This window comes from Achromobacter sp. 1L-A-4-B-C2 (assembly GCF_057291955.1).
In genome coordinates, this window is sequence record NZ_JBXAWP010000006.1 from 169,440 (window position 1) to 227,110 (window position 57,671).

At 65.1% G+C, this 57,671-nt stretch carries 48 protein-coding genes (2 of these 48 cut by a window edge); 17 read left to right on the forward strand and 31 right to left on the reverse strand.

Annotation, left to right across the window (positions count from 1 at the left end; genetic code table 11):
* A protein-coding gene (locus AC0Z35_RS25905) for a crotonase/enoyl-CoA hydratase family protein (RefSeq protein WP_485133221.1) crosses the window boundary here: on the reverse strand, positions 1-505 show its 5' portion. It extends 281 nt beyond the left edge of the window; only the first 505 of its 786 coding nucleotides appear in the window; it begins with the start codon at positions 503-505; its stop codon lies beyond the left edge, outside the window.
* Between the two features lie 223 nt (positions 506-728).
* On the opposite strand from AC0Z35_RS25905, the gene AC0Z35_RS25910 reads away from it, so the two are divergent.
* The 4 genes from AC0Z35_RS25910 (at position 729) to AC0Z35_RS25925 (ending at position 5,078) form a co-directional block, all read left to right on the forward strand.
* Positions 729-1,877: an acyl-CoA dehydrogenase family protein gene (locus AC0Z35_RS25910; RefSeq protein ID WP_319302527.1), complete on the forward strand. Its 1,149-nt coding sequence runs from the start codon at positions 729-731 to the stop codon at positions 1,875-1,877.
* 98 nt (positions 1,878-1,975) lie between these two features.
* Entirely contained in the window at positions 1,976-3,388 is a 1,413-nt protein-coding gene (locus tag AC0Z35_RS25915; protein WP_485133220.1) for an acyl-CoA dehydrogenase family protein, read from the forward strand.
* 214 nt (positions 3,389-3,602) lie between these two features.
* On the forward strand, positions 3,603-4,508 hold the full coding sequence (locus AC0Z35_RS25920; protein WP_046804063.1) for a LysR family transcriptional regulator: 906 nt from the start codon (positions 3,603-3,605) through the stop codon (positions 4,506-4,508).
* 129 nt (positions 4,509-4,637) lie between these two features.
* Complete coding sequence (locus tag AC0Z35_RS25925) at positions 4,638-5,078, forward strand: CBS domain-containing protein (RefSeq protein WP_046804064.1); 441 nt, start codon at positions 4,638-4,640, stop codon at positions 5,076-5,078.
* A gap of 93 nt (positions 5,079-5,171) precedes the next feature.
* On the opposite strand, the gene AC0Z35_RS25930 is transcribed toward AC0Z35_RS25925, so the two are convergent.
* Positions 5,172-5,936 (reverse strand): TSUP family transporter, encoded by a 765-nt coding sequence (locus tag AC0Z35_RS25930; protein WP_485133219.1) that lies wholly within the window; start codon positions 5,934-5,936, stop codon positions 5,172-5,174.
* Between the two features lie 202 nt (positions 5,937-6,138).
* Between AC0Z35_RS25930 and AC0Z35_RS25935 the strand changes: the two genes are divergently transcribed.
* The 4 genes from AC0Z35_RS25935 to AC0Z35_RS25950 all read left to right on the forward strand — a co-directional run bounded on the left by AC0Z35_RS25935 (position 6,139) and on the right by AC0Z35_RS25950 (position 11,713).
* Positions 6,139-7,023: an FxLYD domain-containing protein gene (locus tag AC0Z35_RS25935; RefSeq protein WP_219990556.1), complete on the forward strand. Its 885-nt coding sequence runs from the start codon at positions 6,139-6,141 to the stop codon at positions 7,021-7,023.
* Positions 7,013-7,939: an FxLYD domain-containing protein gene (locus tag AC0Z35_RS25940; RefSeq protein WP_485133218.1), complete on the forward strand. Its 927-nt coding sequence runs from the start codon at positions 7,013-7,015 to the stop codon at positions 7,937-7,939. Before AC0Z35_RS25935 ends, AC0Z35_RS25940 begins: the two co-directional genes overlap by 11 nt.
* Positions 7,940-8,182: 243 nt before the next feature.
* On the forward strand, positions 8,183-10,774 hold the full coding sequence (gene acnB, locus AC0Z35_RS25945; RefSeq protein WP_104144292.1) for a bifunctional aconitate hydratase 2/2-methylisocitrate dehydratase: 2,592 nt from the start codon (positions 8,183-8,185) through the stop codon (positions 10,772-10,774).
* Positions 10,775-11,113: 339 nt separating this feature from the next.
* Positions 11,114-11,713, forward strand: coding sequence for a transglycosylase SLT domain-containing protein (locus AC0Z35_RS25950; RefSeq protein WP_046804069.1), 600 nt, complete (start codon positions 11,114-11,116; stop codon positions 11,711-11,713).
* A 237-nt stretch (positions 11,714-11,950) separates the two neighbouring features.
* On the opposite strand, the gene AC0Z35_RS25955 is transcribed toward AC0Z35_RS25950, so the two are convergent.
* Positions 11,951-14,188 carry a TonB-dependent receptor gene (locus AC0Z35_RS25955; protein WP_046804070.1) on the reverse strand — a complete coding sequence of 746 codons (2,238 nt, stop codon included), beginning with the start codon at positions 14,186-14,188 and terminating at the stop codon, positions 11,951-11,953.
* A gap of 259 nt (positions 14,189-14,447) precedes the next feature.
* Complete coding sequence (locus tag AC0Z35_RS25960) at positions 14,448-15,587, reverse strand: pirin family protein (protein ID WP_485133217.1); 1,140 nt, start codon at positions 15,585-15,587, stop codon at positions 14,448-14,450.
* 166 nt (positions 15,588-15,753) lie between these two features.
* Here AC0Z35_RS25960 and AC0Z35_RS25965 point away from each other — a divergent pair, with 166 nt between their 5' ends.
* Positions 15,754-16,662, forward strand: a complete 909-nt coding sequence (locus AC0Z35_RS25965) for a LysR substrate-binding domain-containing protein (protein ID WP_485133216.1) — start codon at positions 15,754-15,756, stop codon at positions 16,660-16,662.
* Between the two features lie 75 nt (positions 16,663-16,737).
* On the opposite strand, the gene AC0Z35_RS25970 is transcribed toward AC0Z35_RS25965, so the two are convergent.
* From AC0Z35_RS25970 to AC0Z35_RS25980, 3 genes are all read right to left on the reverse strand, one after another.
* Positions 16,738-17,733 (reverse strand): Bug family tripartite tricarboxylate transporter substrate binding protein, encoded by a 996-nt coding sequence (locus AC0Z35_RS25970; protein WP_319302542.1) that lies wholly within the window; start codon positions 17,731-17,733, stop codon positions 16,738-16,740.
* An 86-nt stretch (positions 17,734-17,819) separates the two neighbouring features.
* A complete protein-coding gene (locus AC0Z35_RS25975) occupies positions 17,820-19,346 on the reverse strand; it encodes an AMP-binding protein (RefSeq protein WP_485133215.1) in 1,527 nt (508 codons plus the stop codon).
* Positions 19,343-20,230 (reverse strand): SDR family oxidoreductase, encoded by an 888-nt coding sequence (locus AC0Z35_RS25980; protein WP_485133294.1) that lies wholly within the window; start codon positions 20,228-20,230, stop codon positions 19,343-19,345. Before AC0Z35_RS25980 ends, AC0Z35_RS25975 begins: the two co-directional genes overlap by 4 nt.
* A 139-nt stretch (positions 20,231-20,369) precedes the next feature.
* On the opposite strand from AC0Z35_RS25980, the gene AC0Z35_RS25985 reads away from it, so the two are divergent.
* Positions 20,370-21,302: a LysR family transcriptional regulator gene (locus AC0Z35_RS25985; RefSeq protein WP_319302546.1), complete on the forward strand. Its 933-nt coding sequence runs from the start codon at positions 20,370-20,372 to the stop codon at positions 21,300-21,302.
* Positions 21,303-21,640: 338 nt separating this feature from the next.
* Positions 21,641-24,346: an aconitate hydratase AcnA gene (gene acnA / locus AC0Z35_RS25990; RefSeq protein ID WP_046804075.1), complete on the forward strand. Its 2,706-nt coding sequence runs from the start codon at positions 21,641-21,643 to the stop codon at positions 24,344-24,346.
* Positions 24,347-24,466: 120 nt separating this feature from the next.
* Here the strand turns inward: acnA and AC0Z35_RS25995 are convergent, their stop codons facing one another.
* Positions 24,467-25,249, reverse strand: coding sequence for a DODA-type extradiol aromatic ring-opening family dioxygenase (locus AC0Z35_RS25995; RefSeq protein WP_485133214.1), 783 nt, complete (start codon positions 25,247-25,249; stop codon positions 24,467-24,469).
* A 229-nt stretch (positions 25,250-25,478) separates the two neighbouring features.
* Between AC0Z35_RS25995 and AC0Z35_RS26000 the strand changes: the two genes are divergently transcribed.
* From AC0Z35_RS26000 to efp, 3 genes are all read left to right on the forward strand, one after another.
* Positions 25,479-26,681 carry a DUF2863 family protein gene (locus AC0Z35_RS26000; protein WP_046804077.1) on the forward strand — a complete coding sequence of 401 codons (1,203 nt, stop codon included), beginning with the start codon at positions 25,479-25,481 and terminating at the stop codon, positions 26,679-26,681.
* A gap of 15 nt (positions 26,682-26,696) precedes the next feature.
* Positions 26,697-27,809 (forward strand): elongation factor P maturation arginine rhamnosyltransferase EarP, encoded by a 1,113-nt coding sequence (gene earP / locus AC0Z35_RS26005; RefSeq protein ID WP_485133213.1) that lies wholly within the window; start codon positions 26,697-26,699, stop codon positions 27,807-27,809.
* A gap of 133 nt (positions 27,810-27,942) precedes the next feature.
* Positions 27,943-28,500 carry an elongation factor P gene (gene efp / locus AC0Z35_RS26010; RefSeq protein ID WP_046804079.1) on the forward strand — a complete coding sequence of 186 codons (558 nt, stop codon included), beginning with the start codon at positions 27,943-27,945 and terminating at the stop codon, positions 28,498-28,500.
* Between the two features lie 76 nt (positions 28,501-28,576).
* Here efp and AC0Z35_RS26015 read toward each other — a convergent pair whose 3' ends face one another.
* The 17 genes from AC0Z35_RS26015 to AC0Z35_RS26095 all read right to left on the reverse strand — a co-directional run bounded on the left by AC0Z35_RS26015 (position 28,577) and on the right by AC0Z35_RS26095 (position 44,879).
* Positions 28,577-29,035: a DUF1178 family protein gene (locus AC0Z35_RS26015; RefSeq protein WP_120157552.1), complete on the reverse strand. Its 459-nt coding sequence runs from the start codon at positions 29,033-29,035 to the stop codon at positions 28,577-28,579.
* 135 nt (positions 29,036-29,170) lie between these two features.
* Positions 29,171-29,881: a DUF2968 domain-containing protein gene (locus AC0Z35_RS26020; protein ID WP_120156357.1), complete on the reverse strand. Its 711-nt coding sequence runs from the start codon at positions 29,879-29,881 to the stop codon at positions 29,171-29,173.
* A 116-nt stretch (positions 29,882-29,997) separates the two neighbouring features.
* Positions 29,998-31,380, reverse strand: coding sequence for a sigma 54-interacting transcriptional regulator (locus AC0Z35_RS26025; protein WP_219990563.1), 1,383 nt, complete (start codon positions 31,378-31,380; stop codon positions 29,998-30,000).
* 49 nt (positions 31,381-31,429) lie between these two features.
* A complete protein-coding gene (locus AC0Z35_RS26030; RefSeq protein ID WP_223264872.1) occupies positions 31,430-33,532 on the reverse strand; it encodes a TadG family pilus assembly protein in 2,103 nt (700 codons plus the stop codon).
* Positions 33,533-33,582: 50 nt separating this feature from the next.
* Positions 33,583-34,020: a DUF3613 domain-containing protein gene (locus tag AC0Z35_RS26035; RefSeq protein ID WP_104144472.1), complete on the reverse strand. Its 438-nt coding sequence runs from the start codon at positions 34,018-34,020 to the stop codon at positions 33,583-33,585.
* Between the two features lie 153 nt (positions 34,021-34,173).
* The gene (locus AC0Z35_RS26040) at positions 34,174-35,112 is read right to left on the reverse strand and encodes a tetratricopeptide repeat protein (RefSeq protein ID WP_485133212.1); all 939 of its coding nucleotides are present in this window, start codon (positions 35,110-35,112) and stop codon (positions 34,174-34,176) included.
* Entirely contained in the window at positions 35,112-36,113 is a 1,002-nt protein-coding gene (locus tag AC0Z35_RS26045) for a type II secretion system F family protein (RefSeq protein WP_046804082.1), read from the reverse strand. Before AC0Z35_RS26045 ends, AC0Z35_RS26040 begins: the two co-directional genes overlap by 1 nt.
* A 12-nt stretch (positions 36,114-36,125) precedes the next feature.
* Positions 36,126-37,049 carry a type II secretion system F family protein gene (locus AC0Z35_RS26050; RefSeq protein WP_104144282.1) on the reverse strand — a complete coding sequence of 308 codons (924 nt, stop codon included), beginning with the start codon at positions 37,047-37,049 and terminating at the stop codon, positions 36,126-36,128.
* The gene (locus AC0Z35_RS26055) at positions 37,049-38,407 is read right to left on the reverse strand and encodes a TadA family conjugal transfer-associated ATPase (RefSeq protein ID WP_120156358.1); all 1,359 of its coding nucleotides are present in this window, start codon (positions 38,405-38,407) and stop codon (positions 37,049-37,051) included. The genes AC0Z35_RS26050 and AC0Z35_RS26055 overlap by 1 nt, the downstream gene beginning before the upstream one ends.
* Before the next feature lie 34 nt (positions 38,408-38,441).
* Positions 38,442-39,782: a MinD/ParA family protein gene (locus tag AC0Z35_RS26060; RefSeq protein WP_046804085.1), complete on the reverse strand. Its 1,341-nt coding sequence runs from the start codon at positions 39,780-39,782 to the stop codon at positions 38,442-38,444.
* Positions 39,779-41,161 (reverse strand): type II and III secretion system protein family protein, encoded by a 1,383-nt coding sequence (locus AC0Z35_RS26065; RefSeq protein WP_104144279.1) that lies wholly within the window; start codon positions 41,159-41,161, stop codon positions 39,779-39,781. Before AC0Z35_RS26065 ends, AC0Z35_RS26060 begins: the two co-directional genes overlap by 4 nt.
* A 62-nt stretch (positions 41,162-41,223) precedes the next feature.
* Positions 41,224-42,192, reverse strand: a complete 969-nt coding sequence (cpaB, locus tag AC0Z35_RS26070; RefSeq protein WP_485133211.1) for a Flp pilus assembly protein CpaB — start codon at positions 42,190-42,192, stop codon at positions 41,224-41,226.
* Positions 42,189-42,671 (reverse strand): TadE/TadG family type IV pilus assembly protein, encoded by a 483-nt coding sequence (locus tag AC0Z35_RS26075; RefSeq protein WP_046804087.1) that lies wholly within the window; start codon positions 42,669-42,671, stop codon positions 42,189-42,191. The genes cpaB and AC0Z35_RS26075 overlap by 4 nt, the downstream gene beginning before the upstream one ends.
* Before the next feature lies 1 nt (position 42,672).
* Complete coding sequence (locus AC0Z35_RS26080; protein WP_370512734.1) at positions 42,673-43,110, reverse strand: TadE family protein; 438 nt, start codon at positions 43,108-43,110, stop codon at positions 42,673-42,675.
* Positions 43,080-43,601 (reverse strand): A24 family peptidase, encoded by a 522-nt coding sequence (locus tag AC0Z35_RS26085; protein ID WP_046804089.1) that lies wholly within the window; start codon positions 43,599-43,601, stop codon positions 43,080-43,082. Before AC0Z35_RS26085 ends, AC0Z35_RS26080 begins: the two co-directional genes overlap by 31 nt.
* A gap of 151 nt (positions 43,602-43,752) precedes the next feature.
* The gene (locus AC0Z35_RS26090) at positions 43,753-43,932 is read right to left on the reverse strand and encodes a Flp family type IVb pilin (RefSeq protein WP_046804090.1); all 180 of its coding nucleotides are present in this window, start codon (positions 43,930-43,932) and stop codon (positions 43,753-43,755) included.
* Between the two features lie 116 nt (positions 43,933-44,048).
* Entirely contained in the window at positions 44,049-44,879 is an 831-nt protein-coding gene (locus AC0Z35_RS26095; RefSeq protein ID WP_485133210.1) for an MHYT domain-containing protein, read from the reverse strand.
* Positions 44,880-45,367: 488 nt separating this feature from the next.
* Here AC0Z35_RS26095 and AC0Z35_RS26100 point away from each other — a divergent pair, with 488 nt between their 5' ends.
* The 3 genes from AC0Z35_RS26100 (at position 45,368) to AC0Z35_RS26110 (ending at position 49,795) form a co-directional block, all read left to right on the forward strand.
* Entirely contained in the window at positions 45,368-47,077 is a 1,710-nt protein-coding gene (locus AC0Z35_RS26100; protein ID WP_485133209.1) for a ShlB/FhaC/HecB family hemolysin secretion/activation protein, read from the forward strand.
* Positions 47,078-47,452: 375 nt separating this feature from the next.
* On the forward strand, positions 47,453-49,222 hold the full coding sequence (locus AC0Z35_RS26105) for a collagen-like triple helix repeat-containing protein (protein WP_485133208.1): 1,770 nt from the start codon (positions 47,453-47,455) through the stop codon (positions 49,220-49,222).
* Positions 49,223-49,249: 27 nt separating this feature from the next.
* Positions 49,250-49,795 carry a MarR family winged helix-turn-helix transcriptional regulator gene (locus AC0Z35_RS26110; protein WP_046804094.1) on the forward strand — a complete coding sequence of 182 codons (546 nt, stop codon included), beginning with the start codon at positions 49,250-49,252 and terminating at the stop codon, positions 49,793-49,795.
* Positions 49,796-49,865: 70 nt separating this feature from the next.
* On the opposite strand, the gene AC0Z35_RS26115 is transcribed toward AC0Z35_RS26110, so the two are convergent.
* The 6 genes from AC0Z35_RS26115 to AC0Z35_RS26140 form a co-directional block, all read right to left on the reverse strand.
* Entirely contained in the window at positions 49,866-51,554 is a 1,689-nt protein-coding gene (locus AC0Z35_RS26115) for an ABC transporter ATP-binding protein (protein WP_046804095.1), read from the reverse strand.
* Positions 51,551-53,059: an ABC transporter permease gene (locus AC0Z35_RS26120; RefSeq protein WP_485133207.1), complete on the reverse strand. Its 1,509-nt coding sequence runs from the start codon at positions 53,057-53,059 to the stop codon at positions 51,551-51,553. The genes AC0Z35_RS26115 and AC0Z35_RS26120 overlap by 4 nt, the downstream gene beginning before the upstream one ends.
* Before the next feature lie 5 nt (positions 53,060-53,064).
* Positions 53,065-54,042 carry an ABC transporter permease gene (locus AC0Z35_RS26125; RefSeq protein WP_104144273.1) on the reverse strand — a complete coding sequence of 326 codons (978 nt, stop codon included), beginning with the start codon at positions 54,040-54,042 and terminating at the stop codon, positions 53,065-53,067.
* Entirely contained in the window at positions 54,039-56,273 is a 2,235-nt protein-coding gene (locus AC0Z35_RS26130; protein ID WP_046804098.1) for an ABC transporter substrate-binding protein, read from the reverse strand. Before AC0Z35_RS26130 ends, AC0Z35_RS26125 begins: the two co-directional genes overlap by 4 nt.
* Before the next feature lie 104 nt (positions 56,274-56,377).
* Complete coding sequence (locus AC0Z35_RS26135) at positions 56,378-57,028, reverse strand: thermonuclease family protein (RefSeq protein ID WP_219990572.1); 651 nt, start codon at positions 57,026-57,028, stop codon at positions 56,378-56,380.
* A 170-nt stretch (positions 57,029-57,198) separates the two neighbouring features.
* Positions 57,199-57,671, reverse strand: the 3' end of a protein-coding gene (locus AC0Z35_RS26140) for a magnesium and cobalt transport protein CorA (protein WP_120156364.1). The gene runs 616 nt beyond the window's last position; the window shows 473 of its 1,089 coding nt (coding positions 617-1,089); its start codon lies beyond the right edge, outside the window — the gene reads right to left on this strand; its stop codon occupies positions 57,199-57,201.

A 57,671-nucleotide genomic window follows, 5' to 3' on the forward strand; every position in this document is an offset into this window, starting at 1 on the left:
ACGACATTTCGGCGGCACGCGCCATGCCGATCAAGCGCGGCAAAAACCACGCGCCACCGTCGCCGGGAATGATGCCCAGCTTGACGAAGCTCTCGGCAAAAGTGGCCGACTCCGCCGCGATGCGCACGTCGCACATGCAGGCCAGGTCGCAACCCGCGCCAATGGCCGGGCCGTTGACGGCGGCAATGGTGGGCACTTCAAGCGCGTGCAAGGCCAAGGGCAATCGTTGGATGCCGTGCCGATATTCCTGGCGCAGCGCGGCCGGGCTCACGTCCGGCCCGATCTGGCGCTGCATTTCGTGAATGTTGCCGCCCGATGAAAACACCTTGCCTGTCGCGGTCAGGATCAGCACGCGCACGTCGGGGTCGTGCTCGATACGCGCGAAGATGGCCAGCATCTGGTCCACGATATCGCTGCCGGTCAGCGCGTTGCGCGTAGCGGGGTCATCCAGCGTCAGCGTCGCCACGCCGTCCGCGTCCAATTCAAAATGCACGAGTTCCGTCATGTTTTCCCTTTCCCGATTACAGGTTTTGGATCGCCGCCGCGCACGCCGGCAAGAATGTCCAGCGTAGGCGCGTGGCCGGGCAGCGTCCAATATTAGTTTTTGCACCGGCGATACGAATCCGGTATCGAAAAGCCCAAAAATAATATTGGACGGCGGTGGCGACGCTGCCGGATAGTGGCCTGACGTGCCCGCCATCCAGGCGGCGTCGCAACGGAACCGGACCATGATCGAACCGCTGGACCTGACCCCCATCCCCGCCCCCGACGAAGCGCTGCGCGCGGATATCCGCGCCTTTCTGGCGGACACGCTGGACGGGTTGGAGCCAGATGAACGCGCACGGTCCTGGATGGGGTTTGACGCGGGCTTCAGCCGCCAGCTTGCCGAGCGCGGCTGGCTGGGCCTGACGTTGCCGCGCGAATTCGGCGGCGCCGACCGAGGCCATTTCGCGCGTTTCGTGCTGTCCGAGGAATTGCTGGGCGCGGGCGCGCCGGTATCGGCGCACTGGATCGCCGACCGCCAAAGCGCCCCCTTGATCCTGAAGGTCGGTACCCCCGCCCAAAAGGCGTTTTACCTGCCGCGCATCTGCCGCGCCGAGGCGTTCTTTTGCATCGGCATGAGCGAACCGGGATCAGGCTCGGACCTGGCCAGCATCCGCACGCGGGCAGAGCCGATGCCTGGCGGTTGGCGCTTGAACGGCAGCAAGATCTGGACCACCAACGCGCACCGCTCGCACTACATGATTGCGCTGGTGCGCACGTCGGGATCCCCGCAGGACCGGCACCAGGGCCTGTCGCAGCTGATCGTGGACCTGTCGCTACCCGGCGTGTCGGTGCGGCAGATTCAAGACTTGACCGGCGATGCGCATTTCTCGGAAGTGTTCTTCGACAACGTGGAATTGCCGGACGATGCGTTGATCGGTGAAGAAGGCGCGGGCTGGGCGCAGGTCAATGCCGAATTGGCGTTCGAGCGCAGCGGCCCGGAACGGTTGTATTCCAGCGTTGCGCTGCTTGAATGCTGGTTAACGCACTGCCGCGCCTTGTCGGGCGACGCCGTGGACCGCGCGACCTTGGGCGCCATCTTGTCGCAGATGGCGGTGTTGCGGGCGATGTCGCTGGCGGTGGCGGGCAAGCTGGCCGCGGGCGGCAGCCCGGCCACCGAAGCGGCGCTGGTGAAGGACTTGGGCACGGAACTTGAGCAGCAAATTCCCCGCCTGATCGGCGACGCGCTGGGCCGTCACCCCAACCTGCCGCCCCCATTGCCCCTGCTGCGCACGCTGACGTACCTGGAACAGGTTGCGCCCACGTTCTCGCTGCGCGGCGGCACCCGTGAAATTCTGCGCGGCATCATCGCGCGCGGGCTGGGGCTGCGGTAAGGCGCGGGCTGATGTCATGGGGCTGATGTCATGGGGCTGATGTCATACAGGCTGATCTGCGGCGTGTTAACTGAATACGGACGGACAAGGGCTACATCATGAACAACGCTGGCGACACGCTTTCCGACAACCTGCTGGGCGACGCGGCCGAACGCCTGTTCGCCCAAACCTGCACGCCCGCGCTGCTGCGCGCCGCCGAGCAGGGGCAGCCCATTGATGCCGCGTGGCGGGCGTGCGAGGACGCGGGATTCGCCGATGCGCTGGTGCCCGAGTCGCTGGGCGGCGCCGGGCTGCCCTTGGCGGCGGCACTGCCGGTGGTGCTGGCGGCAGGCCGTCACCTGTGCCCCTACCCCATCGCACATACGATGCTGGCGCGCGGCTGGCTGGCGGCCCACGGACATGCGTGCCCGGCGGGGCCGATCGCGCTGGCGCCGCACGGACTGTCCGTGGCCGACCACCGCATCGCCGGCAAGAACGTGCCCTGGATACGCGTGGCCAGCCACGTGCTGGCGCAGATCAATGGACAAGCGTGGCTGTTGCCCGTGCAAGCGGCCGATGTGCAGAGCAACGGCATACATGGCTCGCTGGACGGCGAGGCGTCATGGGCGTTGGCCGACTCCCAATGCCTGGGCCCTATCCGCGCAAGCGATGAACAAAACGGGCGGGACGGGCGGCAGGGCCGGCAGGGGCGGAACGGGCACGACGGGCAGGACGGACAGGACGGGCGACAGGGGCAGGACGGGCAGGACGGGCGAGACGGGCACAACGGGCACAACGGGCAGCGCGCGGCCGATACGCCGGATGCCCTGGCCCTGCTGGCCGCCACGGCCTACGCGGGCCTGATGGCCGGCGCAATGGAGCGCGTGTTGGCGATGACCCTGGACTACGCCAACACACGGGCTCAATTCGGCAAGTCCATCGGCCGCTTCCAGGCGGTGCAGCAGCAGATCAGCGTGATGGCCGAAGAGGTGTGGGCAGCGAACATGGCCGCGCAGCTGGCGTTTCAAAGCCAGGACACGCAGCCCGGCAATTTGCCCCGAGTGATGGCCGGTGCGCTGCCCAATGCGATGCCGGGTGAGACGCCCGGTTCGATCCCCAGCGCGATGCCGGCAGCGACGCCCGGTGCGACGCCCGGTGCAATGCCCGGCGCGAGGCCCAGCGCGATGCCCGGTGCAATGCCCAGCGCGATGCCCAGCGCGATGCCCAGCGCGACGCCCGGTGCGACGCCCGGTGTGATGCCCAGCGTGATGCCCGGTGCGATGCAAGCTGCCGTCGGCAAAGCGCGAACCAGCCAGGCGGCGCCGCGGGTGGCCGACATCGCCCACGCGGTGCATGGCGCCATCGGCGTCACCGCCGAATTCGACTTGCAGCTTTACACGAGCCGCCTGCGCGACTGGCGGTTGGCGGCGGGGTCGGAATCCTTCTGGCATGCACACATCGGCGCCCATGCGTTGCAAGGCGAAGACAGTGCACTGCACCTCATCCGCCGCGTGGCGCAGGGTCAAGCCTGACGCGGCGATACCGCAAGGGATAGCCCGGATGCCGGCGGCGATCCACCGCACGGCACACCGCGCGATACCAAGCCCCACACACCACATCACCACATCACACACATCACACACATCGCCACACGCAGCGCCACACACATTCGCGACACACAGCACCACACACAGCACCACACACAGCACGTATCATCGAAAGCCCATGCCGCCCTGGACCCCTTCCATGGACTTTCGCCACTTGCAGCAATTCCTGGTGCTTGCCGACACGCTGAACTTTCACCGCGCGGCCGAAAAGCTGCATATGTCGCAACCGCCGCTGTCGGTGTCGATCCGCAAGCTGGAAGAGATGGTGGGTGTGCCGCTGTTCGTGCGTGGCCGGCAAGGCGTGCAGCTGACCGAGGCCGGGCTGGCGGCGCTGGATGAAGCGCGCCGCGCGCTGTTTCATGCCGAGCAATTCCGGCTGGCTGCCCGTGCCGGGGCTGTCGGTGAAGGCGGCACCGTCCGTATCGGTTTCGTCGGATCCGCCACGCACGCCATCTTGCCGCGCGTGCTGCCCTTGTTTCGCCAACGCTATCCGGGCGTGACAGTGGTGCTGCGCGAAGCCACCTCGATACGCATCATGCAGGACCTGGCCGAGGACGCGCTGGAAGTGGGCATCGTGCGTGTGCCGGTGGCCATGGGCTCGCGCGTGCGGCTGGCGCCGCTGACCACCGAAAATTTCGTGCTGGCCGTGCACAACAGCCATCCGCTGGCCCGCCGCGGCCGCATCCGGCTGGCCGACCTGGCCGACGAACCCTTCATCATGTACACCGCCACCGAGGCGGCCGGCCTGCGCATGGCCGCCATCAACGCCTGCCAGCTGCGCGGCTTCACGCCCCGCATCGCGCAGGAAGCCGTGCAGGTGCAAACCCTGTTGAGCCTGGTGGAAAGCGGCTTGGGCGTGGCGCTGGTGCCGGCCGGCGCCCGCCGCCACCCCAGCCCCAACGTGGTCACTAAAACGCTTGCCGATTTTCCGGCGGACGCGTCGATCGGGATCTCGCTGGCATGGAACCCGGGGGCCGAACGCAGCGCCGCGCGCAACCTGCGCGAAGTGGCCGCCCACGCCTTCCGGCCCAAGGCGGCCAAATAGGCCCCGCTTGCGGCAAGGTGGCCAGCAGGCTTAGGATGGAGCATGACCGCGCCGCGGCGCCCTGGCCGTTATCCAAGGGCGCGACGCGCGGTTGGCGTTTGAACCTTGTCAGCGATCCGGGAGCACATCGTGAAAACAGTGGCTGAGATTCTCAGGGAAAAGTCCAACAATGCCGTCGTGACGGTTTCACCGGATTCCTCGGTGTTCGACGCCATCAAGACCATGGCCGAACGCAGCATCGGCGCAGTGGTGGTCGTGCAAGGGGATACGGTGCTGGGCATGCTGTCCGAGCGCGACTACGCCCGCAAAGTCGTCCTGCAAGACCGCTCGTCGCGCAGCACCAAAGTGCGCGACATCATGACCGACTCGGTGTATTACGTGGGCCCGGGCGATACGCGCGAGCACTGTATGGCCATGATGACCGAACGGCATTTCCGCCATCTTCCGGTCATCGACAACGAAAAGCTCATCGGCCTGCTGTCCATCGGCGATCTGGTCAAGGACATCATGAGCGAACAGAAATTCATCATCCACGAGCTGGAACGCTACATCAGCGGCGGCCACGCGTAATCAGTGGCGGCCACGCGTAATCAGCGGCGGCCAAGCCCCGTCAGCGGCAGCACGCGCAAGTGCCGCGCGCCGTTGTCCCATCGCCCCTGGCGGCTACCCGGCCGCCAGTATCCGCGCCGCCGGCACGATCAGGCCCATGCCGGCCGCCAGCAGCAGCACGAACACCATCCGCTTCACGGTCTTCATGGAGTCCGCCGTGCTGTAGCGCCGCGCCACCCACGTCACCCCGATCACCACGGGCAGCGCCTGCACGCTAAGCCAGAATGACGACGCCATGAAGTGGCCCTGCCCCGTCACCAGCGCCAGCCGCACCACGGCATTGAGCGAGAACAGCACCAGCAGGCTGTTGCGGATGGACGCCAGCGGCAAGGGCTGGCGATACAGGTGATACACCATCGGCGGGCCGGCGCTGGAGAACAGGCCGCCCAATACGCCCGAAATGCCCCCGAAGAACAAAAAGGACGCCTTGGACGACAAGCGTTCCAATGGCTTGGCGCGCGCCACCAGCAGCACCGCGCAGGCCAGGATGGTGATGCCCAGCAACAGTTGCAGCAGAACCGTCATGGATCCGCTGATCCACGTCAGCGCGGCCACACCCACGGCAACGCCCACCAGGCTGGCGACCATGGCCGGGCGCATCAGCGACCAGTTCACTTGCGGCTTGGCGCGCGCCAGCGTGACGGCGGCGTTCACCAGCGACAGCACGCTGACCACGTTGGCCACTTCGGCCACCGAGGCCAGCTGAAATACGCCGGACAGACCCAGTAGCACCAGCCCGAACGCGAAGCCGGTCATGGTCTGGGCATAGGTGGCCAGCGCCACGCAGGCCAGAAACAGCAGGTGATGGGAAATGCTCATGCGTGGGGCCGGGTTTTTGTCGCGGCGATGATATCACCCGGACGAACAGCGTTCGTTTGTCGCGATAAGGCGGCGGGGCGTCGCTTTTGGCACATATCGTCACAACTAGAAGCGCACCTGCACCCCGCCCCCGGCGCGCTGCCGCTATCCTTGCCGCCCTGTCCGTCCCCCATGCACGCTCCGCCAGCATGACGCCAAACGCATGACACCAAAACACACGACGATCAACACGGTCACGCTGACCTGCTCCACTTGCGGCAGCGCGCAATTCACCAAACTGGCCCCCAACGAATACCGCTGCAACCATTGCCACGCCTTGACGCTGGTGGAGGACGACGTTGCCCAGCGGCTTGAAAAGATATTGCGCGGCATGCAGCAGCCGGCCAGGCCAGCGCAGATCAAGCCCAGTGCGCTGGCGGCCATCGTGCTGGTAGTGGTTGCCGTGATTTTCGTGCCGCTGGTGGCGTCGATGCTGACGTCCAGCCCGTCGACCCCTTACCGCCCAACGCCCGTCGCCCCGCCCATTGACGCGTCGCTGGTCAAACTGACGGACGTGCGCGAAGTCCAGATCCGCGGCCGCAAGCAGCTGGTGATGATCATGCGCAACGAAACGGGCAAGAAGATCGACGTGCCGCGTGTCACGGCAACGTTCTTCCAGGGCGACCTGACGCTGACGTCGACCCTGTCCACGCCATCGCCACGGTCACTGGAACCGGGCGAATACGCGCCGGTGCTGATCTCGGCCCCTGAAAAAGCCTACTCGCGCTACGAATTACAGGTCGCCACGCCGACGCCGGCGCGCGGCAAGAACAACGACGTGTCCGCCAGCAAGGTGCAGCTGGTGAAGAACGACGGCGCGTATCGCCTGGTCGGCCTGCTCAAGAACGACGGCGCCAAAGAGGCCGGCGCCGCGCAGATCACCGTGCTGCTCTACGGCCAGGACGGCGCGTTGATCGGCACCGGCAACGGCTATGGCAGCGCGGGCGCGTTGGCGTCGGGCGCCATGACGGCGTTCGACGTGCGCTGCGAAATGCTTGGCGACGACAAGGTCGCGTCCTACGACTACATGGTGCAAAGTGAAAGCTGACCGTTCCCAATCCAAGCCGCTTGCCTGGCCGGCCAAAACCGCACTGGTGCTGCTGATGCTGGCGGCGGCCGGCGTGGCGCTGACCCAGTACACCGCCGTTGGCCCCTGGGTGGCGAACAAGCTGGGGCATGAAACGCCGGCCGGGTCCGCCAACACGGCCGTGGCCAAGCCGGCAGAGGATGCGCCTAAGGAAACCGCTTCCACCAGCCGCATGCACCGCGTCAGCCCCGCGAATGTGCGGGTTATCGACCACGTGCGTCTGTCCACCGAAGAACTGCTGGACCCGAACTTCGCGTTGTTGGACCCGAAGGCATTCAGCTTGTCGGCGCCACGCCGCCTGCTGGATGAAATCGAGCGGCCGGTGATGTTCGCGGAGCTGTCCAACACCAGCACCACCGACATTGCCCTGTCGCCCCGCGTTGAAATTTCGGTGTTTGACGGCTCTCGACCGTTGAACCTGCGCCAGGAATGGACCTTGCCCACGCACCTTTACCCCGGCGAGCGGGTGCCGGTGATGCTGTCGGGCAGCAGCTTCGAACGGGTGACCGAGGTCAAGACCAACTGGTTGCCGGCCAAACGCGCCGCCCTGCCCGGCCCGCGTCCCAAGCTGGCCGTCACGGTTGAAAACACCGAGGCCGGGATCGGCACCGGCACGCTGAATTTCAGCTATCGCTATCGTTACAAATACGTCACGGTTCACGGCCGCGTTAGCAACGAGGATCAGGTCGACGTGGAAAACGTGCGGGTCTGGGTCAGCTTGTACGACGCGCAGGACAAGCTATCGGGCGCCCTGTTCAAGGAATTGCGCCTGCCCAAGCTCAAGCCGGGCGAGAGCGCCCCGTTCGAAATGGACGTGAAGCAATTTGGTGGCAATTTTGCCCGGGTTGCCGTCGTTTATGACGTAGCCACGCGCTAGGATTGCGCCTGCCCGTCCAGTATTGAATTCGTAATGGCGGCCATCGAGCCGCCATTTTGCTGGCTGGCGCCCTTCGCTGCGGGCGGCAACGGCGCGCCGTCTGCTTCCCAACGTCGCCGCTCAACAACAAGGGACGGACCATAGTCTTATATAAGATATAAGACATTTGCTTGCCGCCCCCTCTTCCCTCTACAATTCCGGCCGACAACCCTTCTTCCAACCCGACTTTTGAGCAGGCCTCACATGCTGGATAACTACCGCCAACACGTTGCCGAACGCGCGGCTCTGGGGATTCCCCCGCTGCCCCTGACGGCTAAACAAACCGCCGAACTGATCGAACTGCTGAAGAACCCGCCCGCTGGCGAAGAGCAGAATCTGGTCGAACTGTTGACCCACCGTGTGCCGGCCGGCGTGGACGATGCCGCCAAGGTGAAGGCGTCCTACCTGGCCGCCGTGGCGCTGGGCAAGGAAGCTTGTGCGCTGATCAGCCGTGCCAAGGCGACCGAACTGCTGGGCACGATGCTCGGCGGCTACAACATTGGCCCGCTGGTCGACCTGCTGGATGACGCGGAAATCGGCACCATCGCCGCCGATGCGCTGAAAAAGACCCTGTTGATGTTCGACGCCTTCCATGACGTGAAGGAAAAGGCCGACAAGGGCAACGCCAACGCCAAGTCCGTGATGCAAAGCTGGGCCGACGCCGAATGGTTCACCAGCCGTCCGGAACTGCCGGAAAGCCTGACCATCACCGTCTTCAAGGTGCCTGGCGAAACCAACACCGACGACCTGTCGCCCGCGCCCGACGCCACGACCCGCCCCGACATCCCGATGCACGCCCTGGCGATGCTGAAGAACAAGCGCGACGGCGCGGCGTTCGAACCGGAAGAAGACGGCAAGCGCGGCCCGGTCAAGTTCATTGAATCGCTGAAAGAAAAGGGCCACCTGGTCGCCTACGTGGGCGACGTGGTCGGCACGGGTTCGTCGCGCAAATCGGCGACCAACTCGGTGCTGTGGTTCACAGGCGAAGACATCCCCTTCGTGCCGAACAAGCGCTTTGGCGGCGTGTGCCTGGGCAACAAGATTGCCCCGATCTTCTACAACACGATGGAAGACGCCGGCGCGCTGCCGATCGAACTGGACGTGTCCAAGATGGAAATGGGCGACGTCGTTGAACTGCGCCCCTACGATGGCAAGGCGTTGAAGAACGGCGAAGTCATCGCTGAATTCGAAGTGAAGTCCGACGTGCTGTTCGACGAAGTGCGCGCCGGTGGCCGCATTCCGCTGATCATCGGCCGTGGCCTGACCAGCAAGGCGCGGGAAGCACTGGGCCTGGCCCCGTCGACGCTGTTCCGCCTGCCGAAAGACCCGGTCGACACCGGCAAGGGTTACACGCTGGCCCAGAAGATGGTTGGCCGTGCCTGCGGCCTGCCGGACGGCAAGGGCATCCGCCCGGGCACCTACTGCGAACCGAAGATGACCTCGGTCGGCAGCCAGGACACCACCGGCCCGATGACCCGCGACGAACTGAAGGACCTGGCTTGCCTGGGCTTCTCGGCCGACCTGGTGATGCAGTCGTTCTGCCACACCGCCGCCTACCCCAAGCCCGTGGACGTCAAGACGCACCACACGCTGCCTGAATTCATCAGCACCCGTGGCGGCGTGTCGCTGCGCCCGGGTGATGGCGTGATCCACTCGTGGCTGAACCGCATGCTGTTGCCCGACACCGTCGGCACCGGCGGCGACTCGCACACGCGCTTCCCCATCGGCATTTCGTTCCCGGCCGGTTCGGGCCTGGTCGCCTTTGCCGCCGCCACCGGCGTGATGCCGCTGGACATGCCGGAATCGGTGCTGGTCCGCTTCAAGGGCAAGCTGCAACCCGGCGTCACCCTGCGTGACCTGGTCAACGCCATCCCGCTGTACGCCATCAAGCAAGGCCTGCTGACGGTGGCCAAGCAAGGCAAGAAGAACATTTTCTCGGGCCGCATCCTGGAAATCGAAGGCCTGCCGGACCTGAAGGTCGAGCAAGCTTTTGAACTGTCGGATGCGTCCGCTGAACGTTCGGCTGCCGGTTGCTCGGTGTTCCTGAACAAGGAACCGATCATCGAATACATCAACAGCAACATCGTGATGTTGAAGTGGATGATCGCCAACGGCTACGAAGACGAACGCACGCTGGGCCGCCGTATCAAGGCCATGGAAGCCTGGCTGGCGGACCCCAAGCTGCTGGAGCCGGACGCCGACGCCGAATACGCCGCCGTCATCGAAATCGACCTGGCCGACGTGCACGAGCCCATCGTGGCCTGCCCGAACGACCCGGACGACGTCAAGACGCTGTCGGAAGTTGCCGGCGCCAAGATCGACGAAGTGTTCATCGGCAGCTGCATGACGAACATCGGCCACTTCCGCGCGGCGTCCAAGCTGCTGGAAGGCAAGCGCGACATCCCGGTCAAGCTGTGGGTTGCCCCGCCGACCAAGATGGACGCCACGCAGTTGACCGAAGAAGGCCACTACGGCGTCTTCGGCACCGCCGGCGCCCGCACGGAAATGCCGGGCTGCTCGCTGTGCATGGGTAACCAGGCACAAGTGCGCGAAGGCGCAACGGTGATGTCGACCAGCACCCGCAACTTCCCGAACCGCCTGGGCAAGAACACGAACGTGTACCTGGGTTCGGCCGAACTTGCCGCCATCTGCTCGAAGCTGGGCCGCATCCCGACCAAGGACGAGTACATGGCAGACATGGGCGTCATCAACAAGAGCAGCGACCAGATCTACCAGTACCTGAACTTCGACAAGATCGCCGACTACAAGGACGTGGCCGACGTGATCGAGGTGTAAGCCTTTCAGGCGTAAGCCTGATGCGTGTACGCGTTATGCGTGTACGCCATATGCGATAGCCGGTCTCTGTGCCGGCTTTCCACGCAGACAACGGCCCCGGAGCAATCCGGGGCCGTTTGCCATCTGGCGCCGTTTGCAATCCGGCGCCGTTCGCTTCGGGCGGCGGCTTATCCGGCGTCCTTCCCCGCGACCAGCCAGGCCCGCCCACCCATTTCAGGGACGGAACTTTTCCGGCGATACGTTTTCATACAATCGCGGTATCTTGTGACACCATCAACAGTCGTCACACCCCGGGCGCTGCCTTCAACCGCGCCCCCACCCCAAGGAGGAAGCCCGCCAATGACCCGGCTTTTGCTGCCGCCGCTGCTACTGCTGGCGCTTGCCGGCTGCGCCACGGCGCCGCCATCGAACCCCGAGAACATTTGCGCGATCTTCCGAGAAAAGCCCGACTGGCACGACGCCGCCCTGAAGGTGCAGAAGAAATGGGGCGCGCCCGTGCCGGTGCCCATGGCGATGATGTACCAGGAATCCTCCTTCAAGCAGGACGCCGTGCCGCCCCGCTACTACTTCCTGGGCATCATCCCCTGGGGCCGCGTCAGCTCCGCCTACGGCTACGCCCAGGCCAAGGACGAAACCTGGGCCGACTACAAGCGCGAAGCCGGCGGCTGGGGCTCAAGCCGCGACGACTTTGCCGACGCGCTCGACTTCATGGGCTGGTACATGAGCAAGTCGCAACGCCTCAACGGCATCTCGAAGTGGGACGCCTACGGGCAGTACCTGAACTACCACGAAGGCTGGACCGGCTACCGCAACCGCAGCTACGACCGCAAGGCATGGTTGAAAACGGTGTCGCAAAAGGTGCAGGCACGCGCGGAAAAATTCACGTCGCAATACAAAAGCTGCGAAAGCGACCTGACGCGTGGGGGGTGGTTGTGGTGAGCCGATAGCAACTGCCGCGCTTGCCTTGATCTCTATACAAAAATTTGTATAACCGCCACATGAAAGGCCCAGAACTCGTCACCTTTTTGGGTACGGCACTTGACGATCCGCGGGCCTGCAAGTGCATATGACGATTCAGGAAGCAGTGTGATCGGCGATTGAGACGCCCTTTCCAAAACAAAAAAATCCCGGCCTGGGCCGGGATTTTTTTCGCTTGCGTGACTTAGCCTGCGGCGATCAGAAGTCCATGCTGGCCGACAGCAGGAACGTGCGCGGGCCGCCAAGGACCAGGTAGCCGTTGCCGGGGTACCCGCCAACCGACGACCAGTAGTTGCGATTGGCGATGTTCTCAACGCGGGCGCGCAGGGTCACGACGTGGCCGTCGACGTCCGTCATGTAGCGCAGACCGGCGTCAAAGCGCGTCCAGCCGGGGACTTTCAGGGTGTTGGCGTCGTCAGCGTACGACGAACCGGTGTAGACCACACGGCCATCGACGGCCAGCCCTTGCACGCCGGGGATATCCCATTCCACGCCCATGTTGGCCTGGAAGCGAGGCACGCCGATCACACGGTTGCCGTCGATTGATGGCTTGCCGGTAGAACGCTGCTCGGCGTCCAACCACGTGAGTCCGCCGAGAACGCGAACAGACTGGATCGGCTCGCCATAGACCGTCAGTTCTACGCCTTGGTGCCGGTCTTTACCGGAGGCCGTCAGCTCGTTGTTGGCGTTGTATGCGGACCGCGGCTTGTCGGTAGAAAACAGTGCAAGGCCCGCCCCCAGCCCGTCGCCTTCGTACTTTGCGCCAATCTCCTTTTGTTTGGAGACATAGGGCGACAGCACTGTACCAACGTTGGGTACGGGTTTGCCGTTAGCGTTCGCGGGAGCCGTATCGCCCTGCACTAGCGCTTCAATGTAGTTGGCATACAGAGAGACACTTGGCGCCACCTTAAAAACAACACCAGCGGCCGGCGAATTTCGGCTCTTGTCGTATGCACCCGTTTCGTTGCCCCCGTTACCGGTCCCGTTGTCGTAGGAATAGCTGCGAGTCGACATACGTTGATGGCGGATGCCCAAGGTCAGCAGCACCTTGTCGTCCAGGAACGACATCGTGTCGCCCAAGGCGTAGCTGCTCATGCGCGTGCGTCCTTGCAAGGCGGGGTTGTCGATATCGTTGCCCCGCAAAGCACCGGCACTGAACGCCGGCTTGTCGTACGAAATCGGATCGTAGATGTTCGTCGGATACGTGTTGCCGAAATCCATGATGTACGCGTTCTTCTTCTTCAGATCGAAGAAGGAAGCCGACACCACCACTTCATGGCCGACGGGGCCGGTGCGCAGCTTGGCACGCAGGCCCACTTCACCCGTGTTGACGCTGTCTTCGCGCGTATTGTCGAAGCGATAGAAGTTGCCCGCGCCCGTGCTGCCATTGGTCAACGTCACGTTGCCCAGCGAATTCGCCTCATCGCTGCGGCGAAAGCCGTATGCCGCCCAACCCGTCAGCTTGTCGCTGAAATCATGCTCCGCGCGCAGCGTGCCGAACACGTCGCGTTCATTGGAATACGACCACGGCTGCGCATAGTTCGAGCTGGCGTCCGGGGCGTCGGGAACGGTGGTTACCGTCGAGCCCATCGTCACATTCGGACGCGGCCGCTTCAGCTTGTTTTCCTGCCAGCCGATATCGCCCGACAAGCGCGTATCCGCCGACCGCCAGTCGATACCCAGGGACACCAGGCTGGTACGCGAATGTTCGTCGTCGATCCCCGTGTCGCCGCTGCGTTGCGCGGCGTTCAGGCGGATGCCCGTGCTGTCGTCGGGACCAAAACGGCGCGCGATGTCGGTCGACAGCTGGAACTGGCCGCCGCTGCCCACGCCGGTGGTGACACGCGTCAGCGGTTCGTTGGGCGCGCGCTTGGGCACCAGGTTGATCACGCCGCCGATGCCGCCGCCGCCCGGCGTTGCACCCGTCAGGAACGCCGTTGCACCGCGCAGGACTTCCACGCGCTCGAACAATTCGGTGGCAATGTACTGGCGCGGCAGCAGGCTGTACAAGCCGTTGTACGCCACGTCGTCCGAACTCAGGATGAAGCCGCGAATGAAGTAGGACTCTTGGAAATTGCCGAAGCCACGCGCCACGCGCACGCCGGAATCGTTCTGCAAGACATCGCCCACGCTGCGCGCCTGCTTGTCCTGGATCAGCTCGTTCGTGTAGCTGGTAATGCTGAACGGCGTGCTCATGTTGTCTTGCGTGCCCAGGATGCCTACTCGGCCTCCCGTGGCCACCTGCCCGCCCGCAAAGGGCACCGCCAAGCCGCCCGCCGAGGCGTCGGCGCTGGCTTCGACCTTGATCGCTTCCATCGACACAACGGAGCCGCCGGCGGTGCCGGTTTGCGCAGGGACGGGGGTGGCGGTTTGAGCGTGGACGGCGCTGATGCACGGCAGCGTTGCGGCCACGCAGGCAAGTGTTCGAATTTTCATATCGGGGTCAGGGGACGGTAAGTGCGCGTTGCCGCGCGGAGAAACACACAATCCCGATGGAATGACGCACGGAAAACGGCGTATCAGCTGGCACTACCGCGAAAGCCTGGCACCAGGCCCTGACCGAGCCCGTTCACCCAGGGGTCTTGAGGTCTTAAGGCGCAAATATTATCAAATCGATAATCATTCTCACTCGTCCCCGTTTTCGCTTTTACGCGACGTTGCCGTCACGCAACAAACAGCCCTGATGGAATCAGGGTCATGGAGGGACGGACTCGGAGCCGGCGCGGCGACGTGGGGTGGTCGGCATGGTGCCGGCGGTGGTCGTGGGAGCGGCTGGGCCTGCGACAGCAGCCGTGGTCGTGGCTTTGGCTGTGGCTTTGGCTTTGGCTTTGGCTGTGGCTGGGGCTGGGGCTGGGGCTGGGGCTGCGGCAGCGGCCGCGGATGTGGTTGTGACTTCGGCAGCGGCTCCGGCTCTGGCTGTGGCCGTGGCTTTGGCCTTCGCTGTGACAGGCGCCGCAGTTGTGCCAGCGGGCACACCCCGCGTGGACACCGGCCCGCCTGCTGGCCCGCCCACCAGCACGAAGTGCACCGGCGCCCTGCCCGCCATCAATACCAACACGCCTTCCTCATTCCCCGCCGACGCGGATGCGCACGTGGACGCGGACGCCGTCAGCGCGCAGCCCGTGTCCAACACGGCGAAGTCGGGATCCCCGCCCATCTGCTTGGGCAACGCCGGCGCGCCGGTGCGGCGGTGCCGCGCGCGCACGCCCAGCTCACCAGACACGACGTAAAGCCAGGCGTTCCAGCCGGGCGGCAACGGCACCAGCTGCGTCGCCCCCGGGCGCAGCCACCCATCCAGGACCAACATCGATGCCGCCGTCACCAGCGCCGATTGCCAGCCCCCATGGCTGCCCGCCACCACGCGAATACGGCCGGCGTCAGTCTGAATCACCGGCATCTCCCAGCCCCGGATCAACGCGGGCGCGGGGCTGCCCGCATCCGCCGCGTCCAGCGGACCCACGACAATACGCAAGCCGTTCAGCCGCCAACCACTGGGCCGCGCGCCATTGGCCGGCTGGCGCACCCGGGTAGCGCCGGCGTCCGCCCGCGCCCAATGCAGGTCGCCCGCCTGCACGTCCCGGTCATCGCCGTCGGCACCGGGGCTGAGCAGGCTGCCCCGCGTATCTTCCAGCAGCAAGGTGGCGACGTAGCAGCCGGGGCGCGGCTCGGGCGGCCACGGGGCCGGCGCGGCCGAGGCCGTCATGTCGAAATGGTCGACCCTGATGACGGGGGATGAGCCACGGGAAAAGTCGGTGTGGCGAAACGTGCGCGTGATGCAGCAATCGCCGGCCGGTTCGGGCTGGCTCGCCGCGACGTTACTAAGATGAATGGTCAAAAAGGCGCTGCCTGGAGTGGGTCGCGCCAATGTGAAAGGGGGTGGCGCCGACTGACGCAGAGCTTATGCGTTCCACCTGGCGGACAGTAGAGGCCAATTTCAGGAATATTTGTCATGCGGTACAGGACAATCCGCGCCCGCCTCCTCTTTTGCGCCTTGCCCCTCTATGTACCCCCACATTCATCACCTGGACGACCTGCTGCTCTTTAGCGAAGTCGTCGCCAAAGGCGGATTTTCGGCAGCGGCGCGTGTGTTGAATATGCAACGTTCCAAGCTGAGCCGGCGCGTGGCCGAACTGGAAGCGCGGCTGGGCGTGCGCCTGCTTCAGCGCAATACCCGGCGGGTGTCGTTGACCCCGATGGGCGAGCAGATCTACGTGCACGCCCAAGCCGTGGCGCGCGAGGCCCGCACCGCGTTTGAGCTGGCGGCCTCCATGGGCGACACACCCAGCGGCTTGTTGCGTATCACCGCGCCGTCGCCGCTGGCGGTAACGTTGCTGGGCGAAATGGTGGCCCGTTTTTGCATCGCGCATCCCGGCGTGCGCGTGTTGCTGGACACGCGCGACGAAATCATCGACCTGGTGGGCGAAGGCTACGACCTGGCGTTTCGCGCAATGGGCGCCCCGCTGACGGATTCCCGGCTGATCGGTCGCGAGCTGGCGCTGGTACCGCTGACCCTGGTGGGCGCCCCGGCACTGGCGCAGGCGCGCCCGCGTCATCCACGCGATCTGGCCGCGCTGCCGCTGCTGGCGCACGCCACGCAGGACAGTCGCCAGATCTGGCGCTTTACCGGCCCGGCGGGCGAAACAGAATCACTGGAATTCCAGCCGAAATGCCTGAGCAGCAACATGGCCACGCTGCGATCCATGGTGCGCGCGGGCCTGGGCGTGGGGCTGCTGCCGCACTATCTGTGCGCCAACATGCTGGCCAGGGGCGAACTGATCGCCATCCTGCCCGGCTGGCAGGCCGCGCCCTCGCGCATCTACGCAATCATGCCAGCCCGCCGTGGCGAGCCCCTGGCCTTGCGCCGTTTTCTGGAAATCGCAGCGGCTGAACTGCCGGCCATGCTGGCGTAAGCCGCGCGGCCCCTTGGCAGCGCGAACCCACCGCGCGGCCGGCCGCGCCGCCCTTGGGGGTTGAGCTGGGCCGTATCAATCCAGCTTGATGTTGTTGGCCCGGATGACTTCGCCCCAACGCTGGCGGTCATCGCGCACATAGCCGTCGGTCTCGGCTTGATCGCGCGGCGCCTGGATTACCAAGCCCAGGGTCTGGAATCGTTCACGAAATTCCGCTTGCCGCAGCACGTTATTGACGGCCTGCTGCAACACGGTCGTCTCTTGCGGCGGCGTGCCCGCCGGCACCGCCACGCCGAACCAGGTCGCCGCGCGAAAACCCGGGAAGCCGCTTTCGGCAACCGTCGGCACGTCCGGCAGCACGGGCAGGCGCTCGGCCGTCGTCACCGCCAAAGCCTTGATTTTTCCCTCTTTCACCAGCGGCAAAGACGTGCTGATTACGTCCACCATCAGTTGCGTGTCGTTGGCCATCAGCGAGCTCAAAGCGGGCGCACTGCCGTTGTAGGGAATGTGCGCCACGTCCATGCCCGTGCGCGACTTCAGCAGTTCGGTGGCCAGTTGCAGCGGGTTGCCGATGCCGACGGACGCATAGTTCAGCTTGCCGGGATGCGCCTGGGAGTAGCCCACGAACTGAGCCAGCGTGGTGGCCGGCACCTGGTTATTGGCGACCACCACCAGCGGCAGTTCGGCCACTACCGACAACACGCGAAAATCGCGCTCGGCGTTGTAGGAAATTTTGCGATAAAGCGCCGGGTTCAGCACCATGCTGGCATTGCTGGCCAACAGCAAGGTGTAGCCGTCCGCCTGCGCGCGGGCTACCTGAGTAGCGGCAATCATGGTGTTTGCGCCCGGCTTGTTTTCAACAACGACCGGTTGCGCCAACTCGCGTGACAGGCGTTCGGCCAACGTGCGAGACAACTGGTCGGCCGCGCCGCCCGGCGTGTACGGCACCACCAGCTTAAGCGGCCTGTCCGGAAACGTCTCGGCCCACACCGGCGCGGACATCGACACGGCACCGCTGCACAGCAGCACTGCGGCCGCGACGCGACCCACCCAACGGTTGATCTTCAACATGCTTGTCTCCCGAGTCTTTGGCGACTCTTATCTTGGTACGAGCCCCGCGCACGTACGCACGCGGGGGTAAATCGATGTGCCCGCGCCTAGACCCGACGTGCGTGGCCTTCCCAGAACTCGGCGCGCAGGCGGCGCTTGGCGATCTTGCCGTTGTCGTCGCGCGGCAGCGCGGGGCGCAACAGCAGCTCGCGCGGCACTTTGTAGCGGGCGATGCGGCTCTCCAACCAACGCATCACGTCCTGCACGTCGACATCGGCATTTGGCGCGGGCTGGATCAAGCCCAGCAGGCGCTCGCCAAATTCCGCGTCCGGCACGCCGAACACGGCGCAGTCGGCCACGCCGGGATATTGCGTCAGGTGGTGTTCAATTTCGGCGGGGTAGATGTTCACCCCGCCCGATATCACCATGTCCGACTCGCGGTCGCAGACGAACAGATAGCCGTCCGCGTCCACATAGCCCAGGTCACCCAGGCCGATCAGCCCATCGCGTTCAATCGCCTGTCGCGCCTCGGGGTGGTTGCGGTACGTGAAGTCGGCATAGGCGGGCTGGCGGACATGGATATGGCCAATTTGCCCCGGAGCGCACTGGCTGCCATCGTCGGCATAGATGCGTACCTGCGCCGCGCCGATGGGGCGTCCTGCGCTGCCGGGCCGCGCCATCGCTTCGTGCGAGTCGATCACGGTCACCATGCCGGCTTCGCTGGACGCGTAGGTTTCATGCACAACGGGACCAAGCCAGTCGATCATGGCGCGCTTCAGATCCGGCGCACACGGCGCCCCGGTCGAGGCCACGAAGCGCAACGACGACAAGTCAAAAGAACCCCGCGTCTGCGCGTCCAGCTTCAGCAGGCGCACGTACATGATCGGCACGAGATACACGGTGTCGATGCGATGCTGCTGGATCAGGCGCAGCACGTCGACCGGATCGAACCGCGGCATCAGCACCAGCGTGTCGCACACCCGCAAGGCCACCTGCGCGAACACGCTGGGCGCGCTGTGATAGATGGGCGCGGGCAATAACGCGCGGCAGCCCGGACGCAAGCCATACGCCTGTTCCACCACGGATTCGACGGCAGCCAGATGGTCGGCAAGACGGTCCATCGGAAATGGCTGGCGCACTACGCCCTTGGGCCGGCCTGTGGTACCCGACGTGTAGGCCATGTGCCCACGCGGCGCCACCAAGGGGCCGTCGTAACGCGGCTGCGCATCACGCCAGGCGTCGTAGTCGGCGAAGTCGACGCTGGTTTCCGCGACGGACCCACCCGCCCCCGCTGTTGGCCCGCTCACACGCAACACGGGCAGGCCGGCGGGCAGCGCGGCTTGCGCCTGTCGCAACAGGTCGTCGTCCGCGACCAGCAGTCTGGCGCCGCTGTCGCTTACCAGGAAGGCGACCTCGTCGGCGGTGTAATGCCAATTGATGGGGCAGTAATAACAGCCCAGGCGTTTGCAGGCCTGGATGATTTCCAGATACGCCATGCCGTTGCGCAGCAGCACCGCGATGACATCGCCTTCGCGCACGCCCATCGCGGCGAGGCCGGCCGCCACCTGCTCGCCTCGGCCGACCAGCACATCACGCGTCAGACTGACATTGCCGGCGATGATGTGGCCGCTCATGCCGGCTTCCCGGCGCGTTGGGCCTTGTCCTGCGCGGTGCGGGCTTCGATGGCGGCGCGGGCTGCGGCCCAGTCCTCGTCGGACCAATCGAAGTACGGCTTGAAATACGCGCCATTGGCCAGGTAGTCGCCTCCGTCCAGCGCAATGGTCTGCCCATTGACCCAGTCGTTGTCCGGAGCGAGCAGAAAGGCCGCGAGCTCGCCAATGTCATGCCCCGTGCCCAGGCGCCGCATGGGGTTCTGCTGAGTCAGCGCATCCTGACCGTCGCCGTTGGGACGCAGCCGCGCGGTCGCGCCCTCGGTCGGGATCACGCCCGGCGCAATCGCATTCAAGCGGATGCCGTGGCGGCCCCATTCCACCGCCAGGGATTTGGTCATGGCGTCGATGCCGGCTTTGGACATGGCCGACGGCACGACAAACGGCGACCCCGTCCATACCCAGGTCACCACAATCGACAGCACCGCGCCCGGCATGCCCGAAGCGATCCAGCGCTTGCCCACGGCTTGCGTCATGTAGAAGGTGCCGTGAAAAACCGTGTCGGCGATGGCGTTGAATCCCCGCGCCGAGAGCTTTTCGGTCGGGCTGATGAAGTTGCCCGCCGCGTTGTTGATCAGTCCGTCCAGGCCGCCGTGCGTGTCCCATATGCCTTGCACCATGGCGTCGACCGCGTCGGCGTCGCGGATATCGACAGCGTGCGCGTAGGCTTGCGCGCCGCACCGGGCTTGCAGCCCGGCTGCGGCTTCTTCCACCACGGACTGGCGGCGCCCGCACACATGCACTGTCGCGCCCAGGGCGGCCAGCCGTTCGGCCATGGCCAGCCCCAAGCCCGTGCCGCCGCCCGTGATAAGGATGCGCCGCCCCTGGAAGAGGTCGCTGCGATACATGCTTTGGGCCATGGTTTGTCTCCTTGTTGTGACTGCAATACGCGATGGCGACCAGATTATCAACGCGCAGATACCGCGACAATCCTTCAGTCTGGGTAAACTCTGTTTCCTCCAAGGCAACAATAGCCCCCCTCCCCCCATGTCCGCCCTGCCCGCGCTAGACCTGAACCTGATCCAGCTGTTTGTGACCATCGTCGAAGCGGGCACGCTGAGCGAAGCCGCCCTGCGCCAGGGCGTGACGCGTTCCCATGTCAGCCGCAATCTGCAAAAGCTGGAACGCACGTTTGGCGCGCAACTGATCCGGCGCACCACGCGCCGGCTGGAACTGACACAGCAAGGCACGGTGCTGTACGAGCATGGCGCGCGGATGGCCCGCGAGGTCGAAGCAGCGCGGCATGCGCTTCAGAAGCTGGGCGCTGAACCCACCGGCCATGTCCGCCTGTCGCTGCCGACCGGGCTTGGCGAGCTGGACGCCCTGCGCCCGCTGCTGGTGCGTTTCGCGCTGGAGCATCCCGGTCTGACCCTGCGTGTGCTGTTCTCGAACCGTGTCGGCGACCTGATTTCGTCCGAGATAGATGTGGCGCTGCGGGTGATCTCGCAGCCGCCGCAAGACTATGTCGCGCGCGAATTGGGCGACGTGAAATGGCACCTGTGCGCCGCGCCCGGGTATTTGCAGCGCGTGGGCGCGCCATCCCACCCGCGTGACCTGAGCCGGCTGGACTTCCTGTGCCCGCCCGGAACCAAGCCGCGAGCGACGCTGCGCTTGACGAGCCGCCGGGGCCAGACGCACGAGATCCAGCTGGCGCCACGGCTGCAATCCGAATATTTCCCTTTTTTGGCCCAGGCCGCGCGCGATGGCGCGGGCGTCGCCCTGCTGCCCGCCTACATCGTCCAACCCGACCTGGAAGCAAACCGGCTGCGCGAGGTGTTGCCGGCCTACCGGACGCAAGGCCCGGGCGACAAGCTGTACATCCTGACGTCGCCCACGCCCTACCCGTCGACCGCGCAGCGGGCGTTGGTGGACTTCTTGAAGCGCGAACTGGAGCCTTTGCTGCGCGGCTTTCTGGCCTGATGGCAGGGCGCGTCCGGGCCGGGAGCGCCGATGGCGACGGCACGGCGACGCCCTGCACAGTCAGCACGATGTCAGCGCAACCCCGCTGTAGGAAAGCCCTGCTACAACCATGGGGTCTTGCGGGCTTGGGCCATGTCCGCCAAAGTAGGGGTTTTGCAAAGCCATATGTCTTGTGCGGACGGGTCGGAACTTTGACGTGCCGCCCAAGTCTTATATAAGATATAAGACATACGGTCGGGCGCGGGCTTGTGTCCCCTACAATGACAAACGCGCAAAAACGCCAGAAAATGCCGCCTGCGCTTGGGTAAAAAAAGCCGGGCAAAACCACGGAGTCCATCATGCCGCACAACACTCTAGACACCCTCAAGAACTTCAAGATCGGCAATAAATCCTGTCAGTACTATTCGCTGCCGGCGCTGGGCAAGTCGCTTGGCATCGATGTGCAGCGGCTCCCGGTATCGATCCGCATCGTTTTGGAATCCGTGCTGCGCAACTGTGACGGCAAGAAGGTCACCGAAGAACACGTCAAACAGCTTGCCAACTGGCAGGCCAACGCCCGCCGTGAAGATGAAATCCCGTTCGTGGTTGCCCGCGTGGTGTTGCAGGACTTCACCGGCGTGCCGCTGCTGGCCGATATCGCCGCCATGCGCTCCGTGGCCGACAAGATGGGCAAGAGCCCCAAGAGCATCGAACCGCTGGTACCGGTCGACCTGGTGGTCGACCACTCGGTCATGATCGACTACTTCGGCACCAAGGACGCGCTGGACCTGAACATGAAGCTGGAATTCAAGCGCAACCAAGAGCGCTACCAGTTCATGAAGTGGGGCATGCAGGCGTTCGACACGTTCGGCGTCGTGCCCCCGGGCTTTGGCATCGTTCACCAGGTCAACCTGGAATACCTGGCGCGCGGCGTGCACCAGGACAAGAAAAACAATGTCTATTACCCCGATTCGCTGGTGGGCACGGATAGCCACACCACGATGATCAACGGCATTGGCGTGGTGGGCTGGGGCGTGGGCGGCATCGAAGCCGAAGCCGGCATGCTGGGCCAGCCCGTGTACTTCCTGACGCCCGACGTGGTCGGCGTTGAACTCAAGGGCCAATTGCGCGGCGGCGTGACCGCCACCGACCTGGTGCTGACCATCACCGAAATGCTGCGCCGTGAAAAAGTGGTGGGCAAATTCGTTGAATTCTGCGGCGAAGGCACCGCCAGCCTGACCGTGGCCGAACGCGCCACCATCGGCAACATGGCCCCGGAATACGGCGCGACCATGGGCTTTTTCCCGGTCGACGAACGCACCATCGATTATTTCCGTGGCACGGGCCGCACCGAAGACGAAATCGCCGCCTTCGAGGCCTACTTCAAGGCGCAGAAGATGTTCGGCATCCCCGCCGCCCAGGACATCAACTTCACCAAGCTCTTGACGCTGGACCTGTCCACCGTCGCGCCGTCGCTGGCCGGCCCGAAGCGCCCGCAAGACCGCATCGAAATCGGCAACGTCAAGAACACCTTCATTGATCTGTTCTCCAAGCCGGTTGCCGAAAACGGCTTCAACCAGCCGGCCGAAAAGCTGAACCAGACGTTCACCACCAGCGCCGGCACCAAGATCAAGAACGGCGACATCCTGATTGCCGCCATCACGTCGTGCACCAACACGTCGAACCCGAACGTGCTGCTGGCCGCCGGCCTGCTGGCCAAGAAGGCCGTGGAAGCCGGCCTGAAGGTGCCCAAGCACATCAAGACGTCGCTGGCCCCCGGATCCCGCGTGGTCACCGACTACCTGACCAAGACGGGCCTGTTGCCCTACCTGGAAAAGCTGGGCTTTGACGTGGCCGCCTACGGCTGCACCACCTGCATCGGCAACGCGGGCGACCTGACGCCCGACCTGAACGAAGCCATCATCGGCAACGACCTGGTGTGCTCGGCGGTGCTGTCGGGCAACCGCAACTTTGAAGCGCGCATCCACCCGAACATCAAGGCCAACTTCCTGGCCTCGCCCCCGCTGGTCGTGGCGTACGCGCTGGCCGGCACCGTCACGCGCGATCTGATGACCGAACCGGTGGGCCGTGGCAAGAACGGCGACGTCTGGCTGGGCGACATCTGGCCCACGTCCGAGGAAGTCGAGGCGCTGTTGAAGCACGCGTTGGACCCGAAGGTGTTCGAGGCCAACTACGGCCAGGTCAAGAGCAACCCGGGCAAGCTGTGGGAGAACATCAAGGGCGTGGCCGGCGATACCTACAACTGGCCCGACTCCACCTACATCGCCGAACCGCCCTTCTTCGAAGGCTTCGACATGACGCCGGCCCCGATGCCCACCGTCAAGGGCGCGCGCGCGTTGGGCGTGTTCGGTGATTCCGTGACCACCGACCACATCTCGCCCGCCGGCTCCATCAAGGAAACGTCGCCAGCCGGCAAGTGGCTGAAGGAAAACGGCGTGATGAAGGCCGATTTCAACAGCTATGGCTCGCGTCGCGGCAACCACGAAATCATGATGCGCGGCACCTTTGCCAACGTGCGCATCAAGAACCTGATGATTCCGTCGTTGCCCGATGGCAGCCGCTTCGAAGGCGGCGAGACCCTGTTCCAGCCCACGGGCGAACAGATGTCCATCTACGACGCGGCCATGAAGTACGTGGCCCAGGGCACCCCCACCGTTGTGTTCGGCGGCGAGGAATACGGCACCGGCTCGTCACGCGACTGGGCGGCCAAGGGCACGCAGCTGCTGGGCGTCAAGGCCGTGATCACGCGCAGCTTTGAACGTATCCACCGCAGCAACCTGGTGGGCATGGGCGTGCTGCCGCTGCAATTCAAGGGCACGGACAGCGTGCAGTCGCTGGGCATCACCGGCGAAGAAACGTACGACATCTCGGGCCTGGAAAACGGCATCAAGCCGATGCAGGACGTGACGCTGACGATCACCCGCAAGGACGGTTCGAAGCAGGACGTGACGGTGCTGCTGCGCATCGACACGCCGATTGAAGTCGATTACTACCAGCACGGCGGCATCCTGCCTTTCGTGCTGCGCCAGTTGCTGGCTGCCTGACGCGCGACGCGCCCCCCAGTCGGGGCGCGATGCAAAAGCCCCGGAACCTTGACGGTTCCGGGGCTTTTTTATGGTCTGGGCCGGGGCGATAGATCCGCGCCTCTGCCCTGCCGTGCGGCATCAATCGTCGAACTGATACGCGTCCATCGCCAACGCCCCATACGAAATTTCGTCGTTCAGGCGGGTGGCGCGGGCATCGTCGCCGCCCGCTCCCAGCGCTACGTACAACGGCATCAAATGATCGTCGTGCGGATGCGCCTGCAATGCGCCGGGCGCCTGCGCCTGCCAGTCCAGCAGCGCCGGCACGTTGTGTTCGGCCAGATTACGCGCGTACCACGCCTGAAATCCGGGCACGTACGACACGGGCGGCGCGCTTTGCGGCATACGAACGTCGCGCAGATTGTGCGTCAGCGAACCCGACCCGATGATCAGAATGCCTTCATCACGCAGCGGCGCCAGCGCGCGGCCCAAAGCCAGTTGGCCGGCCGCGTCGCGCCCCATGTCCAGCGACAGCTGCACCACCGGCACATCAACGTCGGGGTGCAGGTAGCGCAGCGGCACCCACGCGCCATGGTCCAGCGGGCGGCGCGGGTCGCGATCGGCGGCGATACCCGATTCGGCCAGCACCGCCTGGACACGGTCGGCCAGTTCGGGCGAGCCGGGGGCCGCGTATTGCAGCGCATACAGCTCGGGCGGAAAACCGCCGAAGTCGTGCCACGCCACTTGCCGGTCGCGCGTGGACAGCGCCAGCCCTTCGCCCATCCAGTGCGGCGACACGACCAGGATGCCGCGCGGCTTGCGGCCTTGCGCCTGGCTCCATGCCGTCAGCACGGGGCCGGTGCGCCCGGGTTCAACGGCCAGCATTGGCGAGCCGTGGGAAATAAAAAGCGTAGGCCAACGCATGGCGCAGCCTCCTGTAGACAAATTCGATGAGGAATTGTCGAATATTCCCAATCAGCAATAAACCCCCGTCAGGGGGATGCTCTGTTGCCGATACGGCATCAATGCCGGCAATGCGCCCGCAGGCAGCGCTGTGCGGGGCTCTGAAGTCGGAAACCAATGCGACAACGCCGCGATGGGCCGCGAGCGGTAAACTACGTCGTTACACACTTACTGGACGTCCCTCGAAGTTATGGCCCGAACCCGCAGCCAATCCGCTCCCCGCATGACCCGCGACGCCACCCGTTTGGTGGCGCTGGCCCAATCGCTTAACCGCTCGGGCAGCCGCGTTGAAGACGTGTTTTGGGAGAACCAGCTTGGCGAAGCGATTCCCAAGCTGCTCAAGGCTGGGCAGGACGCCCCGCTGGAAGCGGCCCTGGACCACCTGGCGCAAAGCGACATCGGCGCCTACGAAGTCTTGATCGAACAGGCCGAAACGCTGTCCGAGTCGATGAAGATCGAGAAAAACGGCGTGGTGTACGACGTATTGCTGATCGTTGCACCAATCGTCGCCTGGACGCGCTACGCCATCCCCACCGGCCCCGTTTCCGCCAGCGCCCAGCAGGCGCTGCTGGCGCAGTTGCACGGCCACGTGCTGTCCAGCCAGGCGCGCACCGCGCTGATGCCGGTGCTGGTCAGCGTGGACCAGATGCCGCGCACGTTCGGCGAAACCTGGCAGTGGCTGCAACGCCTGGGCTCGCAAGCCCTGGGCGCGGAAACCACCAAGCCCGCGCTGAACACCGAGATCGAAACCGCCAACATGCTGGCCGACACGCGCTACATCATCGGCGCGGTGGCGGTGCCTGAAAACGCACCGATCTTCCGTTGGCAGGAAAGCCTGGGCGACGCCGATGCCACGCGCGATGCGTGCCAGCAACAATGGGCCGCCCAGGCGCAACCCACGCTGGCCGCCCTGATGCCCGGCTGCGGCTTCGAAGCCCTGCTGCCCGACGCCTACTACGTCAGCAACCGCGAGGCCGACCGCCGCGTGCGCCCCTTGTCCTTGCGCGCGGCCGTCAGTTGGCTGGAAGGCGCGGTCAACCTGGAAGCCTCGCAATTGCGCGCGGTCGTGGCCGGCTGTGGCGAAAACCGCATCGACGAATACCGCATCAGCTTCACGGCGCGCAGCAGCAACGACGTCTACTACGGCTGCGTGTGGCCTTTGTATGGCCGAGAGGAAGAGCTGCCGTCCGACGAAGGCCAACCCGACGTGGTCGACGAAATCGCCGCCTTGCTCAAGGAATACGGCGTGACGGAACTGCGCCGCATCCCCGGCGTGCTGCCGGCGGAATACTGCGAAGACTGCGGCGCGCCCTACTTCCCCAACCCCTTGGGCGAACTGGTGCACGCCGAACTGCCCGAGGACGCCGAAGCCGCGCCGGCAAAGTTCCACTAGTTTCACCAGGCCGCCATGCAAGCAGACATCTTTTGCCGAGTCGTCGATAACTATGGCGACATCGGCGTCTGCTGGCGGCTGGCGCGCCGGCTGGCTGGCGGCCCCGGCTGGGACGTGCGCCTGTGGGTGGACGACCTGGCCAGCTTTGCCCGCATTCAGCCGGGCATCGCGCCCGACGCCCCGCGCCAAGCGCTGGCCGGCGTGGACATCGTCCACTGGTCCGACACGCCGGACCCTGCCCTGACCGCTCGGGATGTGGTCATCGAAGCCTTTGCCTGCGACCCGCCCGAGGCGTTTCTGCATAGCATGCAACGGGTGCATCCCGCCTGGATCAACCTGGAATATCTAAGCGCCGAAGCCTGGGTGGAAAGCTGCCACGGCCTGCCCTCGCAGCGGCCGGACGGGCTGGTCAAACACTTTTTCTTCCCCGGGTTCACCGCAGCCACGGGCGGCCTGTTGCGCGAACCGGGTTTAAGCGCCGAACGTGACGCGCTGCAATCGTCTATCGACCAGCAAAACGGGTTTTTACGGTCGCTGGGCGTGTCGGACGCCGTGCTCGCGCACCGCCAGGACGGCGCGCGTACGGTATCGCTGTTCTGTTATCCCACGGCGCCCGCGGGCGATCTGGTCCGCGCCCTGGCGGCCGACTCCCGGCCATGCGTGCTGCTGGCGCCCGAGGGCGTTGCCCCCGGCCTTGAGGCCGCCTGCCAAGCGCCCGGCGCCCCCTTGCTGGCGCGCCTGCCCTTCGTGGCCCAACCCGACTTTGACCGCGTGCTGTGGCTGTCGGACATGAATTTCGTGCGCGGCGAAGACTCGTTCATCCGTGCCGCCTGGGCCGCGCGCCCCCTGGTGTGGCAAATCTATCCCCAGGACCAGAATGTGCATCTGGAAAAGCTGGAAGCCTGGCTGGCCCGCTATCCGGCCCCGGATACCGCGCAAGCCTTGATCCGAGCCTGGAACCAGCCAGAGACTGGGCAAACTCGGGCCGCCATGACGGCGGCGCTGGCACCGGACGCGTGGGCGGCATGGCAGGACGCCGCCCGAACCTGGGACGCAAGCCAGGCCGCGCAGCCGGATCTGGCCGAAAATCTGGCCGACTTTTGCGCAGACTTGGCTAAGAAACGTTAGAATAGAGAGTTTTCTGAGTCGCCCTGGATTTGTCGGGCCTCAACTATGACGCCTCCCGGGGTGTGCACGAAGCCGCAAGCCATGCGGCTTTTTGCAAGCACGGCGAGTGCACCTACCCCCCGGAGTTTTATCGATGAAAACCGCTCAGGAATTGCGAGTCGGCAACGTGGTCATGGTCGGCAAGGATCCCCTCGTGGTCCAAAAAGCCGAATACAACAAGTCTGGCCGTAACGCTGCTGTTGTGAAGCTGAAGTTCAAGAACCTGCTGACCGCCTCGGCCAGCGAATCGGTCTACAAGGCCGACGAAAAGTTTGAAGTGGTGCAACTGGATCGCAAGGAGTGCACGTACTCCTACTTCGGCGACCCGATGTACGTCTTCATGGACGAAGAGTACAACCAGTACGAAATCGAAGCGGAAAGCATGGGCGACGCCCTGAACTACCTGGAAGAAGCGATGCCCGTGGAAGTGGTCTTCTACGACGGCCGCGCCATCTCGGTTGAACTGCCCACCACGATCGTTCGCGAAATCACCTACACCGAACCCGCCGTGCGTGGCGATACCTCGGGCAAGGTCACCAAGCCGGCCAAGATCAACACCGGCTACGAACTGAACGTGCCGCTGTTCTGCGCCATCGGCGACAAGATCGAAATCGACACCCGCACGAACGAATACCGCAGCCGCGTTCAGTAATCTGATCCGGCAGCAGGTACGAAAAAGCCAGGCCCGCAATTCGCGGGCCTGGCTTTTTTGTTGACCACCGCAAGCGTTATTGCAGGCGCTCGTCGTCCAGAAAATCCGGCACGGCCATGACTTCGATGCCGTCTTCGACCAGCGCGGCGCGTTCTTCGGGCGTGGCCGTGCCGCGTATCGGGCGCTCGTCGGCGTCGCCCTCGTGGATGCGGCGCGCTTCTTCGGCAAAGCGCGGGCCGACGTTTTCAGTGTTGCGCAGCAACGCGCGCACCTGTTTCATCACGATGGCCTGCACCGCGGCCATTTTCTCGGCGTCCGAGGCGCCCGCGGGCACGGCGGGCGGACTGGCCGGCGCGTGCAGATGCGACACGTTCAGGCGCGGCGCCGACAAACGCTTGGTGATGCTGGCCGACCCGCAAACGGGGCACGTAACCAGGCCACGCGCCTGTTGCGCGTCGTAGTCTTCGTGCGAGCCGAACCAGCCTTCGAATACGTGGCTGTGTTCGCACTGGAGGTCAAAAACTTTAAGAGCCATGGTTGCCATATGGGGGTCTGCGGCAAGAATACAAGTATCCGGCCAGCCACCCCACTATCCCCTGAAATGCGCGGGGTCATTACCGCCCGGCCAAGAAAAACGGGCCCGCAGGCCCGTCTTGGCAATAGCGCGCGATTACTTGCCGCGCTTGGCGCCCGGGCCGCCGTCGATCTGGGCTTGCTGGGCCTGAAGCGCATCGATCTGGCGCTGCAAATCACGCAGTTGCTGGCGTACGTCCTTTTGCTGGTCGGCCAGCGCCGTGGCTTCCTGGCGCGACTGTTCCTGGCGCGCGGCCACTTGCTGTTCCTGCTGCATGCGCAGCGTACGGTCGGCTTGCAGCGTGCTCAGTTGCTCGCTACGGCTGGCCAGCAGCTTTTCGGCATGCGCATATTCGGCTTGCAGCTTGATGCGCTTGATGTCCACTTCAGCCAGGTCCGCCGATTGCGCGGCGAACGCGCGGTAGGTGGATTCGGCCTGCTTTTCAGACACCGTCTTCAGCACGCGCCAAAAATCCTTCTGTTGAAACAGCGCCACGTAATAGGTCAGGTCGTCGGGTTTGAACAACAGGCTGGCGCCGTACGTGCCGTTGTAGGCCGTGCGCAGCTCGGACACCTGGCGCGCCTGGATCAGGCCTTGCAGTTCGGCCACCGTGGACGCAGGCCGGGCGGGCGCTGCGGGCGGGGTCACGGGCGGGGTTACCGGGGCGTCAGCCGCCTTGGTATCTTCGACCTGCTTAACCGTGGGCCGTGGCGCTTCGGATTGAGCGCTGGCGCACGCCGCCAGGCCGGACAACGCCGTGCCTAACAGCGCCATGCGTGTGGCGGCACGGATAAATTGGACGTTCATGCCTTCCCCAAAAAAATCGTTGCGGAACTATAGCAATTTATTTCGCTCACGGTTGATCTGCTTACATAGGCCGCGAACGATCTGTCGCCCCCTAGGGGGCTTCCCCAATTGCAGGATCAGGAGGCCTCCACGACGCCCTCCGCCGTTTCGCCCTGCCCGCCGCCCAGATGCAGCTTGCGCATCTTTTCCCACAGCACTTTGCGGCTGATACCCAACGTGTTTGCGGTGTCTTGCCGGCGCCAGCCGTTAACGTCCAGCGCCGCCAGGATGCGGGCGCGTTCGGCCCGCTCGGCGTCGGTGAATACCGGTGGCTCGCACAGCGTGCTGGCGGCGCGCAGGGGTTCCCCGATCTGATCGAAGATGCGCGCGATGCGCGATTCGTCCCAGGCGCCGAATTGCCGGCGCATGATGGCCACGCGCTCGGCCACGTTGGACAGTTCGCGCACGTTGCCGGCGTAGCGCGTGCGCGCCACGCGGTCCAGCAGCCATTCCGGGGGCTCGCCGTCGCAGCCCAGGCGAGCCAGCAACGCGCGGAATATGGCGATCTTTTCATCGCCGCCCCGCTGCTCAAGATTCGGAATGCGCAGTTCGATCACCGCCAGCCGGTAATAGAGGTCGGCCCGGAATTCGTCCTGCCCCACCAGCACGCGCAGGTCTTTGTTGGTTGCCGCGACCAGGCGGAAATCCACCGGAATTTCCACGGTGGAACCCAGCCGGGTCACCGCGCTTTGCTCCAGCACGCGCAGCAGTTTCACCTGTTGGTATAGCGGCAGGTCGCCAATTTCATCCAGGAACAGCGTGCCGCCATTGGCCTGTTCGAAATAGCCCTTGTGCGCGCCCACGGCGCCGGTGAACGCGCCCTTGGCATGTCCGAAGAAATGCGCCTCGAACAGGCCTTCCGGGATGGCCCCGCAGTTGACCGCCACGAAGGGGCCGTCGGACCAGGCCGCGCGGTCGTGCAGCAGGCGCGCGATGCGCTCTTTGCCGACGCCGGTTTCGCCGTGGATCAGCGCATTGCTGCGGCAATCGGCAAACATCTCGGCTTCGGCGAGCAGCGCGCGCATGGGTTCGGACACCGCAATCAGGGGTTGCTCGCGCTTGGGCGCGGACCGGCTGAACTGCTCCAGCGTGCCCAGCAATTCATACAGCAGCTTGCGCAGGTCAGCCGTGGTGAACGACAGCGGCAAGGTGTAGGAATATTCGGGCGGGTAGTAGCGAGGATCGCGGCCACGCGTTTCGGCGGACACCCAGATCACCGGCATGGCCTGCGCCGACAACCAGTCGTAGCCGCTGAACCGGTTGTCCCCCATGACCGACACCGACACCAGGGCGACGGCCGGGCGGCCTGGGTCGCGCGGCGGCGGGAATGCGGTGCCCACGTCCGCGCGCACCAGCGTCACGTCCATGCCGGCCAGGCAGCGCTCGGCGCGGCTGGCGATGTCGGACGTGCCTTCCCAGACGTACAGATCGAACTCGTCACGGGCGAATTTCTGAGTCATGGCAGCAACCATGGCGGCAAGGATTGAACGGTGATCAAAGTCATCTTCATCAGTACACCAGGCGGGGCTGCCCGCAATCCACGGACAGCAGCGACACATCGGTCTGGCCCACGCTGATACCCAGCAGGTCCAGCAACTGTTGCAGCGCGGCGGACAGGGGTGCCAGCACCGGCTGCAAGAGGTTCACCACGATGGACAGCACCCCGCCCACCTGCGAGCTTCCACTGAGCGCCTGCGCGGCCACCGAATTGATCCGGCAAGTGCGGATGGCGCTGGGGGTAAGCCCCAGCGCGCACACCACGTCATTCAGGGGCGCCACCAGCAGGGACGTCAGGATGTTGCCGACCAGTTGCAGCGTGCCGCCCAGCACGCCCGTCAGGCCGCCCGTGGTCAGCCTGGTGCTTAGCTGGTTGAGCGCGGTCGTGGACCACTGCATGTCGTTGTAGACCTGCGTGATCGACTTGCCCGCGCTGCTGCCGCCCCCGCCCACCAGGCTGGTGGCCAGCGCCGTGCGGTCCGCGGCGGACAGGGGGGTTCCCGTGCTGTACAGATCGCCCAAAATGCCGCCGACGACGGCGTCGGACAGGTTCGAGGCCAGCGCACCCAGGTTCACGGACGTGGCGTTGACCGTTTGTGTGGAGGGCGTGCCGGGCGGTTCCGTCAACGTTACCGACACCGGCGCGGTGGAATTGAACACGGGCAAGGTCACCTTGGCAGTCAACGGCAGAATGCCCAGCACGTTCAACACCTGATGGCGTTGGATGGCCGCAAACGCGCCGGGCTGGCAGCTGTTGGTCAGTGACACGAAGTTGGCGGCGGTCTGGTCGGTGCTGGACGTCATGCCGGGAAAGCGCCCCAGGCAGATATTCGCCAACGACGAGGTCACGGCAATGGTGGCCTGATGCTGGGTCAGCGGCGCCTGGCACAGGTTGGTCAGCGTGCCGGTGGACTGCGCCACATCGATGATGATGGGCAGATCGACCTTGGTACCCAACGTGTTCGCCAGCAACGGCCCCACCAGCGGAATATTGCTGGTGCTGACGCGCAGGTAGACGCGGATGCCCGCGCTGGTGGCCTGCGTGCCGATACCGCCAACAGCCAGCGTGGGCGGTTCGACTACGCGCACGCGCGCATCCACGCCAAGCAGCGGCACACTCAGCCCCAGGTTGATCAGGTTTTGTCCGTTGGCCACCACCAGCGCGGTTTCCAGCACGTTCAGCGCGTTGACGTTAGCCGACAGCGCGCCGGTCGCGTCCCCGCCCACCACCGCCAGGTTCAACACGCCGCCATTGCCGAACAGCTTGACCGGCAGGTTCAGCGGCATCACCGCCAGCACCGTGTTGATGGCGTTGCTGACCAGGCCCACGTCGGCGCCCGCGGTACCGCTTTGGTTGACGACGGTAAGGGTGGCTTGCAGCAATTGGCCCAGCGTCAGATTGTTGACGGCGGCCAGTTCAGCCGGCGTGCCCACGCCCGTGGCGACCGACAGCGGCAGGCCCAGCGCCTTGAGCAAGCCCGACGGCGTGATGTTGACGCTGGCCAACCCGGCCGCGTCCAGCACGTCCAGCTGCGTGGGGGTGGCGCCTACCGTCGACAACAGCTGCGACAGCAGGCCGCCGCGTTGCAAGCGCAACAGGCGCGAACCGACCATGAAGGCCGCAACGGGTTGAGTATTGGTCGCCACCGCATTCACCGAGACGGTGGTGCTCAAGCCCAAGGTGCCGAACAAACTGGCCAATTCCTTGCGGATGGTCAGGCGCACCGCATTCAGCGCCTGGCCGCTGGCCGGATCGAATACGTGCATGCCCGAGGCGTCGGCTCGGGTGGAATCCCACAGCTTGCATTGCACCGTGATGTCGGCCGCGGTGAAGGTGTCGAAAATGTTGGGCACGTTTGCCAGCGCCGAGGCCTTGCCGGCCGACGTGGCGCGGGTGCAGTCGGCGGCCGAGCCCATGCCCAGCACCTGCACGGCCGTCAAGGCGGCCAGGTCCGCTGCCTTCTGGATCTCGCGCTTCATGTAGTAGCCGTAGCCCAACTGCGCCACGCCCAACATCGCCAAGCCGACCAACACCGCGAATACCACGGCGACGGCCATGCTGCCGCGCTGGCGCGACAGGGACACACGACAAAAGGGTTGGACTGGGGCAGGCATGATCGGGCAATCCTGAAGTTGCCATCAGCTGGCAACGGGGTGGGCGCGGGTCAGTTGGTGTTTTTGGTTTCGACCCGCTTCTGGAAATATTCCGGGATGGGATGCGAGAAGCTCTCCAGATAGCGGTTCCACGCGGCCGTGGAGACGGGCCCCAGCACGGGCAAGGCATTGCCCGCGCGGCGGCCATCGGCCTGCGCGGCGAGCAGCCCACGGGTGACGTCGCCAAACGCTTCTTCGGGCGCGGCCGCCTGCGCTGCCTGGGCGCTTTGGGCGCCTGGGGTCGTGGATGTCGCCTGGGTCGTTGCCGCCGTGCCCGGCTGCGGCATGGGGCTTTGCACCTGTTGCACCACGGGGCGAGCGGGCAGCTGCGCTTGCGGCAATGGCTGCGCGGGTGCACTGGCGGCTGCGCCGCCCGACATGCCACCGGTCAAGGGCGCGTTCGACTGCGCCAAAGACGACATGGGGGCCAGCACGGCCAGCGCTGCCATCAGCGTGATGCTCAACGCGGAAGGCAATGCGAAAGGCAATGCGAAAAGCGATGCAGCAGGCGAGGCAAGTGCCGGTGCGCAAGCCACTGCCGAGGGCAAAGCGCGGGATGCGAAATAGCGGGTCGTGGACATGGATATCGTTCCTGATTCGGGTTAGCGCACGATGGGCCCATTGCCCAGGCCATCCATCAACGGACTCATCACCGGCAGGACAATGCCGCCGCCGCTGGACACGCGAGTCGTCGACGCATCGGCCGCCACGGGCACGGCGACCGATGCGGATGTGGACGTGGACGTGGACGTGGACATGGATGCCGGCATCGGGGGCCGCTGCACGCGGATATCCGAGGCCATGCGCAGCACCTGTCCGCGCGCCTCGTCACCAAGCTTGGCCTGGTCCATCAGCCGTTGCGCGCGCACCGGCTCGCCTTCCACCAGCAACAGCACCGCCAGATTGGCAAGCACCTTGGCGTTGTCGGGCGCAAGCTCGGCCGCCTGCCCCAAGGGCACACGTGCGCCCGCCGGGTCGCCGGCACGCAGCCGCGCATAACCCAGGTCGCCCAGAATGCGTGCGTCCATGGGTGACAGCTTGGCGGCGCGCGCAAAGTCGTCGGCGGCCTGATCGAACTGCCCCCGCGCCCCGGCAATCAAGCCCAGGCCATGCCAGCCATCGGCCGCCTGATCGGTGGATAGCAAGGCGCGATAGGCTTGCTCGCTCATGGCCGTCTGGCCGGTCTGGCGCAAGGCCTCGGCGCGCAGCACCGCCACGCGCGCATCGTTGCCGAACTTCTGCTGATACGCGTCGATATACGCCAGCGACGCGAAATAACGCTCTTGGCGCTGCGCCTCGGCAATCAGCGACAGCATCATCTCGGGCTCTTTCGGACGCCGCTTGGCGTCCGCGTCATCTTCCTTCTGGCGCGCCAGCGCCTGCTCCTGCTGTTGCTGCTGGATCAGCTGCCACGCCGATTCCGCGCTATTGGTCTTGCATCCGGTCAAGCCCGCGCCGGCCGCCACGGCCGCCGCCACCAGGGTCCACCGCAAGGCGCCCCCGCCGTTATTGCCCCCACCCTTCTTGATCACGCCCGCCATTACATGCCCCCCATGCGTGACATGCCACGCAATACTGCGATAAACCCCGCGCCGCCCGTCACGATCAACAGGGCGGGCAACAGCGTCACGATCATGACCCCCGTCATCTTCACGGTGGTCTTGCCCACTTTCTCTTTCAGTTCCAGCCGGCGCTTGTCGCGCAGGCGTTCGCCAAACCGGTTCAACGGTTCTTGCACGGCGCCGCCATGCTGATCCACCTGCGCGATCAGCCGGCAAATGGCCGACAGGTCGTCGTTATCAAACCCCGTGGCCAGCCGCGCCAGCGATTGCTCGCGCGTGCGCCCACGCACATACAGTTCAGAGGCCAGGCGCAATTCGTACGACAGCACCGGCAAGACCTGCGCGAACTCTTTGATCAGCACCTGCATGCTCTGGTCGATGGACAAGCCCACCCCTTGCAGCAAGCGCAGCAGGTCGATCAGCAGCGGCAGCTCATCGCCGGCCATGCGCTTGCGGCGCGCCAGGCGGCGGCTGACCACCCATTTGGGCAGCATGTAGCCGATGGCAAAGCCGAAGAACGCGGCGATGAAGACGCCCATCGAGGAATCGGTCAGATGCTTGCGCAGGTCGATCACCACCGCCACGATGGGCAGCGCAATGGCCAATCCGAAGCGCGCCGCGACAAAGCGCGAGCGCGCCGTGCCGGTATTGGCATAGCCCGCCATGTCGACCATCTTGCGGTCTTCGGCGGCCAGCAACGTGTCGGCCAGGCGCCCTTCGCTCAGGCGCTTGCCGAACGCATCGGCCACCCGCGCCGCCGACGAAAAACGGCCCCGGCTTGTGTCAGCCGTCGCGGCCGCCGCGGCTGCGGCCGCACCGCCCTGGCGCGTGGCCAGCGCCTGATCGATCACCTGACGGCTACGGCCCTGCCCGCGCAGCCGGCGCGCCATGCTGACGCCCAGCACCAGCAGCGCGGCGGCCACCAGCATCAGCGCCGCCGCCAGCACGGTAGAGACATCCCAGGATTGCAGCATCCGCATCGTTGCCTTCCCTTAAATCGACTTGGCCATGCGATACAGCCAATAGCAGCCGCCAATTTGCAGCACCACGGCGGTCAGCAGCATCTTGAAGCCCAAGGGGTCTTCCCACAGGCCCATGAAAAGCTTGTTGTTCGCCACGATGATGAAGCCGGCGATTCCCACCGGCAGCAGCGCCAGGATCCACGCCGACAGGCGCACTTCGGCCGAGCTTGCCGACAATTCATTGCGCGCCTGCGCCACGTCGCGCATGAACGCGGCCATGCGCTCCAGCACCTGGTCGCTGCGTCCGCCAAAGCGCATCGCCAGCGACACCACGGCGGCCACCATGTACAACTCTTTCAAGCCATACATGCGCGACACCTGTACCAGCGCCGCGTCCAGTTCCTTGGCCGAGCGGCTCAGGCTGGCCGCCGTTTCCACCACTTCCAGCAGCGGTTGGTCGGTGGTGGCGGCGGCCGTCTGGAACGCGGCGCCCATGCTGTTGCCGATGGTGATCAGGCGCACGATGTTGTCCAGGAAGGCGGGCAACTGCGCAATCATCCGGCGCCGCCGCTTGTCGGCGCGCAGCCACAGCAGGAAGTACATCAGCACGGCCAGCATCACGAAGGACACAACGCCCGACAGCGGCCCCAGGAACACCCAGGCCAGCACCGCGCCCAGCACCACGGGCACCGCCGTGCGTAAATAGAAGCCCGGACTTTGGCGCACGCCGGCCAGCAACAGCAGCCGGTCCCAGCTGGAAAACCCGCTGCGCATCGCGCGCCCGCCCTCGGCGAATGGCGTTTCTTCCGGCGCTTCCCGGCCGCGCTTGAGCTGGTTTTCCAGGAACGCAGAGCTGGCCGCGCGCCGGGCGCCGCTGTTGGCATGTCGCCAAAGCAGCACCGCGCCCGAAGCCATCACCAGCGCCAGTGCCCCCAGGATCAAAGCGTCTTGCATCAGCGCCTCCGGCTCCAGAAGCCGCCGCCGCCATCGTTGTCGCCGGGCGGGTTGTCGTTCACGCGCTGCTCGTTGCGCAGCTTCGCCAGCTTGGGCGTGTGCGGGTGTATGCCCAGCCAGTTCCAGCGGTCTTTCTCTTCGCCCTCGGGCGTGGTGAAGGTTTCGTGCCGGTACAGTTCCTGCGTCGAGATGACGTTGTCGCCCATGCCGGTGACTTCGGTCACCGACAGCACGCGCCGCTTGCCGTTAGACAGCCGGCCGATCTGCACGATGAAGTCCAGCGCGCTGGCGATCTGACGGCGCAGGCTGTCTTCGCTGCCCTGAAATCCCGCAAAGCCCGCCAGCATTTCGATCCGGTACAGGCATTCGCGCGGTGAGTTCGCGTGGATGGTGGCCATCGACCCTTCATGGCCGGTGTTCATCGCTTGCAGCATGTCCATGACTTCCGCGCCGCGCACTTCGCCCACCACCACGCGGTCGGGCCGCATGCGCAAGCTGTTGCGGATCAATTCGCGGATGCTGACCGCGCCGCTGCCGTCAAAGCCGCCCTGCCGCGACTCCAGCCGCACCACGTGCGGATGGTTCAGCGACAGTTCGGCGGTGTCTTCCACCGTAACCACGCGCTCGGTCTCCGGAATGAAGAACGCCAGCGCATTCAACAGCGAAGTCTTGCCCGAGCTGGTGCCGCCCGATACCAGCACGTTGCAACGGTTCTTCACGGCTTCATGCAGCAGCCGGTAGATGTCTTCGTCAAAGGTGCCCAGCGTCAGCAGGTCGGCGGGCTTGAGCGGGTCCTGGCGAAACTTGCGGATCGACACCATCGGGCCATCCACGGCCAAGGGTTCGATCACCACGTTAAGCCGGCCGCCATCGGGCAAGCGCGCGTCCACCATGGGGCTGGACTCGTCCAGCCGCCGGCCGATGGGCGCAAGAATGCGGCGCACGATGCGCAGCACATGCTGGTTATCGGTAAAGCGCAGCGTCTCGCGCGCCAGCACCCCGCGCCGCGAAACGAACACGTTGTCGTAACCGTTGATCAGGATGTCTTCGACGGCCGGATCGGCAAGCAGGTCTTCCAGCGGCCCCAGGCCGGCCAGTTCCTTGGTCAGCGCCTCGGCGATCAGGCGCATTTCGCCTTCGTTGATCGGCACGCGCCGCAAGCGTACAAAGCTTGCGACTTCGATATCGACGAACTCCTGGATGGCCGATCGCGCCCAGCGGCCGAACTCGGCGCCCAGTTCTTCGATGCGCGACAAGAGGTGCTCGTACGCCGCCGTCTTGACTTCCTGGAAGCGGTTCGACGAGGCAAAGTCCTTGTCGCCGTCACCGCCGAATTCAATGGTCGCTGTCATGATCATGTCGGATTCCGCCGCCGTCCCGTGAAGCTTGCCGTTAACCGACGATCATGCGGCGGTGCACACCGGGCAGCCATGTGGCCAGCCAGCTAGCCCGCCCGCCGGGGGTGTTCTCTTCCGCGCTGAGTTTTTCCGCCAGCGTCTGCACCGCGCGCACATACACGTCGCGCTCGGCCTCTTCATGCAGCAGGTGACCCTGGTTCGTGCAGACCATCAGGGCCAGCGTGCGGTCCGGCAACGTGCCCACCAGATCCAGTTGGAAGCGGTCGGCAATCTGCTGCGCGGTCATGCCGTAGCGTTCGTCGTAGCGGTTGACGATCAGGCCCAGGCTGCGGCGGTCAACATGCAGTTGCTCCAGCTCTTGCAGCAGGCCGGCCAGCGACACCAGCGCCCCGACGCTCTGGTCGGTCACAATCCAGTTCTGTTGAGACGAGCGAGCCAGGCCCGCCACGAATTCCGGGTTGGAGAACCCGCCCGCATCCGCTACGACCACGCCGAAGTGTTGGCGCAAGCGCTCGAACACCAGCAGGGAGTCGGATTGCGAAACGTCGCGCATCTGGGATAGATCGCGCGGCAGCGCCAACACGCTCAGACCGTTGTTGGTGTGGGCCATCGCCGAACCCAACAAGGTGGAATCCAGCCGGCGCAGGTTGCGCGCGGCTTCCGCAAAATCAAAGTCGCTACCGATGTTCAGGTAAAGCTGGCAATCGCCCACCGGCCAGCCCAGGTCCATCAAGGCCACGCGGCTGGCCAGGGGCAGCATGGCGCCCGATTGTTCGGCCGGCTTGACGGGCTTGGCGCCGTTGGCGCTGGCGCGCGCAAGGTGCGCCTGCTTCAAGCGGTCTTGCACCATGCCGGCCAGATGCACGGCCAGCGTGCTGGTCCCCACGCCCGGACGCGCGCCCAGCAACAGGACGCTGCGACGCGAGCCGTCCATGCGGCCACCACTGGCCGGCACGTCAAGCAGGCGCAGCACCACTTCCTTGACTTCCTCGGGTGCGACCGTGGGGTCCACGAAATCGCTGACGCCCGCACGCAGCGCCGCGATGGCGCCTTCAGGCTGGCTGAGAAAACCGACCGCCACACGCGGCACGGTCGGCGCGATACGCGCCAGCAAGCGTGCCAACTCGGCGGATTTGAACAGCTTTCCGGGTTCGTCCTCACTCAGGGTGAAGTCCAGGAAAACCACTTGCGGTCCGATCTCGGTCAATCGCCGCGCCAACTCTTCGATGCTTGGGGATTCCTGGGTCAACATGCCCATGTCTCCCAAAGCTTGTCCAAGCTGCGCGGCGACGCCATCGCCTTTTGAGCAAAACAGGAACCGCTTGCCGTTTTGCAGGCCAACCCACTCGCTGGCATGTGTCTTCATATTGCTCACCGTGAAAAGCCCGGCATTTGCTGCCCGCCTACCGGGCCCATCAGGTAATAGCCCCAGGCATTGAAAGTTGAATCTGCTGTTTCTTGACGGCCGCCGGGCAGCGGCAGCGTCACCCCGCGCGCAATCGGGCGCACCAGGCGCGGCGTCACGACGATGACCAGTTCCGTGTCCTCTTGCGAGTAGTCCACGCTGCGAAAGAACGCGCCGATGATCGGCAAGTCGCCCAGCATGGGCACCTTGTTGACCATCGCCTTGGTCTGACGCGACACCAGGCCGCTGATCACGAAGCTCTCGCCGTCGCCCAATTCCACCGTGGTATCCGCCCGGCGCGTGCGCAGCGCGGGGATGACGGTGCTGGCGTCGTTGCTGGTGTTGATGGCGATGCCGTTGCTGTAATCCAGTTCACTGGCCTCTGGCGCCACCTTCAACGAGATGCGATCGCGCGACAGCACGGTCGGGGTGACCGTCAGGCCGATACCGAATGGCTTGAAGGTCACCGTGGTGGTGCCCAGGCCGCCCGCTTCGGGAATCGGCAGTTCGCCCCCTGCCAGGAAGCTGGCGCTTTGACCCGTCAAGGCGACCAGCGTGGGTTCCGCCAGCACGCGCGCCATGCCGTTGCTTTGCAAGAGGCGCAGGCGCGCCGCGAAATTGTTCGTGTCATAGAACAGCGAGAAGCCCGCGGCAATCGGGCCGCCCGGCGTGAACCCCAGGGGCGCGGCCAGCCCCGTCGGGGATACGGCGCTGGCGCCGGCCCAGGGGCCATTGCTGGCGGCGAAATTGATGCCTGCTTGCTTCATCACGGAGCGCGACACTTCCACGACCTTGACTTCGACCTGCACGACGCCGCCCGCGCCGGCCGAGGACACGTCCACGACGTTCTTGTCGCCCACTGCGGCGGCGGCTGCCTTGGCGGCGGCGATCTGCGCCAGCGGGGTTTCGGCGTAGCCGGACACCACCGCGTGCTCGCCCGCGATGTCGATGTTGGGGCCGCCCTGAATGCCGCGGCTGGCCAACGCCGCCTGCACCGACGTAGCCACGCGCACGTTCCAGATCTGCGGCGTGGGGCTGTTGCCCGTCCATATCTGCAACTGCGTGGTGCCCGCCTTCTTGCCGTACAACAGCAGCGAGCCCGCGCGCTTGCCGGAGGCCGGCAGGATTTTCACGTCGGCGACCTCGGGGTCGCCGATGGCAATGCGACTGGGCGCGGCGCCGTCAAGCATCAGCGATTGCTGGCCTTTGACGGCCACCGCGATATCACGGACCGGTGCGTTCGCCGCCGCCGAGGGCGCGGCGCCCTGGGCCAGGCTTACGGCACCGTATGTCATCGCCGCTGCGGCCGACAGGACGCAGATCATGGTGGTGCGCTGATATCTTTTCATGTGCTGGATCTGGTTGCTTCTAATGGTCCAGCCGCGGCGGCACCTGCCACGCGCAGCCAAGTTCAATAACGAACGCGCTCGGATTTGTCTCCCCGCACGATTTCAACGGTACGGCCCCCGCCGCCGCCACTGCCGGCAGTGGGCGCCGACACGCGGTTGGCGGGCGCTCGCGCCGCGGGTGTGGCGCCTTCAAGCTGCACCAGGCTGTCGCCCGCAAAGGCGCGGTTTGGGCCGGTCAGCAAGGCTTCACGCTGCGCGGGGGTGAGGTCGGCGCGGGTGGGCAACACCGTGCCGCGCTTGGCGAACAGCGTGGCGTCCGGCACGGCGTCATCGCCGACGGGCCGCAACGCCAGTTGCAGACGGCCGGCGCGGCTGGCCAGGATCAGTTCATTGATCTGTTCGACCGGCACCGCAAGCACGGCGGTGCGCGCCGGCTGCCCGGGGCCTTGTTGCAGCACGGATTTTTCTTCGGGACCGTCCACCGAGCTTTTGCCAAAGGCCAGCACGCGCAGCTGCGATTGCAGCAGGCGCGCCTGGCCGCCGGAGATTTCCTGGCCTTTTTCCACCATGAAGAACACATCCACCAGGTCGCCGGGCGCAATGCGGTTGCCGCCGCCGACCACTTCGTCGACCGCGATGGCGACAGCCCGTTCGCCGGGCTTGAGCTGCTTGGCAAGGCCCTGCGCCAGCAGGCTGGGAACGATGGGGTCACCCGCTGCGATGTCCACGCGCGCCACGGCGCCTTCCAGCGGTGCCGGGGTGTTGAAGCTGTTGGAAAGCGCCACCTGCCATTGCGCGACGGTCAGCATTGTTGCGGCGTCGATGCGCGTGCCGGCGGCAATGGCTTCCTTGGCCACGACAACATCGTGCAAGGTCACTTGTGGCGCGGGCGTCGCTGCCGGCGCGGTGGCGACCGGTGACGGATTGGCGGGCGGAGGACCGGAATGCGACGCCAGGCGCCACGCCAGGAAGGCCAGCACCAGGCCCGCCACCAACAACACGCCCGCAATGATCTTGCTAATACTGCTCATGGTGTCCCTTGCGATATCTGCACGATGGCTTTCGACGACAACCTGCTTGGTACCCAGTTCTTGTTCGTGCCGGGCAGCATGACGATGAACGATTGCAATGTGGCCAGCAGCGGCCAGGACTGGGTGTTGTAGGTCATGGCGACGGTGGCGCAATTGGCGACTTCGCCGCCGGACCCGGCCCAGGCGCACGGCGCGCGCGTGGTCGCGCATGCCACCGCCGAGCCGGTCGAGAAAACACTCATGGCGGCCGAGCAGGCATCGCCCTGCACGTTGGCGCTGCCGCTGATCTGCGCGTACACGGCGGCGCGGGCGCCCTCTCCGGCGGCGGCTGCCAACTGTTGCTGCATCCAGAACAACACGCCGTAGCCCACCACGGCGCAGATGAAGATCAGCAGCATGGTCAGCGTCAGCGACAGTTCAAGCGCGGCAATGCCGCGTTGGCGCAGCGCTGGCGCAAAACGGGTTCGTGGCAGTGCCATGTCAGCCTCCCACGCCCAGCGTGTTGCCAAGATGAACCGTGGCGCGCGCGCTGAGCACGCTGGTGGACGGCATCAACATCGTCTGCAACAGCGGAAACGAGGGGATCAACGGATGCGCGCCATAGGCATACGACACCGTCACTTCGATCTGGTCGGCGGCCAGCGGCTGACCGCTGCACGTGCCGCCCGCGCTGCTGCTCAAGGCGCCGCCGCTGCCGCAGACCGCAACCTTGATCGGCGCGGCTGACATGGAAGCCATCCAGGATGCGATATTCAGTGCGGTGTCGCGGCCTGCGTTGGCGCGCGCGGCCAGCGACGTGGTGCCCGCCTGCCATTGCAGGACTTTGCGGGCGCCGTCCTGTGCGGCCAGCGTGACGGAATTCTGCGCAAGAAACACCAGCCCGTAGGTCAGGATGCCGTAGAGCACCAGGAAGAACACCACGAATACCAGGGCGAATTCAAGGGCATAAGAACCACGCTGAGCGCGGCGATACCCAGATACATGGCATACGGAATTTGACGCAGCCGGTGCGACACCGCCCAATAGCGCGACACCACCACATACGCCAGCGCGTGCACGCCGGCCAGCAGACTGGCCAGCACCATCACCAGGATCAGCGGCGCCAGACCCAGCCACAGCCCCAGGATGGCGATTGCCTTGACGTCGCCCGCGCCCATCAGGCGCCGGCCCCAAAGCGGCAAGAACAGCAAGGCTGCCAAAAACCCTGCCCCACACATCAACCACCCGGTCCAGCGCGGCGGATACGTCCATCCAGGCACGAAGGCGGCGGCCAGCAGCCAAAGCAGCTGCGCCACGAAGCCCACCACGATCAACGTGTTGGGTACGCGGCGATAGCGCAGATCGTTGTAGATCAGCACCACGTTCCAGCATGCGAACAACAGCAGCCACAGCACTTCCCCTGGATACAAGGCAGGACCTTCTGATCAAGCAGATTCAACGGCAGGCCCGCTCGTCCAGAAGAGCGCAACCCGTGTCAAGCAAACAACCTCGGACTTCAGCCACGTACCGCGATGCCCCGACACATTGGGTCATCGCGGTACGCGTTAGCGCGCTAGGGCATCAACCCCCGCCTGCGGTATTGAGCTTGGTGCCGAGTCCCGTGAACATGGTGCCCAGGGCGTCGGTGAAAGTCCCCACGGCAGCGATGAGGGCCACCGCCACCAGACCCGCGATCAACCCGTATTCCAGGGCGGTGATGCCGTCTTCGTCGTTCCAGAACTGCGCAAGTTTCGCTTTCATGTCGAGCTCCTAACACTCGATTGATAATTGAGCCGATCCGCGTGGCGGTGCCGACCCCCTATTGCCGGTATTTCTCGCGTCCGAATGAAAAGCATACGAACGCATACCGGGCCCTGCTAGCCCGGCCCCAATGTGGAGCCGGGCGCCTTGCCTGGTTCAGCCACAGGCGCCGATTCAATAAACGAGTCGATACGCTGCGCCATGCGCGAACGGAAACGGGTCGACGCGCGTTGCAGCTGCCAACGCATGATCAGCAACATGAGCGCCGACAACACAAACGCGATATACGGCAGCATCACCCCGCCGATTTGCAGGCTGGACGCCTCGCGGGGGGTTGAGCAGATAACCGTGCCGGCCGCCGCGCCGGTGTAATGCATGCCGCAAACGGCCACTGCCATCAAAATGGCCGCGCCGCCTCGTTGAAACTCGTTCTGGGTATTGAACGCCAGCCAGAGCGCGGCCGAAGCGGCAATTACGGCGATAAGCACCGATAAAACGACAATGGGCAGATTCCACAGCAGCACGGCCGGCATGCGCATCGCGCCCATGCCCAGGTAGTGCATCGCGGCCACGCCCAGGCCGGCGGCCATGCCACCCACCAGGCATCGGCCAAAGGTGAAGCGTTCGCGGCCGACATACCAGAAGGCCCAGCCGGAAAACCCGGCGGCAACGAAGAAACTCAGTATGGTCAGGCCAACCTGATAACCGACATCAAACGGCAGGTTCTGCGCCTGCATGCCAATGAAGTGCATGCTCCAGATGCCCACGCCGCCCATGGCTACCGCGCCGATGATGATGTAACCGATGCGTAGGTCGCCGTCCTGGGTTTCTGTGCGAATGCCCGCCGCCGCCAGCAAGGCGACGTACGAGCCCAGTACCGCTGTCAGAAACGACAGAGCGACCAGGCCGCCGTTGAACGAGAGCGGAACAATATCGCCCGGGTTCATGAACGGCCCCGGTGAAACAGCGGCAATAGGCAAAGCGGGATCGGTTGATCGCGCCAATGATTACTAGGGTGATGCGTGCCCATCTCGTGGACTCCCGGTGGCTCATAACCGATGTGTTTTGAAACGTTTATATAGTCTTATCTATTAACATTTAATACACATCAGGGTTTACACGTATATTCACATCCCGACGCCCACCGACATGTAACCAATACAGCGAAACTAGGGTGAACTTAATAAAAATCCCCTAGTTAACCCTTATAAAACTTAAATATTTTCTTTCATGAGAATCTCAATATGTTGTAATCCTGCCGTTCCCGACTGGTCACAATGAAATAATTTGTTGTTAACTCCGTCCGCTGGCACCATATTGCCTACGACGCACTGAAGCACCTTTTACAATACTGCGTCCCCATTTTTATTCAGTATTCCCGCAATATCGAATACTCATCGGGACGGCGTTGGTAGAAACAGAGACACACTAGGCAATGAGACGTACGTACCCGGCAAGTTCGCTTACCCTCGCCCTGATCTGTACGGTTTTCTGTGGCGCCCCCGCGCGCGCCGACGGCCCTTTGCGAGGCAACCCCGTCGACGCGGTCCCGCAGCTGGAAAGGCCGCCGGGCGCCACACAACCGCCCCCCGTCGTGCAGACGGCAACCCCCGAGCAACTGGCATTGCAGGCGCGGCTGGCCCAACGCATCGTGCCGCGCAATTTCGATGTCAGCGGCGTGCACGCGATTCCCTTCGACGAGGTTTCCGCAATACTCAGCCCCTTGTCAGGCAAGGAAATCAGCCTGGGGGAACTGGTCCAGCAGGTCGATAAGATCACGCAGCTATATCGCGACAAGGGATACCCCCTTTCGTTTGCACTAGTACAAAACCAGACATTTGCGAATGGGCTGGTCGTCGTGACCGTGGTGGAAGGGTTTATCAGCAATGTGCGCATCGAAGGCGATATCGGTAACGCACAAGATCGCCTGGACACCTTGGCTGGCCCGCTGAAAGAGGAACGTCCGCTTAAACAATCCACGCTGGAGCGGCAGCTGAACCTGATGCGCACGGTGCCAGGTGTGAAATTCACGCCCAGCCTGGATTTACCGCGCCGCGCTGACGGCGCCACCGAACTGGTATTGAACGCGACCCGGCATCCTTTCAGTTTTACAGGCGGCGTGGCCGACCTGGGCACCGGTATGCAGCCCTTGGTCAATGTGGGCGCCAGCAGCCTTACCCCGTTGGGCGAACAGGTCAAGTTGACCGCGGCGGTGCCCTTCAATACCGACGACGTGAAATATGTAATGGGCGAAATCAGCGTGCCCATCGGCCCTGACGGCTTGGCCATCAAAGTGGATGGTTACCACTATGACGCCAAGCCCAAAGACGACGCGATCGAATATCTGGGGTTTGAACGACGGGTAAAGAACGACCGCATCGGTATCGGGGTCAGCTATCCGATCCTCTTGAGCAATACGCGGTCGCTGACGGGCACGGTGGGTATGTACGCCGCCAATTCCAAAGACCGATATGAATCGCGCAATGCCGACCTCTGGTTGCAACAGGACGCTCGGGTACGCGCTGCAAATATCGAATTACGATATATACAGTTGTCGGAAATCCAAACAACCGACATAACCGCCAGCGTGTCCAAAGGCTTTGATGCGGCGGGCGCGAAGAAGGATATCTCAAGCAATTACGGTTATTCCGCCACGCCGATTCTGGACCTGGATTTCGCCCGCTATAACCTGAACGCCAAACAAACCGTCGCCCTGCCGGCCCAGTTCGGCCTGACGTTTTCAGGCGCCGCGCAATATTCCAGCAATATATTGCCCTCGTCCGAGCAAATCTCTTTTGGCAGCTGGCGCTACGCAATGGGATACCCGCAAGGGGAACAAAGCGGCGACAAGGGTGTGGGCGTATCGGCCGAAATCAACCGGCGCTTCGGCACAGGCTGGGAATACCTGTCGGCCGTCCAGCCTTATGCGCTGATCGACTATGCGCGCACCTGGTACAACAACAAGGGCTTGCAAGCGCTGAACCAGCGGCACCTGTCCTCGGTGGCGCTGGGGCTGCGCTTCACGGACGATAAATACTATCTGTTCGATTTCAACGTGGCCAAGCCAATCGGATCGGCCACGGTCAATAACGACCGCGACGTGCGCTTTAACGCCAACTATTCGTTGTTCTACGACGCGTTCTGACGCACCGCATTCCCGACCCCTTTGGCGCCTGCTCCGACAGGCGCTTTTTTTTGCGCGCTTGCCACAGGCTGAAACGACCTTTATTTGCGCCGGTTCCCAACACCGCGTTACGTAACGTCGCCCGTAACGTAACGTCGGATAACCGGCCATTCGTAACATTCGCAGGCTTTTTGTGGTCGCAAAAGTGACGAATTCCCAAGCCTGGTACAAACCCTCGAATCCACACCAGTGCATTGAAAACAAAGGATTTTATTAACCCTCAAATGCGTGGACCCGTGCAATGTGGGTCCGTTTGAAAAATCTTGGCACGGATTATGCATGTAGAGCGGTACCGGGCGGTTTCCACGCCTGACCTACCAACCCGAGGAGCTCGCCATGATGTCCAAGATTGAAGCCAGCCGCATTCAACGCATTTTGACCGCCACCGTCATGGCCGCTGCTGTCGTCAGCGCGCTAGCGGCGTGCGGAAGCAGCGGTGGTAGCAAGAAAACCGCCGGCCTGCCCGGCATCGATATCCCGACCAACCCAGGTGGCACGAACCCCGGTGGCACCAACCCGGGCGGCACCAATCCCGGTGGCACGGACCCCGGCAACCCTGGCAACCCGGGCACTCCGGGCGGCACCGACCCCAATCCCCCGGTCAATCCGGTGACGGCGGGCCTGCTGCAAACGACGTTGGGCAACACTGGCAACGCCGTGGACAACACGTTGCCCCTGAATCTGGGCCCCACGCTTGGCGGCGTGGGCAAGGCACTGGATCCCACGGTGGAACCGGTGGTCAACACCGTGGTCGGGCTGACTCAGCAAGTGGGCGCCACGACCGGGCTGGGCGCTCCGGTGGACGGCGTGACGACGCAAGTAGGCGGCGCAGTGAGCGATTTGGGCACGTCGATCAAGGGCGCCGGCCTGCCCGGAGGCTTGAGCTCCGGCCTGGGTGGCCTGGTGGACGGTTTGGGCAAAACCGTGGGCGGCGCGGGCGATCTGCTGAACGCGGCCCCCGCCAATCCCATGCCGCTGACGACGATGCTGGGCAACGCCACCAACGCCGTGGGCGCCCTGACGGACGGCCTGGGTGGCCAAGGGGGCTTGCTCAATCCGGTCATGCAACTGGCGGGCGGCGTGACGGGGCGCCTGCTGGATGGCCCGTCCAGCCCCGTCCTGCAACCGGCCCTGTCCAATGTTGGCAAAACAGTGGACAACGTGCTGCCCCTGGGCCTGCAACCGACGCTGGGCGGCGTTGGGGCCGCGCTGGACATGAACGTTGCGCCGATCGCCGGCACGGTGACCAACCTGACGCAGCAAGTGGGCGCGAAAACGCAGCTGGGCGCCCCCGTCGCCGGGCTGTTGACCAGCCTGGGCGGCACGCTGGCCGGCGCGGGCGGTACGTTGCCGGGTAACACGGCCGGCCTGAACGGCGTGTTGCAGGGCCTGGGCGGCGCGGTCGCCAGCGCGGGCGGTCTGGTTCACGCCACGCCGGGCAATACGAATCCGCTGGGCTCCACGTTGGCCAACGCGACCGGCGCGGTGGCGTCGGTGACCGGCGCCCTGGGCCTGGGCGGCGTAACAGGCGGCATAACGGGCGGCGTGACCGGTGGCGGTACGAGCGGCCTGCTCAGCCCGATCACCGGCATCCTCGGCGGGGTCGGTGGCGTGGGCGGAACGCCCGCGGCGGGCGGCGTGAACGGTTTGTTGGCACCGGTGACCAGCTTGCTGGGCGGCGTGAAGGGTGCGGTGGGTGGCGCGACGGGCGGAACGGCGGGCGGCGCGGCCAACGGCGGATTGCTCGGCGGATTGCTGGGTGGTGTGACCGGCGGCGCCACGGGTGGATCGGCGGGCGGCGCCTCGGGCGGCGCGGTCGGCGGCGGCTTGCTGGGTGGCGTGCTCGGCGGCGTGGCGGGTGGCGTGTCGGTCGGTGCGACGACCGGTACCGGCGCCAGTGCTGGCGTCAGTGCGGGTGGCGCGGCCGGTGCGGCAGCCGGCGGTGCGGCGGGTGCCGGCACGGCAAGTAACGGGGGTCTGCTGGGCGGTTTGCTGGGTGGTGTCACCAGCAGCTTGACCGGCGGTTCAACGGCGGGCGGCACCTCGGGTGGCGCTGCCAACGGCGGGTTGCTGGGCGGTTTGCTCGGCGGCTTGGCCAAGAAGTAAACAACTGATCCGCCTAGGAGCGAAATCATGCTGCAACAAGAAACGATCGCCCACCATGAGCATGTGACTGTTATGCCAGAATCCCGCACGAATGAATTGCGCCCAGGCATGCTCGACGATATCGCCCTGATGTTGGGTCGACAGTTCTCGGTGTACAACGCCGCGTGCCAGTCGGCCCTGGCAGACAAGCTGGGCATCCCCCTGGCGGATCTGAAAGCGCTGGAATTAGTGATGGAATTCGACGCCTTGCCCACCGGGCAACTGGCACAGCTGATGGGAATCAGCTCGGGCGGCGCCACCGCCTTGATCAACCGGCTGGAGGCGGCAGGTTATGTGCAACGTGGCCGCCACCCGCTGGACCGCCGGATGATCGTGATCCGGCCGGTCGAGGAACAGTGCCAGCATCTGGCGCAGGAACGCCAGTGGGTCGCTGACGCGGTGATGTTGATGGCGCGACGCTACGACACCACCGAACTGGAAACCGTGCATGCCTTCCTGGCGCAATGCGTGCGCGCCTTGCGGCACGACACGCTGGTCTGGCTGGAAACGCCGACGTCCCATCACGAGCTGTGACGCGGCTGGCGTCCTGCCCGGACGCCAGCCTGCCACGCGCCCTGCATCCTTGCGGATCAGGGCGCGTTTTTTATGAGCCGAACTGCAAGCGCGGCACCGCCGCAAGCAGGCGCTGGGTCAGTGGCTGGCGCGGCGCATGCAGCACGGTATCGGCATCGCCCAGCTCGACGATGCGGCCACCGTCCATGACCGCGATGCGGTCCGCCAGATATTCCACCACGCCGAAGTTATGCGTGATGAACAGGTAGGCGATGCCCAGCTCGTCCTGGAGTTCACGCAGCAGGTCCAGGATCTGCGCCTGCACGGACACGTCCAGCGCGGACGTGGGTTCGTCGCAGATCAGGACCTTGGGCTCGACGGCAAGCGCCCGCGCGATGGCGATGCGTTGGCGCTGCCCGCCCGAAAATTCGTGCGGGTAGCGCGTCAGCGTGTTGGCCGGCAGGCCGACGCGTTCAATCAACTGCGCGGCATGCGCGGCGCGTGCCTGCGGGCTCATAGAGCGCCGTAACGATGCCAGGCCCTCATCCAGGATATCGCCCACCCGCATGCGCGGATCCAGCGACGCATAAGGGTCCTGGAACACGATCTGGATGTCTTGCCGCAGGTCGCGCAGCGTGCGGCGGTCGGCGCTCAGCAAGTCCTTGCCTTGCAGCATGGCGCGGCCCGAAATGCGCGCGCCGTCGATCAGGCGCAATAGCGCCTTGCCGGTGGTTGTCTTGCCGCAACCGGACTCGCCCAGCAAGGCCAGCGTCTCGCCCGCGCGCAGCGTAAAGGTGACGCCGTCCACCGCCTTGACCCAAGACACGACACGCCGCAACGGCCCCTTGCGCACGGGGTAGTGCACCTTCAGGTCTTGTACGTCCAGCACCAGGTCGCCCGCGTTACCGGGCGCGCGTGGGCGGGCGCGCTCGGCCTTGCCCGCGCTGGCCTCGCGGCCTTGCTGGGACAGCGGCGCGCCGCGCTTGTCGAACGTGGGAATGGCTTCGAACAACTGCCGTGCGTACGGATGCTTGGGCGCGCGGAAGAATTCTTCGGCGCTGGCGCTTTCCACGATTTCACCGCCACGCATCAGGGCGACGTGATGCGCCACGTTCTTGACCACGGCCAGGTCGTGCGTGATCAACATCACGGCCATGCCCATTTCGCGCTGGATATCGGCAAGCAAGTCCAGCACCTGCGCCTGCACGGTAACGTCCAGCGCGGTAGTGGGTTCGTCGGCGATCAACAACAGCGGCTCGGCCGCCAAGGCGATGGCAATCATGACGCGCTGTTTTTGCCCACCCGAAAATTGAAACGGGTAGTCGTCCACGCGGCGCTCGGGCTCGGGGATGCCCACGCGGCGCAGCCAGTCGATGGCGCGGGCGCGCGCCGCCGCCCCGCGCAGGGGCGTATGCGCCGTCAGCGTTTCGATGATCTGGTCGCCCACGCGCATGACCGGGTTCAGGCTGGTGGACGGCTCCTGGAAAATGATGCCGATGCGGCCGCCGCGCACCCCGCGCATCGCGCTTTCGGGCAGGCGGTTCAGGTCCTGGCCATCCAGGTCGATCTGCCCACCCACGATGCGGCCCGCGTCGGGCAGCAAGCGCAACAGCGCCAGCGCCGTCATGCTCTTGCCGCAGCCCGATTCACCCACCAGCGCGAAGGTCTGGCGTTGGGAAATGGCCAGCTCAAGGCGCTTGACCGCATGCGTCATGCCGGATTCCCCGGCAATGTCCACATCCAGGCCGCGCACATCCAGCAAGATGGAATCCTGGCTCATGGGGCTTCTCCGGACTTCGATGGGCGCGGCTCGGCGGCCAGCGTCTGGCGGCGGCCAAACCAGCCGCCCAGACGCGCCATGCGGCTGGGTTTGTAGCGGCGCGTGCGCGGGTCGAACGCATCCCGCACCGCATCGGCAAACAGGTTGGCCGCCAGCACCAGCGCCAGCATGAACAGGAATGCGGTCATCAGGCTCCACCAGATCATGGGATCGCGGGACATTTCCAGCCGCGCCCCGTCAATCATCGAACCAAAAGAATTCATGCTGGGGTCCACGCCGATGCCCAGGTAGGACAGCACGGCCTCGTACAGAACCAGCCCCGAAAATTCCAGCACTACCGTAATCAGCACCAGGTGCGCCACGTTGGGCAGCAGGTGGCGCGTCATGATGCGCCAGTGCGACACGCCAAAGGCACGCGCCGCCTGCACGTATTCCAGTTCGCGCAGCTTGAGGGTTTCGGCGCGCAGCAGGCGGCACAGGCCCGCCCAGCCGGTCAGCCCGAGAATCATGCACAGCAGGAACAGGCGCAGGTCGGCGCGGGCGACGGAGGTGTCGAAAAGGTCGGCATGGTTGTCGATATACACCTGCATCATCAGCGCGCAGGCTGCCACCAGGAGCACGCCGGGAATCGACGTGATGGTGGTGTACAGGTACTGGATGGCGTCGTCGACCTTGCCCTTGAAATACCCGGCCGCGATGCCGAAGATGATGGCGGGCGGCAGCATGGCGAGGGTGGTCAGGCTGCCGATGACTAGCGCCGTGCGGATGCTTTTAAGCGCCTGCCACAACACGTCGTTGCCGATGCGGTCGGTGCCCAGCGCGTGGTAGCCGCTGGACAGGCCGGCCAGCGCCCCGGCCGTCAGGCACAGCAGGGTAAAGGTGATGGCCATGGCGCGCCAGGGCACGTCCGACTCTCCGCCCAGCAGCATATGCGCCGCCTGCCTGGCCGACTGCGCGCGCCGCGCCAGCAAGGCAAACAACACGGCGGCGGACAATAGCGCAACAGCCAAGCCGCCGGCCAGGCCCCAGCCCAGGCGCTTCAACACGTCAGGCACGTGCTGGGTATCCGGATCGGTCACATGCGTGGCGGCGCCGCGCAACCGCGGGAAATCGCGCACCGGCTTGTCGTTGACCAGCATCGTTTCTTTCAGGAACAGCTTCACGGCCAACGGCTGCGAGTAATTTCTTTCGGGCTGCGTCAACACCGTGCCGGCCAACAAGCCGTCCAGCGCCGACTTGACCACGGGCGCGTAGATGGGCGCGGCGTCGGCGGCGGCACCCGGCGCGGGCGGCAGTTGTGGCCGATAGTGCACGGAATCGAGAAGCCCCACCACGGTGAAGGCGGCAAGAATGACGGCCGAGCACATCGCCGGCGTGTCACGCGCAACGCGCCCCCAGGTGGCGCGCAGGTTGGGGCTGCGGCGCACGTGCCAGACATAGGCCAGCGCACCCAGCACCATGAGCCACAGCGCGATGTCGGTCCAAAGGAAGACGATCTTGGGCATGGCGGCTACTCGAATCGAACGCGGGGGTCAGCCAGCGTGTAGGAAATGTCGGCCAGGATCAGCCCCACGATATAGAGCGCGGCGCCCAGGAACACCATGGCGCGCACCACGGAAAAATCCTGCGCGTTGATGGCGTCGATGGTGTAGCTGCCCAGGCCGGGGATGCCGAAGAAAGACTCGGCGATCAGGCTGCCCATGAACAGCAGCGGCAAGGCGGCCACCGTGCTGGTCAGGATGGGCAGCATCGCGTTGCGCAGCACGTGGCGAAACAGCACGACGCGTTCGGCCAGGCCCTTGGCGCGCGCGGTGCGCACGTAGTCCTTGCCGATCTCTTCCAGGAACAGCGTGCGGTAAAAGCGCGCCTCGGGACCCAGCCGCGACACGATGGCGATCAGCACCGGCAGCGCCAGGAACTTGACCACGTCCAGCCCGCCCGAAAACCCCGAGAACGGCACCAGCCGCATCAGCTTGGCGAACACCCACTGCCCCGCGATGATGTAGAACAGGCTGGAAATGGACAGCAGCAGCACGCACACCACGACGCCCCAGAAGTCCAGCCGCGTGGCGCGAAAATACACCAGCGTCAACGAAAACACGATGCTGACGAACAACCCCAGGATGAAGGTAGGCACGGCCAGCGCCAGGCTGGGGCCCATGCGCGTCTGGATCTCGCGGCCGATGTCGCGCCCGCTGTCCGATGCGCCGAATTCCATGGCCAGCAGCGGCACCGAGCGCTGGTAGAAGATGGTGTCGGTCAGTTGCGCCGTGCCTTGCGCGCGCTCGTTGAAGAACAGCGGCTTGTCGTAGCCGCGTTCGACCTTCCATTTTTCCACCGCGTCCTGGCTGGCGCGCTGCCCGCCGATAGCCAGGCGCGCCATATCGTCGGGCGTGTTCACGGCAAAGAACAGGATGAAGGTGAACAGGTTGACGCCGATCAGGATCAGCACGCCATACAGCAGCCGGCGAATCACATAGCCGATCATGATTGATGCTCCTTGCGGACCGCCGGGCCGAAGGCGGTCTGGCGTTCGCGGCGCTTGAGCGCCACGTACGAAGGCCAGATCGCCAGCGCCAACAGCAGCACGAACAGGCCGATCGGCCACCACCTTGGGACGTTCCATTCATCGATCTTCTGCTGGCGCAGCGCGGGATCGATCTTCATGTATTGCAGCGTGTTGCGCACCATCTGCGTGGGCTTGGCGTTGCCGACCCACTGCTGATAGGCGCCGCCCGACATCGGGAAATAGCCGAACATCCACGGCGCATCCCGCTGCACCACCGCCACCATCTTGGCGATCAGCTGTTCTTTCTGGGGGCCGTCGTCCAGGAACTTCATCTGTTCGAACAGCTTGTCGAATTCCGGGCTTTGGTAGTTGGCTGCGTTCTCGCCGCCCCCCCGCGCCTTGGCGTTGGGGCCGTACAGCAGGAACAGGAAGTTTTCGGCGTCGGGGTAATCCGCGTTCCAGCCCCACAGGAAGATCTGCGCGGCGCCGCGCGTCATCTTGTCCTGGAAGCGGTTGTAGTCGGTGGAACGCACGTCCAGCTGCACGCCGATCTTGGCCATCTGCCGGCGCATCCAGTCAAAGCGCGGGTTCGACCCGCCGCCCTGCATGGCGTCGTAATACAGCACCAGCGGCGCGCCGGTCTTGGCGTTGCGGCCGTCGGGGTAACCGGCCTCGGCCAAGAGCCGCTTGGCCACGTCGACGGACTTGCGCACGGGCTTGCCGTCAACCAGGTCGTAGACCACCGGGTTCACGCCCTCAGGCGGATCGCGGTAGCCCAGCACGCCGGGAGGCACCGGGCCTTGGGCCACGGACGCCTGATCGTTTTCGAACACGGTGACGAATTCTTCCCAGTCGAACACGATGCTGATGGCTTGGCGCAGCTTGCGGTTCTTTTCCGCCTGCTCGGGCGTGTCGCCCTTGCCCACCACTGGGTCCAGCCAGTTAAAGCCCATGTACCAGTTGGCGGTTTCCACCGTGGTGGGCAGGCGAATGCCGTGTTCGCGGTACTGCTTGGCCTTGTCCTGGCTGTCGCCCGCCGCCACCAGCATGGCCACGCCGTATTCGCCGCGTTCGATTTGCGGCACGTCGTAATAGCCCTGCATGAATTTGCCGATCAGCGGGATGGCTTCTTTTTCCAGGCTGAACACGGCGCGGTCGATAAAGGGCGTGGGCTTGCCGCAGTCGGCCAGCATGCCGGCTTCCTTGTCGCCGGGTGCGCCCTCGCAGGGGTAGGCTTCGCCGTGGAAGTTGGGGTTGCGCACCAGCACGTGGCGACGGTTCTGCAACGATTCCGCCATCATGTACGGGCCGGTGCCGACCGGCCAGGTGTTCAACGACAGGTCATGCGCGGCCATGCCCGGCTGGCTGTAGAAGCGGTCGGCCTCCCAGGGGATGGGCGCCGTGAAGGTCATGGCCAGCCAATATTTGAACTGCGGGTACTTGCCTTTGACGCGAATGCGCAGCGTGTGCGGGTCCAGCGCCTGGATGCCGGTAAAGCCGTCGGCATCGCGCAGGTCCAGCCACGAGGCGGCGCCGCCGCCGGGCAGATCGCGGCGCAGGTCCCGGTCGCGTTTGCGCAGCCGGTCGCCGTATTCCTGCATGCCGACCACGTGGTCCGCCATCACCGAATAGATGGGCGACACCACGCGCGGGCTGGCCAGACGGCGAAACGCGTAGACGTAGTCGTCCGCCGTGAGTTCGCGCGTGCCGGTGCGCGGAAAGTCGGGGATGTAGTACTTGTCTTTAAGGTCGTCTTCGGAAATCGGGAAGTAGTCGTAGCTGCCGTCGGTCTTGCGGGCGAACGCGGGGTGCGGCTGGTAGCGCACGCCCGGGCGTATCTTGATGTCGTAGATGCTTTCGGCGATTTGTTCGCCCGGCGCATCGGCGGGCAAGGGCTTGCCCTGGGCGTCCAGATACTGCGGCGGATCAATGGACTGCGCGGCGCGCGGCACCAGCTCGTACGGCCGCTTCAGGTAGTGATACCCGTACAACGGCTCGTAGATGTTGTAGGTATAAGGGGTTTCGTCGCCGGAATAAGAGCTTGCCGGGTCCAGGTATTTGGGCGAACGCTGGACAAACGCGGAATAAAGCGTGTTCTGGCTTTCGGCGCCGGACGGATACGGGCTGTTGATGGGGCTTTCTTGAGAGCAGCCCGCCAGCGCCAGCAACATCAGCATGGCTGTCGCCCTGAGCCGCTTCATTGCAAGCATGGAAACCTTCCCTTCAAAACGTTGCGACAGAGGATAGCAAAGGCGGGACGCAGCCAGTACCCAGGCATGCCCTAGCGGGTGCACGGGGCGGCGACCGCCCCTCATCACCCGCACTGGCGCTGGCGCCAGCAGTCATAGCGCCATTTCCAGGGCTGCATGGCGCCCTCTTTGGCCCATAGGCCGCGCTTGGCGTCCTGGGCTTGGCGTTGCAAGCTCGTCATGGCCTTGTCGCGCAGGTAATCGCCGCGCCTGGCGGTGTAGGCCCAGGCGTAGCCGGACTGCACCTGCAAACGGTTGGCCGAGCGGCCGTCATCCAGAATCAGCGCGCAGACGTCGCGGCCGTACTGATCTTGTTCGTAGCATTGGGCGGTCAGGGTCTTGCCGGCGACCAGATCCGCCAGATTCTTGCGGGACGCTTCGGCAAAGGGTTGGCCGGGCTGGTCGGCGCCGTGGCCTTCTTCGGGCGCATCGATGCTGTCCATGCGGATGCGGCGCTGGCCATCGCGCGCGCGCAGCGTGACGGTGTCGCCATCGGCCACGTTGACGATCGCGCCGGTCAGCGTGTAGCTGCCGGGCGGAATGCCGTCGGCCGCAGGCGAGCGCCCATCGGCCGAGGGGGGACGTGACGGGCGGGGCGAATCGCCCTGCCCCGACGGCTGTAGCCAATTGACGATGGCGCCCGCCGCCGCAAGAATCAAGGCAACGATCAGGGCGGTCAGCTTGCCGCCGCCGCGAAATGGGGGTTTGCCACGCACCGGCCGGCCTCCAGGTAAGAAACGCGGCAAGTGTGCCACAGGCGGCCCGGTTTTTCGTTAATCGACCGTGCGGAAAATGTCCCGGTCGCTTGCCTTGCTGGACCTCTCGCCGCCCCTGCCGCCCGGGCTGGCGTGTCGGCCTGCGTTGCGCGCTGTTCCCGGCCCGCCTTTCATAGCCAGCCGGACTTGCGGAACCGCCAGTACAACACCGAACAGATCGACGCGATGACGCCCAGCGTGATGGGATAGCCCAGGGGCGACTTCAGTTCCGGCATGAATTCGAAGTTCATGCCATAGATGCCGGCAATCGCGGTGGGCACAGCCAGGATGGCGGCCCAGGACGCCAGCTTGCGCGTCGTGTCGTTCTGCGCCGCCTGGCCGATCATCAGGCTGGCTTCGAAAGCGAACGCCAGCGATTCGCGCAACGCGTTGAACAGCTCGTCCACGCGCAGCACGCGGTCGGCGACCTCGCCGAAGTACGGGCGAGCATGCTCGTCCACGGCCGACATCTCGACGCGCGCCAGCCGACGGCATATTTCCGCCATCGGCGACACCACGGTATGAATGCGCAGCAAGTCGCGGCGCTGGCGGTACAGCCTGCGGATATCGGAATCCTTGGCGCCACGGATCAGCAATTTCTGTT

Bases quoted from the DNA above. Each gene is read 5' to 3' on its own strand.
- AC0Z35_RS25910 (WP_319302527.1), top strand. From the start codon at position 729: ATGATCGAACCGCTGGACCTGACCCCCATCCCCGCCCCCGACGAAGCG.
- AC0Z35_RS25915 (WP_485133220.1), top strand. From the start codon at position 1,976: ATGAACAACGCTGGCGACACGCTTTCCGACAACCTGCTGGGCGACGCG.
- AC0Z35_RS25920 (WP_046804063.1), top strand. From the start codon at position 3,603: ATGGACTTTCGCCACTTGCAGCAATTCCTGGTGCTTGCCGACACGCTG.
- AC0Z35_RS25930 (WP_485133219.1), bottom strand. From the start codon at position 5,936: ATGAGCATTTCCCATCACCTGCTGTTTCTGGCCTGCGTGGCGCTGGCC.
- AC0Z35_RS25935 (WP_219990556.1), top strand. From the start codon at position 6,139: ATGACACCAAAACACACGACGATCAACACGGTCACGCTGACCTGCTCC.
- acnB (WP_104144292.1), top strand. From the start codon at position 8,183: ATGCTGGATAACTACCGCCAACACGTTGCCGAACGCGCGGCTCTGGGG.
- AC0Z35_RS25950 (WP_046804069.1), top strand. From the start codon at position 11,114: ATGACCCGGCTTTTGCTGCCGCCGCTGCTACTGCTGGCGCTTGCCGGC.
- AC0Z35_RS25955 (WP_046804070.1), bottom strand. From the start codon at position 14,188: ATGAAAATTCGAACACTTGCCTGCGTGGCCGCAACGCTGCCGTGCATC.
- AC0Z35_RS25965 (WP_485133216.1), top strand. From the start codon at position 15,754: ATGTACCCCCACATTCATCACCTGGACGACCTGCTGCTCTTTAGCGAA.
- AC0Z35_RS25970 (WP_319302542.1), bottom strand. From the start codon at position 17,733: ATGTTGAAGATCAACCGTTGGGTGGGTCGCGTCGCGGCCGCAGTGCTG.
- AC0Z35_RS25975 (WP_485133215.1), bottom strand. From the start codon at position 19,346: ATGAGCGGCCACATCATCGCCGGCAATGTCAGTCTGACGCGTGATGTG.
- AC0Z35_RS25980 (WP_485133294.1), bottom strand. From the start codon at position 20,230: ATGTATCGCAGCGACCTCTTCCAGGGGCGGCGCATCCTTATCACGGGC.
- AC0Z35_RS25985 (WP_319302546.1), top strand. From the start codon at position 20,370: ATGTCCGCCCTGCCCGCGCTAGACCTGAACCTGATCCAGCTGTTTGTG.
- acnA (WP_046804075.1), top strand. From the start codon at position 21,641: ATGCCGCACAACACTCTAGACACCCTCAAGAACTTCAAGATCGGCAAT.
- AC0Z35_RS25995 (WP_485133214.1), bottom strand. From the start codon at position 25,249: ATGCGTTGGCCTACGCTTTTTATTTCCCACGGCTCGCCAATGCTGGCC.
- AC0Z35_RS26000 (WP_046804077.1), top strand. From the start codon at position 25,479: ATGGCCCGAACCCGCAGCCAATCCGCTCCCCGCATGACCCGCGACGCC.
- earP (WP_485133213.1), top strand. From the start codon at position 26,697: ATGCAAGCAGACATCTTTTGCCGAGTCGTCGATAACTATGGCGACATC.
- efp (WP_046804079.1), top strand. From the start codon at position 27,943: ATGAAAACCGCTCAGGAATTGCGAGTCGGCAACGTGGTCATGGTCGGC.
- AC0Z35_RS26015 (WP_120157552.1), bottom strand. From the start codon at position 29,035: ATGGCTCTTAAAGTTTTTGACCTCCAGTGCGAACACAGCCACGTATTC.
- AC0Z35_RS26020 (WP_120156357.1), bottom strand. From the start codon at position 29,881: ATGAACGTCCAATTTATCCGTGCCGCCACACGCATGGCGCTGTTAGGC.
- AC0Z35_RS26025 (WP_219990563.1), bottom strand. From the start codon at position 31,380: ATGACTCAGAAATTCGCCCGTGACGAGTTCGATCTGTACGTCTGGGAA.
- AC0Z35_RS26030 (WP_223264872.1), bottom strand. From the start codon at position 33,532: ATGCCTGCCCCAGTCCAACCCTTTTGTCGTGTGTCCCTGTCGCGCCAG.
- AC0Z35_RS26035 (WP_104144472.1), bottom strand. From the start codon at position 34,020: ATGGCAGCGCTGGCCGTGCTGGCCCCCATGTCGTCTTTGGCGCAGTCG.
- AC0Z35_RS26040 (WP_485133212.1), bottom strand. From the start codon at position 35,112: ATGGCGGGCGTGATCAAGAAGGGTGGGGGCAATAACGGCGGGGGCGCC.
- AC0Z35_RS26045 (WP_046804082.1), bottom strand. From the start codon at position 36,113: ATGCGGATGCTGCAATCCTGGGATGTCTCTACCGTGCTGGCGGCGGCG.
- AC0Z35_RS26050 (WP_104144282.1), bottom strand. From the start codon at position 37,049: ATGCAAGACGCTTTGATCCTGGGGGCACTGGCGCTGGTGATGGCTTCG.
- AC0Z35_RS26055 (WP_120156358.1), bottom strand. From the start codon at position 38,407: ATGATCATGACAGCGACCATTGAATTCGGCGGTGACGGCGACAAGGAC.
- AC0Z35_RS26065 (WP_104144279.1), bottom strand. From the start codon at position 41,161: ATGAAAAGATATCAGCGCACCACCATGATCTGCGTCCTGTCGGCCGCA.
- cpaB (WP_485133211.1), bottom strand. From the start codon at position 42,192: ATGAGCAGTATTAGCAAGATCATTGCGGGCGTGTTGTTGGTGGCGGGC.
- AC0Z35_RS26075 (WP_046804087.1), bottom strand. From the start codon at position 42,671: ATGGCACTGCCACGAACCCGTTTTGCGCCAGCGCTGCGCCAACGCGGC.
- AC0Z35_RS26090 (WP_046804090.1), bottom strand. From the start codon at position 43,932: ATGAAAGCGAAACTTGCGCAGTTCTGGAACGACGAAGACGGCATCACC.
- AC0Z35_RS26095 (WP_485133210.1), bottom strand. From the start codon at position 44,879: ATGAACCCGGGCGATATTGTTCCGCTCTCGTTCAACGGCGGCCTGGTC.
- AC0Z35_RS26100 (WP_485133209.1), top strand. From the start codon at position 45,368: ATGAGACGTACGTACCCGGCAAGTTCGCTTACCCTCGCCCTGATCTGT.
- AC0Z35_RS26105 (WP_485133208.1), top strand. From the start codon at position 47,453: ATGATGTCCAAGATTGAAGCCAGCCGCATTCAACGCATTTTGACCGCC.
- AC0Z35_RS26110 (WP_046804094.1), top strand. From the start codon at position 49,250: ATGCTGCAACAAGAAACGATCGCCCACCATGAGCATGTGACTGTTATG.
- AC0Z35_RS26115 (WP_046804095.1), bottom strand. From the start codon at position 51,554: ATGAGCCAGGATTCCATCTTGCTGGATGTGCGCGGCCTGGATGTGGAC.
- AC0Z35_RS26120 (WP_485133207.1), bottom strand. From the start codon at position 53,059: ATGCCCAAGATCGTCTTCCTTTGGACCGACATCGCGCTGTGGCTCATG.
- AC0Z35_RS26125 (WP_104144273.1), bottom strand. From the start codon at position 54,042: ATGATCGGCTATGTGATTCGCCGGCTGCTGTATGGCGTGCTGATCCTG.
- AC0Z35_RS26130 (WP_046804098.1), bottom strand. From the start codon at position 56,273: ATGCTTGCAATGAAGCGGCTCAGGGCGACAGCCATGCTGATGTTGCTG.